This window comes from Kitasatospora sp. NPDC057500, assembly GCF_042802195.1.
Lineage (GTDB): Bacteria > Actinomycetota > Actinomycetes > Streptomycetales > Streptomycetaceae > Kitasatospora.
The window spans coordinates 1-57,671 of record NZ_JBHVER010000019.1 but is presented as its reverse complement, the minus strand read 5'-3'; the positions used below and the strand labels follow the sequence as shown (position 1 = coordinate 57,671).

Annotated in this window: 22 protein-coding genes; 18 read left to right on the top strand and 4 right to left on the bottom strand. The window is 75.7% G+C overall.

Translation table 11 applies throughout. The features are described from left to right. Positions 1-424: 424 nt before the first annotated feature. From ACFU74_RS06825 to ACFU74_RS06805, 5 genes are all read left to right on the top strand, one after another. Positions 425-943, top strand: coding sequence for a DinB family protein (locus ACFU74_RS06825; protein ID WP_380752878.1), 519 nt, complete (start codon positions 425-427; stop codon positions 941-943). A gap of 25 nt (positions 944-968) precedes the next feature. Further along, entirely contained in the window at positions 969-1,619 is a 651-nt protein-coding gene (locus ACFU74_RS06820) for a Type 1 glutamine amidotransferase-like domain-containing protein (protein ID WP_380752875.1), read from the top strand. 37 nt (positions 1,620-1,656) lie between these two features. Continuing rightward, positions 1,657-3,222 (top strand): hypothetical protein, encoded by a 1,566-nt coding sequence (locus tag ACFU74_RS06815; RefSeq protein ID WP_380752872.1) that lies wholly within the window; start codon positions 1,657-1,659, stop codon positions 3,220-3,222. Between the two features lie 195 nt (positions 3,223-3,417). Continuing rightward, entirely contained in the window at positions 3,418-6,123 is a 2,706-nt protein-coding gene (locus ACFU74_RS06810; RefSeq protein WP_380752870.1) for a BTAD domain-containing putative transcriptional regulator, read from the top strand. A gap of 380 nt (positions 6,124-6,503) precedes the next feature. After that, positions 6,504-7,895 (top strand): TolB family protein, encoded by a 1,392-nt coding sequence (locus tag ACFU74_RS06805; RefSeq protein WP_380752867.1) that lies wholly within the window; start codon positions 6,504-6,506, stop codon positions 7,893-7,895. 273 nt (positions 7,896-8,168) lie between these two features. Here ACFU74_RS06805 and ACFU74_RS06800 read toward each other — a convergent pair whose 3' ends face one another. Next, positions 8,169-9,110 carry an EamA family transporter gene (locus tag ACFU74_RS06800; protein WP_380752866.1) on the bottom strand — a complete coding sequence of 314 codons (942 nt, stop codon included), beginning with the start codon at positions 9,108-9,110 and terminating at the stop codon, positions 8,169-8,171. 272 nt (positions 9,111-9,382) lie between these two features. Between ACFU74_RS06800 and ACFU74_RS06795 the strand changes: the two genes are divergently transcribed. Continuing rightward, positions 9,383-9,865 (top strand): hypothetical protein, encoded by a 483-nt coding sequence (locus ACFU74_RS06795; RefSeq protein ID WP_380752863.1) that lies wholly within the window; start codon positions 9,383-9,385, stop codon positions 9,863-9,865. Here ACFU74_RS06795 and ACFU74_RS06790 read toward each other — a convergent pair. Beyond that, a complete protein-coding gene (locus tag ACFU74_RS06790) occupies positions 9,854-12,871 on the bottom strand; it encodes a BTAD domain-containing putative transcriptional regulator (RefSeq protein ID WP_380752861.1) in 3,018 nt (1,005 codons plus the stop codon). The genes ACFU74_RS06795 and ACFU74_RS06790 overlap by 12 nt on opposite strands. Before the next feature lie 661 nt (positions 12,872-13,532). Here ACFU74_RS06790 and ACFU74_RS06785 point away from each other — a divergent pair. Continuing rightward, positions 13,533-14,117, top strand: coding sequence for a hypothetical protein (locus tag ACFU74_RS06785; RefSeq protein ID WP_380752859.1), 585 nt, complete (start codon positions 13,533-13,535; stop codon positions 14,115-14,117). Positions 14,118-14,238: 121 nt separating this feature from the next. On the opposite strand, the gene ACFU74_RS06780 is transcribed toward ACFU74_RS06785, so the two are convergent. Both ACFU74_RS06780 and eccCa read right to left on the bottom strand, forming a co-directional pair. Next, a complete protein-coding gene (locus ACFU74_RS06780; RefSeq protein ID WP_380752856.1) occupies positions 14,239-17,028 on the bottom strand; it encodes a hypothetical protein in 2,790 nt (929 codons plus the stop codon). A 56-nt stretch (positions 17,029-17,084) separates the two neighbouring features. Continuing rightward, positions 17,085-21,131 carry a type VII secretion protein EccCa gene (gene eccCa / locus ACFU74_RS06775; RefSeq protein ID WP_380752908.1) on the bottom strand — a complete coding sequence of 1,349 codons (4,047 nt, stop codon included), beginning with the start codon at positions 21,129-21,131 and terminating at the stop codon, positions 17,085-17,087. Between the two features lie 256 nt (positions 21,132-21,387). Here eccCa and eccD point away from each other — a divergent pair, with 256 nt between their 5' ends. From eccD to ACFU74_RS06720, 11 genes are all read left to right on the top strand, one after another. Further along, the gene (eccD, locus tag ACFU74_RS06770; protein ID WP_380752854.1) at positions 21,388-22,773 is read left to right on the top strand and encodes a type VII secretion integral membrane protein EccD; all 1,386 of its coding nucleotides are present in this window, start codon (positions 21,388-21,390) and stop codon (positions 22,771-22,773) included. A 68-nt stretch (positions 22,774-22,841) separates the two neighbouring features. Next, a complete protein-coding gene (gene eccB / locus ACFU74_RS06765) occupies positions 22,842-24,377 on the top strand; it encodes a type VII secretion protein EccB (protein WP_380752852.1) in 1,536 nt (511 codons plus the stop codon). Between the two features lie 130 nt (positions 24,378-24,507). Beyond that, positions 24,508-24,864, top strand: coding sequence for a hypothetical protein (locus ACFU74_RS06760; protein ID WP_380752849.1), 357 nt, complete (start codon positions 24,508-24,510; stop codon positions 24,862-24,864). Between the two features lie 58 nt (positions 24,865-24,922). Then, positions 24,923-25,228, top strand: a complete 306-nt coding sequence (locus tag ACFU74_RS06755; RefSeq protein WP_380752847.1) for a hypothetical protein — start codon at positions 24,923-24,925, stop codon at positions 25,226-25,228. A 5-nt stretch (positions 25,229-25,233) separates the two neighbouring features. Continuing rightward, entirely contained in the window at positions 25,234-25,650 is a 417-nt protein-coding gene (locus tag ACFU74_RS06750; RefSeq protein WP_380752845.1) for a hypothetical protein, read from the top strand. A gap of 95 nt (positions 25,651-25,745) precedes the next feature. Beyond that, positions 25,746-28,016, top strand: a complete 2,271-nt coding sequence (locus ACFU74_RS06745; protein WP_380752842.1) for a hypothetical protein — start codon at positions 25,746-25,748, stop codon at positions 28,014-28,016. A 28-nt stretch (positions 28,017-28,044) separates the two neighbouring features. Further along, positions 28,045-28,488, top strand: coding sequence for a YbaB/EbfC family nucleoid-associated protein (locus ACFU74_RS06740; RefSeq protein ID WP_380752839.1), 444 nt, complete (start codon positions 28,045-28,047; stop codon positions 28,486-28,488). Next, positions 28,481-28,795 (top strand): hypothetical protein, encoded by a 315-nt coding sequence (locus tag ACFU74_RS06735; protein ID WP_380752836.1) that lies wholly within the window; start codon positions 28,481-28,483, stop codon positions 28,793-28,795. The genes ACFU74_RS06740 and ACFU74_RS06735 overlap by 8 nt, the downstream gene beginning before the upstream one ends. 58 nt (positions 28,796-28,853) lie before the next feature. Beyond that, positions 28,854-51,554: an EndoU domain-containing protein gene (locus ACFU74_RS06730; protein ID WP_380752833.1), complete on the top strand. Its 22,701-nt coding sequence runs from the start codon at positions 28,854-28,856 to the stop codon at positions 51,552-51,554. A gap of 106 nt (positions 51,555-51,660) precedes the next feature. Beyond that, the gene (locus ACFU74_RS06725) at positions 51,661-53,226 is read left to right on the top strand and encodes a hypothetical protein (protein ID WP_380752830.1); all 1,566 of its coding nucleotides are present in this window, start codon (positions 51,661-51,663) and stop codon (positions 53,224-53,226) included. A 114-nt stretch (positions 53,227-53,340) separates the two neighbouring features. After that, complete coding sequence (locus ACFU74_RS06720) at positions 53,341-56,709, top strand: right-handed parallel beta-helix repeat-containing protein (RefSeq protein WP_380752827.1); 3,369 nt, start codon at positions 53,341-53,343, stop codon at positions 56,707-56,709. Positions 56,710-57,671 lie beyond the last annotated feature (962 nt).

Genomic DNA, 57,671 nt, shown 5'->3' with positions numbered 1-57,671 from the left:
CGGGCTCCTCGTGTGTAGTGGCGGCGGCCGATGGGGCGGCGACGGGCGGGAGGACCGGTGCTCCGGGGGCTCCCGCGGGCGCGCGCCGCTGTACGTACCCAAACATGCCTGGGACGGAACTACCCGAAGGAAGTGGTTTCGCGCGACAACGCGCAGGCCAATCGGGTTGTGAGTGATACGGGATGATGAGCTTGCTTACTGCGGTGACTTCAGCTCCGTCGCCCCGCACCCTACCGCCGTACGCGGCGTGGAACGTACCGGCGACACCGGTGCGGGGGCACGCCGGCGGGCGGGGGGAAAATGACCGGCGCGACGGCCGTCCGGGCTGCGAGACTGGGCGCCCCGGCCGTTCGGGCACGGGGACGCCTGTGCACAGGCGCACGGGGACGCGCTGAGACGGCGAGACGGCGAGACGGGGAGCGTCATGGGGATGGACACGGGGGACGGGCGGGTCGCCCCGCCGCTGACCGGTGGTGAGCGGGAGACGCTGCGGGCGTACCTGGACTTCCACCGGGGGACGCTGGCGCTGAAGTGCGCCGGACTGACGGACGAACAGCTGCGGCTGCGCTCCAGCCCGCCCTCGACGCTGACGCTGCTCGGCCTGGTGCGCCACATGGCGGAGGTCGAGCGGACCTGGTTCCGGCGGGTGATCGACGGGGAGGACGTGCCGCTGCTCTGGTCGCCGGAGGGCGACTACCAGGCCGCGTACGACGCGGCCGGCGCGGACCGGGCCGAGGCGTTCGAGGCCTGGGAGGCGGAGGTGGCGCACGCCCGGCGGATCGAGCGGGAGGCACGGTCGCTCGACGTCACCGGGTACCAGCCGCGCTGGAAGGCGGAGGTGTCACTGCGGACGGTGATGCTGCACCTGATCCACGAGTACGCGCGGCACAACGGGCACGCCGACCTCCTGCGGGAGGCGATCGACGGGGAGGTCGGGGCCTAGCGTCGTAGCGTCCGGGCCTCCGCCGATGCGCCTGTACCTCTCCTCGTTCCGGCTGGGCGCCCACCCGGACCGGCTGCTCGCGCTGCTCGGCGGACCGGGCCCGGCCGGGGTCGCGGTGATCGCCAACGCCATGGACGCCGAGCCGGAGGCGGCCAGGCTCGCCGGTGTGCGGCGCGAGTTCGACGCGCTCGGCGGGATCGGGCTGCGGCCCGTGGAGTTCGACCTGCGGGAGTACTTCGACCGCCCCGCCGCCGCGGTCGGGCAGGCGCTCGCCCGCTTCCCGGCGGTCTGGCTCAGGGGCGGCAACGTGTTCATGCTGCGCTACGCCCTCGCCCGGTCCGGCGCGGACGTGGCGCTGCTCGACCTGCTGCGCCACGACGCGCTGGTGTACGCCGGGTACAGCGCCGCCGCCTGCCTGCTCGCCCCGAGCCTGCGCGGCCTCGACCACTGCGACGACCCGGGCGTGGTCCCCGACGCCTACGGCGAGCCCGCCATCCGGAAGGGCCTCGGCGTCCTCGACCACGCCGTGGTGCCGCACGTCGACTCGCCCGACCACCCCGGGACGGCGGCCCTCGGCCGGGTCGCCGCCGGCTACCGCGCCGACGGCACCCCGCACCTCGTGCTGCGCGACGGGCAGGTCCTGGTGATCGACGGTCAGGACGTCCGGGTGCACTGAACGGTGGTTGTCAGTGGCCGCTGCGAGGATCGTCCGCATGAACGCCGAGAACGCCGTCACCTGGGTCGCCGACCTGCCCACCACCGTCGAGCTGGTCCGCACCCTGCACGACCTCGACGGCTGCTGGACCAGGGCGGACGTCGAGCGGCTGGTCGAGGCCCGGCCCGGCTGGAGGATCCGCCGGGACCTCCAGGACGTGCTGGTCGTCGGCCTCCAGGCCGATCTCCGTTGGCCGCTCGGCGCGGAGCTCTTCCTCGGCGCCACCGCGCCCAAGGCCGACCGCTACCGGCGGGCCTGGGTCCCGCTGCTCGACTTCCGGCTGCCGACCCCCGAGCAGGAGCGGCGCACCGCGCTGCGCACCCTCTCCGAGGCGCTGCGCGGGATCGGCTCGCCGACCGCCGTGCCGACCGCCGCCGACGGCTTCGGACTGCGCTGGCAGTCCGCCGGGCGCACCATGCTCCTCCAGGCCAACGACCGCCGGGCCTGGATCGCGCTCCAGCCGCACGTCGTCGAGGTCCGGCACGCCCGCCCCGACCTGCCCGCGGTGGTGGCCGCGTTCGTCCCCGCGCTGCACGACGCTCCCGGCGGGTTCCTGCCGGTCGGGACGGTCCGCCGGATCGCCGCCGAACACCCCGGACTGCGGGTCGGGTTCGGGGACGGCTACGCCGACATCCGCACCGGGGACCCAGTGTTCGCGCCGTCCTTCGCCACCCGGGTGTCCTTCGTGCGCCCCGGCCCGGAGGGCACCTACGACGTGCTCGACCTGCACCGGTTCGACGAGCTGCCGCTGACGCCGGAGCACCGGCGGGAGGTCTTCGGCGAGGTCTTCCGGGCGGTCTGCGCCGTCCTCGGCGAGCCCACCCTGTTCGGCGGCGGCCCCGACGGTCCGGACGTCCGCTGGCGCGAGGCGGGCGAGAACGGCCGGGTGCTGCGGCTGCTCTGCGAGGGGCGGCGGATCCGACTGGAGACCGAACCGGCAGCGGAGTTGGAGGAGGGCGAGCGCATCGCCTTCGAGTACGGCGGGCCGGCCGGCTCCGACGGGCCCAGCGACTTCCCGATGCTGCGCTACAGCTGGCAGCTTCACCTCGCCCACCAGGCGCCCGGCGGCACCGCGGACGTCCTGCCGGGCGGGCGGCTCGCGCTGACCCTGCCGCACCTGCGGGAGGGACTGGAGTGCCTGCTGGCGGCCTGGATCGAGCAACTGCCGGTCCAGCGGCCGGGCGAGAAGGTCACCTTCGCCATCGCCGCGCCGCAGATCAGCGGCGGCCTCTCGGTCGCCTACAGCACCGGGAAGGGCGTACTGCTGCGGGTCGGCCCGCGCCCCGGCGAGCCCGCCGAGGTCGCGGCGGCGATGACGGCGGACGGCTGGCAGCCCTCGGGCAACCGCTTCAAGGCCGAGTTCAGGACCCCGACGCGGGCCACGGCCGGGGAGGTCGCCGCGTTGATCACCGCCGAGTTGGCGGCGCGCGGGATCAGCGGTGACTCCGGCTTCGGTCTCGGCCCGGGCCGGGTCACCGCCCGCCGCCTCGCCCTCGGCGCGTCGCGGCAGCTCGCCGGGCACGGGTTCTTCCGTGTCACGGGGCTGGGGCTGGAGACCTCCTGACCCCGGTCTCCGGGCCGGTGGCCATGCCGTGGCCGGCGCCCGGCGATTGGCGTGCGGGTCCGACGTTCCGTCATGGTGCCGGAGGGGCGGTGCAGTTCGGGACAACGGGCGCTCACCAGGAAAGGTGTGGACCAATCCAGACATTCCCTATGCTCTCACCCTGATCGACTGATCGGAACGCGGTGGGGAGCGGCAGTGCGCATCAATCTGCTCGGACGGTTCGAGCTCCAGGACGACCACGGCAGGGCCCTGCCGCAGCCCGGACCGAAACGGCGCGCGCTGCTCGCCGCCCTCGCCCTCGACCTCGGCCGGACCGTCCCGGCCGAGCGGCTGACCGGCCTGCTCTGGGGTGCCGCCCCGCCCGCCGCCGCGCGCTCCGCGCTCCAGGGCCACGTCACCGCCGTGCGCCGACTGCTCGCGGCCGCCGCCGAGGGCGCGCCCCCGGCCGGTTCCATACCCGAGGACCCGGACGGCCTCCACCTGATCGGCCGGGGCTCCGGCTACGCCCTGCTCGGCCACCCGGACGCCGTCGACGCGCACCGCTTCGAGCGGCTCTGCGCCGCCGCCCGCGGCGAGGCGGTCACCGACGCCGCCGGTCTGCTGCACACCGCGCTCGCCCTCTGGCGCGGGCCCGCCCTCGACAGGTGCGGCTCCGCCCGGCTCGCCGCCGAGGCCGGGCCCCGGCTGACCGCGGCCCGCTGGCGGGCCGTCGAGCGGCTCGCGGCCGAGACGCTCGCCCGGCGTGACGACCCTGACGGCCGAATGGCGGAGGTGGTGGCCCAGTTGACGGCGCTGCTGGCCGCCGAACCGCGCCGGAGGAACGCCGCCGCGCTGCTCGCCCGGTGCCTCGAACGGCCCGGGCCGTCGCAGGGATCGGGTGCGGAGGGCGAACCCGCCCGCGGTTCGGGATCGTTCATCGGCCGCGCCGGTGAACTCGCCCGCCTGGACGCGGCCGTGGCCACCGCCGCCGGCCGCCCCCTGCTGCTCACCGGCCCCGCCGGCGTCGGCAAGACCCGCCTCGCCCACGCCTGGGCGGACCGCCGCGCCGACCGCTTCCCCGACGGCCGCCACACCGTCCGCCTCCACGGTGGCGGCCTCCACCGCGACGGCCTCCACCGCGACGGCCTCCACCGCGACGGCCTCCACGGTGACGGCCTTCACGGTGACGGCACCGCCCCGCTCACCCGCTCCGCCGCCCTGGCCGCGCTGCTGCGCGCCCTCGGCGCGGGCGAGCTCCCGGGTGGCGACACCGAACGAGCCGCCCTGCTGCAGGCGTTGACCGCCGGGCGCCGGTTGCTGCTCCTGCTGGACGACGCCGGATCCGCCGAGCAGGTCGAGGCGTTGCTGCCCGGCCATCCCGGGGTGCTGGTCCTGGTCACCGGCGGTGCCGGGCTCACCGGCGAGCTGGTGGCCCGCCAGGGCGCCGTCCCGCTGCCGCTCGGCGCCCTCGCACCCGCCGAGGCGGTCGGACTGCTCGCCGCCACGGCCGGGGCCGGGCGGATCGCTAGGGCACCGGACGCCGCCGCCCGACTGGTCGGGCTGTGCGACCAACTGCCGCTCGCGGTGGGCCTGGTGGGTGCCAGGATCGGCACGGGAGGCGGGAGTGTCGCGGCGGTGGCGGCGGAACTGGCCGAGGGGCGGCGGGCGGGCGCCGACGGGGTGGCGGCCGCGCTCAGGGTCGGGCGGCGGGGGCTGCGCGGCGAGGCCGCGAGGGTCCTCGCGCTGACCGGGCTGCTCCCCGGCGCGGGCATCGAGGAGCGGGACGTCGCCGCGCTCGGCGACGTGCCGGCCTCCCGGGCGCGCGAGCTGCTCGCGGCGCTCGCCGCCGCCCGGTTCGTGGAGGCGGACGGTCCGGGACGGCTCGGCCGGCCGGGCCCGGTGCGCCGGTACGCGGCCGAACTCGCCGCCGGCCTCCCGGCGGTCGAACGGGCGGCCGCGTTGGGCCGGTTGCTCGGCCGGTGGGCGGAGACCGCCGAGGCCGCCTCCGTCGCCGACGGGCTCGACAGCACCCGCGGCCCCGACAGCACCCGCGGCCCCGGCGGCCCGGTGGGCCAGGAGGACGCCGTGGCGTGGTTCCGCCGTGTGCGGCCCGCCCTGCCGGCCCTGGCCCGCGCCGGTGCCGCGCACGGCCTCGACGCCGAGGTCTGGCGGCTCGCCCACGGCTGCGGACCGCTGCACTACCAGGACGGCGCCCACCTGGACGAGTGGGAGGAGCTCGCCCGGGAAGGCCTGGCCGCGGCCGAACGCCTCGGGGACCGGGCCGCCCGGCTCCGGCTGCGGACCGACCTGGGCCTCGCCCTGGTCTCCCGCAAGCGCTTCGCCGAGGCCGCGGCGGTCGCCGAACAGGCCGTCGCGGACGCCGCGGAGGCCGAGGACGCCGCCGTCCGCGACCGCTGCCTCACCGCGCTCGCCGGCACCCTCGCCGCGTCCGGCCGCGGCTACGAGGCGATCGCCGTGCTGGAGCGGGTCGTGGCCTCCTGCGAGGCCGACGGCGACGGCCCGTCGACCGCCCGCGCCCTGGACCACCTCGCCCACTGCCTGCACCGGGTGGGGGAGGCGGAGCGCGGTCTCGCCCACACCGACCGCGCCCTCGACCTCCTCCGCGACCACCCCGGCGACCCGCTCCACGGCACCCTCCGCTTCAGTCGCGCCGAGGCCCTCCGCGTCCTCGGCCGGGTCGAGGAGGCCCTCGGAGCGTCGCGCGAGGCCCTCGCCCTCGCCGAGAGGCACCACGACACCCGCCTCACCCTGCTCGCCCTCGACTTCAACGGCGCCGTCCTCGCCGAACTCGGCCGCCGCGACGAGGCCGCCGACCACTGGCGCCGCGCCCTCGCCCTGCACACCGCCGAGGGCCGCCCCGACCCGGCGCTGGCCCGCCGCCTCGTCGCCCGGGAGGAGTGAGGGGACGTCGGGGACGCTCCGGCCGCACTGCCTCGTCGCCGCCGGCCAACGGCTGGGGAGCGGGGAGTGCGGGGGCGTGGGACGGGTTCTGCCGGCGGCGGGCGGGCGCCCGGTGTCGCCACCGCCCCCGGTGCCCCCTTCCGCGCCGAGGCGTCCGGCCGGCCCGGGCCGGCAGGTCGTCGCGGATCCCGTCCGCGTCCCAGCAGTTGCGGGCCGGCCGGCCGGCCGGCGGGGCGGACGGACGGGTACGACCGATGTCGTATTTCCGGGTGGGATCGCGTTCGACCGTTGACCTCCCGGCCGGCGGGCGCTTGGCTCGGCCCCAGCCGGGCGGCGGGGGCGCAGCGGGCCCGGGCACCGTCATCAGGGGAGGACGATCGATGACCACCACCCGTACCCGGCGCTGGGCCGCCCGTACCGCAGCCGTCCTGGCGGCCGCCGCCGTGGCCGGCAGCGCGGTGCCCGCCGCGCAGGCGCGTCCGCCCAAGGGCGAGACCGCCCGCGTCAGCGAGGGCTTCAAGGGCGCGCAGCTCAGCGGCTACTCGTACGCGCTCGGCCTGAGCGAGGACGGCCGGTCCGCGCTCTTCACGTCGGCCTCGGCCGACCTCCTGCCGGGCGGCAGCGGGTCGGACGACGTCTACGTCCGGGACCTTCGCAACGGCCGCACCGAGCGGGTCAGCGTCGCCGACGACGGCTCCGCGCTGGACTTCCCCACCACCGACGCCTCGATCAGCGGCGACGGCCGGTACGTGGCGTTCAGCACCTCCGCCTCCGGGGTGGTGCCCGGCCAGGTGGCGCACAACAGCGACGTGTACGTCCGCGACCGCCGGACCGGGCGCACCGAGCTGATCACCGCCGGCGCCGTGCCGAGCGGGGAGGACCAGAGCCTGCGCGACTCCCACCAGCCCGTCCTCAGCCGGGACGGACGCTACGTCGCCTACGCCTCCGACCGCACCGACCTCGTCCCCGGCGTGCGCCGCGGCAGGCTCAACATCTACGTCACCGACCGCTGGACCCGCACCACCCGGTTGGTGACGACCGGCCCGGACGGCCAGGGTTCCGGGGGCAACGCCGCCAACCCGACGATCAGCGCGGACGGTTCCGCCATCGGCTTCACCGCCCGGACCTGGTACCCCGGCCCGGGCGCCGCCGGTTCGCCGGACGCCGCGCCGGACGGCACCCCGGGGCTCACCGGGCCGCGCTACTACCCGTTCTTCGTGTGGAAGGCGGACAGCGGGCTGATCACCGGCGCGAGCGCGGACGGCACCGGCACCGTTCGCGGAGTCGGCCATGACGCACGGATCAGCCCGGACGGCCGCTACGCGGTCTACAGTCTGCCGATCTTCGGCGCCGGGACGCCCGACCACAACCACAGCATCCGGATGGACGTCCACGTCCACGAACTGGCCACCGGTCGGGTCACCAAGGTCAACGCCGACCTGCCGGGCACCGCCACCACGAAGGACTCGGGCGGCGGCGTCATGACGGCCGACGGCCGCTGGGTCTACTTCGACTCCACCGCCGACACCCTGGTACCCGGCGACACCAACAACACCTCCGACGTGTTCCGCCGCGACCTGCGGACCGGGCGGATCGAACGGGTCAGCCTCACCCTCGACGGCGAGCAGAGCACCGGCCCGTCCTCCACCCCGTACGTCGACGCCGCCGGCGGTACGGTGCTCTTCACCGCCGAGGACGGCAACCTGGTGCCGGGCGACACCAACGGCACCTCGGACGTCTTCCGCCGCCGTCTGCGGGGAACGGCCGGGTAGCCGGGCGATCACCCGGCTTGAGGCGCCGCCGCCGTCGCCGCGATCCCGTCGGGAAGGACACCAGGCAGGCCGAGGACGGTACCGTCCCTGCCTGCCGCTCCGCGCTCGGACGACGCCCTTCCCGCACAGGAGGGCGGCTGGTTCGCAGACCGGACCTCGCTGCAACCGGCTGTTGAGAAGGGGCCGCTACGGCGGGGGCAGCACTGACCGGCTCGCCCACTGGACGGCGTGCGGGGCGGCGGCGGGGGACGGGAACAGGGCGGCCGCGCTCCGCTAGCGGCGGCGGGGGACGGTGAGGAGGGTCAGGGCGAGGGCGAGGACGGCGAGGCCGGTCCAGGAGGGGACGGGGAGGCGTTCGTCGAGGGCTGCGACGCCGAGGACGGCGGCGACCGCCGGTTCGGCCAGGGTCAGGGCGGTGGCCGTCTGGGCCGAGGTGTGGCGCAGGCCGCGGCCGAAGAGGCGGTAGGCGAGGAAGGTGGTGACCACGCCCAGGTGCAGCGCGACGAGTGCGCCGCGCGGGGTGGCGAGCCAGTGGGCGCCGTCGAGCAGCAGGACGGGCAGGACCAGTACGGCGCCCGCGCCGAACATCGCGCCCATCACCCCGGCGGACGGGAGGCCCTGGGCGATCAGCCGGCCGCCGACCAGTGAGTACACCGCGTAGGACAGTCCGGCGAGGGCCGCCAGCAGGACGCCGGAGAGGTCCATCGGCGTGCCGCCGCCGCCGAGTTGCGGGCCGAGCACCAGCAGGGTGCAGCCGAGCACCGCCGTCGAGGTGGCGCACGTCCAGCGGGCGGTGGGCCGGGGGCCGCCGGTGAGCCGGGCCAGAAGGCCGGTGAAGACCGGTGCGCTGCCGAGGGCGATCACGGTGGCGACCGCCACGCCCGTGCGGGCGACGGCGGGGTAGAAGGTGACCGGGTAGCCGGCCACCGCGAGGGCGCCCAGGAGCAGCAGCCGCCGGTCGCGGGGCGGGCACGTCCTGGGCAGGGAACGGGCGGTGCGGTCGGACAGCAGGAGCAGCAGCCCGCCGAGGGCCAGTCCGGCGCAGCCGATGGCGGCGGCCGGGGCGTCGGCGGGGGCGAGCGATCCGGCCGTGCCGGTGGTGCCCCAGAGCACGGCGGCGGCGAGGACGGGCAGCGGGCCGGCGAGGGCGCCGGGGCGCCGTGGTGCGGGCGTGGAGGCGGGCGCGGGTACGGGCGTGGCGGTGCGGTTCGGCACAGTCGTGGACTTCCGTTGTCGAATTCCGGGATTCCGGCGGGCGGACTGGATTCGGAACGGGCGCACGACACGGACCCCCGGGGCCGCTGCGGGCCGACCGGGGGGCGCGGGATCAGGCGTGCCGGTGTGTGCGCCCGGTCAGGCGGACAGCGGTGGCAGCACGACGTGCCAGTACGAGGTCATGCGGCGATGCTACCCGTCCGCGCCTCCGCCGTCGGGGCCGGTGGTGAACGCGGGGCGGGGCGGCAGCCGTACTCGTCACCATGACGGTGATGACCACGAGGCGCGGGCCTGGCAAGCTGGCCGCCATGGCGGAAACGGCGGGCGAGGCGGGCATCCGGGAGCTGGTGGCGGGGTGGCTCGCCGCCGAGCGGCCCGGTGGTGACGGCGGGGACGGCGGCGGGGGCGGCGGGGACGGCGACGACCTGCCGGGCGGCGGCTGGGCGGTGCCGCCGGCCGACGGGGCGGTGGTGGTCGCGGCCGCCCGGCGGCTGGCCGTGGACGGCCTGGGGCGGCGCGGGCCGCGAACGGCGGTCCCGGACGGGCTGCGGGCGATCGCCGAGGCGCTGGTGGTCGACGAGCACCCGTCGGCGGCGCGCTGGACGCCGTTGGAGCGGGCGCAGGCGGTGGAGTGGGTGGCGCTGCTGCTGCACCGCTTCGGCGAGGACGGCGTGGCGCTGCTGACGGCGGATCTGTCGGGCGGGCCCGGGGCGGGTGCGGGCGACCCGGACCCCGGGCGTCGCTCAGCCCGATAGCGCGGTCAGCCGTTCGTCCAGTTCGCGGACGGCCGTGGTGTCGCCGAGCCGTCCGTACAGCCCGCGGGCGGCGTGCAGGGTGCCGACGGCCTCCGGGGCGCGGCCGGTTGCCAGCAGGAACTCGGCGAAGTGGCGTTCGGCGACCGCGTGCAGATGGACGGCGCCCGCGGACCGGCAGCGCTCCGCGGTCTGCCGCCAGGCCTCCTCCGCCTCCGTCCGGCGGCCGAGCAGTTGGAGGGCGTGGGCCTCGTTGATCATCGCGGAGAGGTGGAAGACCGCTAACGGGTGCTCGGCGAGCAGCGCGCGGGCCTCCCGGGCGCGCTCCAGCGCACGCACCGGCTCACCGGCGAGGCCGTAGAGCCCGGCGGTGTTGCTGAGCGCGTAGGGGGCGTGCTCGGCGTGGCCGTGCGCCTCCGCGAGGGCGATCGCCTGCTCACCCAGCCGGACCGCCTCGGCCGGCCGTCCGGCGGCGGCCGTGGTCACGGCCAGCACGGTGAGCGCCTGCACCCGGACGGTGTCCCCGGTGCCCGAGGTGCGGTCGACCGCGCGGCGGGCCAGTCGGTGGGCCTCCGCCGTCCGGCCCCGGCCTCTCAGGGCGCTCAGGGCGCGGGCGGTCACGGCCTCCATCGCGGCGACGGCCGCCGGGTCGCCGGTGCGGTCGGCGGCGTCGAGCCCGGTCCGTAGGCAGGCCAGCCGGTCGGCGCGGCGGCCGACGCTGTAGTAGAGGCCGTCCGCGCGGTAGGCGAGCCGCCAGGCGCGGTCGGGGTCGCCGCCCTCGGAGGCGGCGGCGACCAGGCCGCGGACGGCGGGCTCCTCGGCCTGGAACCAGTCCAGGATCGAGCGGACGGAGGGGAAGCGCGGACGGCCGGCGCGGGGCGAGTCCCCGGCGGCGGGCTGGATCACGGCGGCGCCGTGGGCCACCGTCGTCAGGTAGTGGTCGGCCAGCGCGGCGGTCGCCGCGGTCCGCTCGGTGGCGGGCCGCCCGTCGAGGAGTTCGGCGCCGTACAGGCGGACCAGGTCGCAGCGGCGGTAGCGGCCCGGCGAGACCTCGGTGAGCAGGTGGTGCGCGGCGAGCACCGCGAGCGCGTCGCCGGCCTCGGCGGGGCCCGCGCCGAGCAGCGCGGCGGCCGCCGGGACGTCGGTCTCGGCGCCCGGGTGGACTGCCAGCAGGGCCAGCAGGTGCGTTGCGGTGTCCGGGATGTGACGCAGCGTCAGGTCGAGGGCGGCGCGCAGACTGGTGGCGCCCCTGGTGTCCAGGGCGTGCAACCTGGTGCGGTCGTCGGCGAGTTCGGGCACCAGGTCGGCGATCGCCCACCCCGGGCGGGTGGCGAGCCGGGCGGCGGCGATCCGCAGGGCGAGCGGCAGCCCGCCGCAGAGCTCGGCCAGCCGGTCGGTGGCCTCCGGTTCGGCGGCCACCCGGGTGCGGCCGAGCAGTTGCTCCAGCAGGCGGCGGGCGTCCGGGCCGGGGAGCGGACCGAGGCGCAGTACGGCGGCGCCCTCGCTGACCACCAGGTCCTCCAGGGTGCGCCGGCTGGTGACCACCGTCGCGCAGCCGGGGCCGACCGGCAGCAGATCGGCGAGGTCGGCGGTGTCGCGGACGTCGTCCAGCACCACCAGGAGGCGGCGGTCACGGCTGAGCGACCGGTAGAGCGCGGCGCGGGCCGGCCGGTCCTCGGGCAGCTCGGCCGCCGGGACGCCGAGGGCGCGCAGGAACCGGCCGAGCACGGTGGCCGGGTCGGTGGGACGGCCGGGGCCGAAGCCGTTCAGGTCGGCGAAGAGCCGCCCGTCCGGGTAGCCGGCGGCCGCGTCGTGCGCCCACCTCAGGGCCGTGGCGGTCTTGCCGCTGCCGGCCGGGCCGACCAGGACGCCGATACCGCCGGAGCCGCCGGGGTATGCGCTGATCGGCAACCGCTCGCCGAGCCAGCCGAGTTCGCGCGATCTGCCGACGAAGCCGGCGGGCGAGCGCGGGAGCTGGTCGGGGACGGGAGCGGGAGCGGCGCCGCGGGGGGAGCGCACCTCGGCGGCCACGGGGCGCGGCGCGTTCCCGTCCTTCTGGGCGGGCACCCGGGCGGCGGAGGCGGCGGAGGAAGTGGCAGAGGCGGAGGCGGCGGACGGGCGGGTCGCCACCGGGCGAGGGGTGGGCTTGCAGCTCGCGAACGGGAGCACCGCGGCGGGCCGGACGGCGGGCGCGACCGGTGCGGCAGGGCCGGGCCGGCCGATGAGGCCGCCGGGAACCACGGCGCGCGCCAGGGTGCGCCGCTGCGCCGGCTCGCCGGTGCGGACACCGGACGCCGCCGACCGCAGCGCGCTGCCCGGCCCGACCCCGAGCTCCGCGGCGAGCCGCCGCCGGGTGCGGTGGTAGACGTCGACGGCGTCCCGGGGACGCCCGGCCTGGGTCAGGCAGAGCACCAGCACGGCGGCGACCTGCTCGTTCAACGGATCGGACTCCAGTGCCTGGTCGAGTCCGGCCACCGCCTCCGCACCCAGGCCGAGCCGCAGCAGCCGCTCCGCCCAGGCCTCCAGCGCCACGGCCCGGCTGCGCCGCAGACGGTCCGCCAGTGCGTCCCTGAGGCCGGTGTCCGGCAGGCCGGCCAGGGCGGTGGGACCGTTCCACAGGTCGAGCGCCCGGCGCAGCAGCGCGGTCGCCGCCCGGTCGCCGCCCGGGGAGTCCTCCGCCGCGGCGCGGGCCGCCAACTGCTCGAACAGCGACGCGTCGACCGCGTCCGCCGGACCGTCCAGCCGGTAGCCCGGAGACCGGGTCGACAGGACGAGGTCGGAACCGGCGATCAGCTTCCGCAGCGCCGCTATGTGGCCCTGCAACGCGGCCCGCGCCTGCGCCGGGGGCTCGTCGCCCCACAGCAGTTCGAAGAACCGCTCGACCGGGACGGTGCGGCCGAGTTCGAGCGCCAGCAGGGCCAGCGTGGCGCGCCGCTTGGCAGCGGCGGGCTCGACGGACCGACCGTCGGCGGCCTGGAGCTCCACCGGGCCCAGCAGCCGAACGAACACGGATCCTCCCTGGTGAGAGCGGGTGGACGAGGGACTCCACCCTGTGCGGGGCGCAGTCTAGCCAGGCCGAACGTGCGGTTTGTGACGTTCAGTGCACAGTTGCCGAGACCGTGTATGGAGCCGCCGGTCCGCGCGGTGGACGGGGCCGGTCCGCCGCCACGGCGGTGGCCGGCCCGACGGGCCCCTTCGTCCGTCACGGACGGCGCCGGACGGCGGCCGGTTGCGGCGCGGGCGGCCGGGGCGCCGCCGGGTCGGTGTCTTCCGGGTGCAAACGACGGCGCCGGCCGGGCCGGGCGCCTCCCGTGCGGTGGCCGGACGCGGTACCGGGACCTTCGGCGCCGTCGGGCCCGGCGGTGGGCCCGGCTCGCGCGGGCGCTGCTCGCCGGGGCGGCGCGGGTGGCCGGAGGTGCGGGAGGTGTGCGCGATCGGGAGTGCCGCCCTGCCCGAACAGACATCCGGCCGGAACCGGGGGCACCGTGCCCGGCCGCCGCTCGGGCGACGGCCGGGCCGCTCCCACGGATGGTCAACGGCCCGGACCCGGCGTTCGGTTCACCGGGCGGTCGCCGGTCGTACGGCGGTGAACCCGGACGCCGCGCCGCCCGTCGACCAGGATGCGGGGCCGTGTCGGTGCCGCGTGCTTCGACCGCCGGGAAGGGCGATCATGCTGCGAATGAACGGGCCGCTGCGGATCACGGTCCTCGACAAGGACGCCTACTACGAGCAGCGCGCGGTGGCGCGGACCCCGTACGGCACCCTCGTGCTGGAGGGCCGGATCGGAGCCTCGCTGGACGTCCGCGCGGACGACTGGGAGCTGGAGCTCCAGCACTGCGCCCCCGGCGTCGGCTGGCGGCCCAACATCCGGGTGCTGCCCTACCCGTGGCAGACCTCGCCCGGCGGCCTGCGCAGCCGGATCGTGCGCAGCAAGGACTGCGACTGGCCGGGCGGCGACCCGACCGAACGCAACTTCGTCCTCCGCCTGTCGGCCACCGTCGCCGACCGCCCGTCCGGCGCACCGTCGCCCACGGAGGGCCTGGGCCCGGCCGTACGCGGCGGTCTGCGCACCACCTCCGGCACGGACCTCGGCGCACTCCAGCGGACTCCCGCGGTCCCGGCGATCCCCGCGGTCCCGGCGACACGGGCCGAGCCGGCCGTCGCCCTCGTCCCGGCGGCCCGCACCCACCTGCCCACCGGCCGCGTGCTCCCGGCCGAGCCGACCGCCGCCGAGGCATGGGCGACGGGCCGGTAGGCGGCAGGCCGGAGAGAGGCGGAGGAGGACGACAGCAGGCCCGACGCGACCCTCCGGGCCAGGCGCCCCGACCGGGACCGGTCGGGGCGCCTCGTTGCTGTGGGGAGGTCGGCCGGTGGTGCTATTCCTGCGGGGCAGGGACAGGGGCAGGGGCAGGGGTGTCGAGGGTGAGGCCCGGGGTGAGGTGGAAGTGGGTGGGGGTGTCGGTGCGGGGGCGTTCGGGGGTGGGGATGGTGGCGCGGCGTTCGAGCCAGGCGCGGAGGCGGGAGAGGGCGTTGCGGTTGCGCTCGGAGGGGTCGCCGCCGGATTCGCGGAGGAGGACGCAGGCGGGGCGGTCGTCGTCGGCGGGGACCACGCCGACGACGGTGAACGCGGTGCCCGGGGGGAAGACGGCCTGGGCGGGGCCGTCGGTGGTGTCGAAGACGGAGGTGCGGCGGCCGGTGGCGGACCAGATCAGGAATTCGACGGAGGAACCCGGGAGTTCGGAGCCCGGGGCGGTCAGTCCGGCCAGTGGTGCGGGTTCGCGGAACTGGCGGCCGGTGGGGTAGTGGGGCAGGACCGACTCGGGGGCCAGGGCGGGGTCGGCGGCGAGGAGGACGGCGCCGTGGTGGCTCGGGAGGCGGCGCAGGCCGGCGCCGAGGCAGCGGAGGAAGGGCTGCAGGGCGGGGTCGGCGGAGCGGGCGGCGGCCACCAGGTCGGCGCGGGTGGTGGGGACGCCGGTGTCGGTGTGGTGGAGCAGGACGGCGGCGAGGTCGGGTTTGAAGTCGTCCTGGGAGGTGGAGCGCAGGCCCGGGAGCCGGGTGGCGAGCTGTTCCAGGCGACCGGTGCAGCGGTGGTAGTGGTCGCCGAGCAGGGTGCGGACGGCGTCGCGTTCGGCGGGGGTGGTCGCGGTCACCGGTGCCGGGCAGTCGTCGGGGCCGAAGGCGCGGGCGGTGGTGGAGGGAGGGGGAGGAGAGGCGGGGGCAGGGGGAGAGGGCGGTGAAGGGGAAGCAGGGGGAGCAGGGGGAGCGGGGGAGGGCGGAGGCGGGGGAGGGAGGGGAGCGGCCGGTTCGGCGGGAGGGACTTCCGGGGCGCGGGCGGGGCGGGGGTCGCCGCCGGCGGTCGCGGTGGCAGTGGCAGTGGCAGCGGTGGCGACTGCGGGGGTGCGGCGGGCTGGGGGTGCGGTGGCGGGGGTGGGGTCGGCGGTGGCGCGGACGGGGGTGGGGAGGGGGACCGGCCGTGCTTCGGGTTCGGTTTCGGGCTCGGGTTCGAGGGCGGGTACCGGGACAGGAGCGGGGACAGGAGCCGGGAGTTCGGTGCGGGCGGCGGGGCGCGGCGGGGCGGCCGTCGGGCGGCCGATGCCGTAGGACACCGGCGCCACGGCGGGCGGGCCGCTCAGCGGCTGCTCCGCGCCGAGCCACTCCAGTTCGTGCATCCGCGCGACGAAGCGCCCGACGCGTTCGGCGGTGGGCTCCAGCAGGCCGTGGACCAGCAGGCCGAACCCCTCGGCGCCGGCGGACGGGAGGCGGTCCAGGAGGGTGCCGAGTTCCTCGAAGGCGTCGGCCGGCACCGGGCGGTCGCGTTCCCCGACGATGAGCAGCGGGCGGGCCGCCTCGGGGCGCCGGAAGCGCGGGGTGAGGACGTGCGGGGGTTCGGGGCGCAGCCAGAGGCCGGCGGGGACGGCCTCCAGCGCCCAGTACGGGAACGCCCGGAAGACGGCGGGCCCGTCGGTGCGCCAGTCGGCGCCGCCGTTGCGCCAGGCGGCGGGGCTGGTCGGGGCACCGGGGGCGGTGGCCAGGCGCAGCAGGAAGGGCTCCCAGCCGGCGCGGCCGTTGCGGTCCAGGATCCGGGAGGTGGGGCCGCCGGGGCCGAGTACGGGCAGGCCGATGGCGGCCTGCACCGGCCGGGCCGTGCGGGCGGCCAGTGCGCCGGTGAGGGCGGCCAGTTGGTCGGGGGCCGCCCAGGGGGCGCTGACCAGGGGGCGGTCGGCGCCGAGCGGCAGGGAGAGCACGGCCTCGGTGAAGTCCTCGGGGAGCAGGACGGGCCGGGCGGGGGTGCCGATGAGGACCACGGCGTTGCCGGGCGGCGCGGCGGCGAGCCGGACGTCGGGCAGCGGGGTGGTGGACGGGTCGGCCGGGTCGGAGAGCCAGAAGCCGGCGGGCAGGCGCAGGACGCGCACGGCGTCGGCCCGTCCGCGAGCAGCGGCGGCGGGGGCAATGGTGGCGGGGGCAGCGGCGGGGGCGGACGCGGAGACGGTGGCGGGGACGGCGGGCGCGGGCTCCGGGGCGGCGGAGCCGATGGTGCTGTTCAGCCGGCGCGGCGCCTCGCCCGGCTCGCACCGCCACCACGCGGACGCCTCGACGGCGCCCGCCGGGTCGGTGACCTTGAGGTTGCCGGCCGGGGTGATCTCCACCAGGCCGTCCGGCGCGACGACCGGTACGCCCGCGCGCTCGGCGACGACCTCGGCGGGCCGGCGGCCGTTGGGGGCGAGGGCGGCCAGTCCGGAGGCGGCGAGCACCAGGTGGGCGGCGCCCCGGGCGCGGGCGATCACCCCGAGGTCGGCCATCCGGTCGCGCAGGACCTTGGCCGAGTCGGGTGCGGCGGCGACCACCACCACGGCGTCGGGGACGGGCCGCAGGGCGCCGATCGCGGCGTTCAGCTCGTCCTCGCGGGCGGTGGACGCGGCGATCACGAAGTGCGGCCCGACCGCGCGGAGCACCGACGGGCCGGGGACCGGCGCGGCGGCCGGCACCGCACGCGGGGTGGCGGCCGGAAGAGCGGGGCGCACCGGTGCGGGTGCGGGTGCGGGCGGGGCAGCCGCGCCCCCGGCGGGCAGCGCGCGCTGCGGCCCGCGCCGGAATCCGAAACGGCGGCGGGGCTCGGCCGGGGGCGCGGGCTCCTCGGAGCGCGCACCGGTGCGGGAGAGGCTCATCGCTCAGGACTACGGCCCCCGCCGCGCCCCCGGTTCACCGCCCGCCGGAGCGGCCGTCAGGCATCCGCCGACCCGGGCGACTCCGACGACGGCTCCGGCTCCGGCATCAGCGCGGTCTGCACCTGCACCGTGCGGCGCCGGGTGATGTGCAGGCCGCGCCCGGGCGGCAGCAGGCGCGGCTTGACGCTGCCGAACAGCGTGCCCTCGCTGGGCGGGCAGGAGAGCAGCGTGATCGGCGTGTTGACGTCCTGGAGCCGGCGCAGCACCTGGTCGCTGTAGGCCCGGCCGACGCCGTTGGCCGAGCGGGCGACGATCAGGTGCAGACCGAGTTCGGTGCCCTGCGCCAGGTGTTCGAGGAGCGGGCCGAACGGGCCGGCGCCCGTCGTGCCGGGGATGAGGTCGTAGTCGTCGACGACGACGAACAGCTCAGGCCCCGTCCACCAGTCGCGCAGCCGCATCCGGGCCGGGCTGATCTCCTCGCCGGGCAGCCGGGCCTCCATGGCGCGGGCCGCGCCCGTGACGACCTGCCGGAGCACGTCCACCGAGACGGCGTAGCCGAGCCGGTACTCCTCCGGGACGGCCTCGTAGAGCCCGCGCCGGAAGTCGACGAGCATGATCCGGGCCTCCGCGGGCGTGTAGGCGGAGGTGATCCCGTCGATCAGCAGGCGCAGCAGGTTGGTCTTGCCGCTCTCGCTGTCGCCGACCACCAGCAGGTGGGGCGACTCCTCGAAGTCGTGCCAGAGCGGCGCGATCGCGGTGTCCTCCAGACCGATGGCGACCCGCAGCCGGCCCTCGGGCGCGGGCAGCGCGGCGGAGTCCAGCAGCAGCGGCAGCATCCGCACCTCGGGCGCGCGCGGGCCGCTCCAGTGCTCGTTGACGGCGTCGACGAGGTCGGCGATGCCGTCGGCGAGGTCGTCGGCGCCGCCCTGGCCGTCGATCCGGGGGAGGGCGCCGAGGAAGTGCAGCCGCTCCTTGGTGAGGCCGCGGCCGGGGCTGTTGTGCGGGACGGTCTCGGCGGCCCGCATGTTGATCATGGAGTCGATGGGGTCGCCCAGGCGCAGCTCGAAGCGGGTGCCGAACTGGTCGCGCACGCCGGCGGTGATCTCGCCCCAGCGGGCCGCCGAGACGACGAGGTGCACGCCGTAGTTGAGGCCGCGGGAGGCGATCGGGGCCAGCGCGGCCACCAGCTCCATGAACTCCTGGCGCAGGGTGCCCCAGCCGTCGATGACCAGGAAGACGTCGCCGTGGCGGTCGTCGGCGAGTTCCGGGTCGCCGGCGGCCTTGCGGCGGCGGAAGGTCGTCATCGAGTCGACGCCGAGCTGCGCGAAGCGCATCTCGCGGCGCGCGATGACGCCGTTGACCTCGGCGATGGTGCGGCCGATCCGCTCCGGGTCGTGGCGCCCGGTGACGCCGCCGACGTGCGGCAGCCCGCGCAGCGAGGAGAGCGTGCCACCGCCGAAGTCCAGGCAGTAGAACTGGACCTCCTGCGGCGTGTGGGTGAGCGCCAGGGCGGTGATCAGGGCGCGCAGCAGGGTGCTCTTGCCGCTCTGCGGGCCGCCCGCGACGCCGACGTGGCCGCCGGCGGCCGACAGGTCGGCGGTCAGCAACTCGCGCATCTGCTGGAACGGGCGGTCCACCACGCCCACCGGGACGGTCAGCGTGCCGACCGCGGGGCGGCCGTCGGGCGCCAGGCCGTGCCGCGCGGTGGGGGTGAGCGGCGGCAGCAGCTCGTCCAGGGTGGGCGGGGTGTCCAGCGGCGGCAGCCAGACCCGGTGGGCCGGCGGGCCGGCGTCGAGCATCCGCGCGGCGGCCAGGTCCAGCAGGTTCGGGGCGTCCTCCTCGGCGGCCTCCCGGGCCTCCTCGGCGGCGAGCACCTCCGGGTCGGGGTCGCGCGGCGCGACGTAACCGGTGCCGTACAGCACGATCTGGCCGGCCACGGCGGCCTGCTGGACGGCGCCGCGCCGGCGCCGGTAGGGCCCGGAGACGTACGCGGCCTTGAACCGGGTGAGGGTGGCGATGTCGCTGCGCAGGATGCCGTTGCCGGGCTGGGAGGGCAGCTGGTAGGCGTCGGGCACGCCCAGCACCCCGCGGCTCTCCATGGCGGAGAAGGTGCGCAGGCCGACCCGGTAGGAGAGGTGGGACTCCAGGGCGTGCATCCGGCCCTCGTCCAGCCGCTGGGAGGCGAGCAGCAGGTGCACGCCCAGCGAGCGGCCGAGTCGGCCGATCATGATGAACAGGTCCATGAAGTCGCGGTGCGCGGACAGCAGTTCGCTGAACTCGTCGACCACGACGAAGAGCGTCGGCAGCGGGTCCAGCTGGACGCCGCCGGCCCGCGCGTTCTCGTAGTCCAGCAGCGAGCTGTAGTTGCCGGCCGAGCGCAGCAGCTCCTGGCGGCGGTTCAGCTCGCCGTGCAGGGCGTCGCGCATCCGGTCGACCAGGGCGGCCTCGTCGGCGAGGTTGGTGATCACCGCGGAGGTGTGCGGCAGCCGGTCCAGACCGAGGAAGGTCGCGCCGCCCTTGAAGTCGACGAGCACGAAGTTGAGCGTCTCCGAGGAGTGGGTGAGCGCGAGCGCGAGCACCAGGGTGCGCAGCAGCTCGGACTTGCCGGAGCCGGTGGCGCCGATCAGCATGCCGTGCGGGCCCATGCCGCCCTGCGCCGACTCCTTGAGGTCGAGTTCCACCGGCTTGCCGTCCGCGCCGACGCCGATCGGCACCCGCAGCCGCCGGCCGCGCGGGCGCTCGGCCCAGCTGCGGGCGATGTCGTGCTGGTAGAGGTCGTTGACGCCCAGCAGGGAGGTGAGGTCGAAGTCGGTGCTGAGCGGTTCGGAGACGTCCATCGCGTCGCCCAGCCGGTACGGGGCGAGCGTGGTGGCGTAGCGGCGGGCGGCCGGGAGGCCCAGCGCGTCGGGACGGCCGAGCGCGGTGACCTCGTCGCGCCGGTTGCGGTCGGCGGCGACGAGGTCCAGCCGGTCGCCGGTGATCCGCAGCCGCAGCCGGAACGGGGCGTGCTGCCACTCCATCGCGCCGGAGACGTCCAGCAGCACGGCGTTGCGGTAGCCGGCCAGCAGGGCGCGGCTGCCGGCGGGCAGCTTCACCCCGTCCAGCACGATCAGGGTGAACGGCTCGTCCCGGCCGGGCTGGGTCTCCGGCTCGAACGGGGGGCGGTCGGCGAACTCCGGGCCCAGCAGCTGCTCCAGCTCCAGCAGGGAGTCGGCGACCAGCCGCACCGGGCCGGCCCCGTCCGTCTCGGTGGGGTGCAGCGCGTGCGGCAGCCACTTCAGCCAGGCCCACTCCGCGCGCAGCGCGGGGGAGACCGCGGCCGCGACGCGCAGCTCGTCCGGGGCGTGGAAGAACGCCAGCTGGGCGATCATCGCCCGGGCCAGCGCGCGGGCCGGGCCCGGGTCGGCGGCCTCGGCGGGCTCCGTCGGGGCGGGCGCGGGGGGCACGCCGTCCGGGTCCTCCACCGGGTCGGTGTCCGCGGCGGGGTGCTCGCAGCGCAGCAGCACATGGGCGTAGCCGCGGACGTGGACGGCGATCGGCTGGTCGGCGATCGAGCCGTAGGCGTGGATGAACCGGCGCAGCGCGTGCGCGCACAGCGGCTCCAGGTCCTCGACCGGCTGGGTGGCCAGCGGGGCCAGCTTGACGGCCAGGCGCTGGGAGCCGGTGGCGATCCGGACGTCGCCGAAGTCCGGGTGGGCCGCCCGCCGCTCCCACAGCCGCGAGGTGCGCACCAGCGAGCCGAGCGAGTCCGGCTCCGGGTGGCGCCAGGCGAGTGCCAGCCGCTGGTTGACGACGTGCCGGCGGACCTGGCGGCGCACCTGGGAGAGGTAGCGCAGGTAGTCGCGGCGCTCGCCGCGCAGCTGGCGCTTGCGGTCGCTGGAGCTGCGCAGCAGCTGGGCCACCAGCATGCCGACCGCCGACAGGCCCATCATGCCCATCGCCACATAGGTGAGCGGCCCGCCGCCGGACTGCGGGTTGAGGAAGATCATCACCATCGAGAGCGAGCTCAGCGCCATCGGCGCCATGGCGATCATGTTCGACATGCCGCTCTGCTCCTCCGGAAGAACCGGCGGCTCCTGCAACTGGAGCTCGCCGTCCGGCATCGCCGGTCCGGGGCGCCGGGGCGGACGATCGACCAGGACCACGCTCAACGGGGGCTCTCCTCTCACGGCGCCGCCGCCGGCGCCGGTGACGGCGGGCCCGACGGCTCGGGCCGCACCGCACTCGGGCCTACGGCCCGCGGGCCCCCGGCGGTTCACCGGACCCCGGCCCGGGCCGGGTGAACCGCCCGCCCGGCCCGGGCCGTACCTCTGTGTCGGGAGAGCGGGCAGGCCGGTTCCACGGGAGGACGCGACACAGGTGAGCACCACCACGAGCACCACCACGGCGGCGACAGGACTGGTCCGGCTGAGGTTCCGCGCCCCCGGCGCCGCCTTCGAACTCGCCCTGCCCGGCGACGTGGTCCTCGCCGACCTGCTGCCGGCCGTCCTCGGCTACGCCGGCCCCGACGTCGCCGAGAGCGGCACCGAGCACTCCGGCTGGGTCCTCCAGCGCCTCGGCGGCGCGCCCCTCGACGAGGAGCGGACCCTGGAGGAGCTCGGGCTGACCGACGGCGAGGAGCTGTTCCTGCGCCCGGGCGGGGCCGCGCTGCCCGAAGTGCACTTCGACGACCTGGTGGACGGCGTGCGCACCGGCACCGCCGCCCGCGGCGACTCCTGGCGGCCCGCCGCCACCCACCACCTCGCGCTGCTGCTGGCCGTGCTGACGCTGGCCGGCGGCCTGCTGCTGCTCGCCCTGCCCGGCCCCGAGGGCCCGCGCTGCGCCGCCGCCGCGGTGGTCGCGGTGCTGCTGCTGGCCGGCGGCGCCGCGGCGGCCCGGCTGATCGGCGACTCCCCGGCCGGGACGGCGCTGGCCGCCGCCGGGGCCTGCCACGCCGCGGCCGCCGCCGCGCTGGCCCCCGGGGTCACCGGCCCGGCCCGGCTGCTCGCGGGCGGCTCGGCGGCGGTCGGCGCCACCGTGGTGGCCCTGGCCCTGGTCGGCGCCGGGCCGTTCTTCGCCGGACTGCTGGTGGCGGCGGCCCTCGCCCTCGCGGCCGGCGCGCTCGCCGCGGGCGGGGTGGGGACCACCGAGACCGCCGCGGCGGTGGCGGCCGGGGCCGTGCTGTTCGGCGCCTTCGTCCCCGCGCTGGCGTTCAAGCTGGCCGGGCTGCGGCTGCCCGCACTGCCCCGCAACGCCGACGAACTCCAGGAGGAGATCGAGCCGTTCCCGGCCGACGACGTGCTCGCCCGCAGCCTGGTCGCGGACGGCTACCTGGCCGGCTTCTTCGTCGCGGTCGGCTCGGCGTGCGCGATCACGCTCACCGTGCTGGCGCTCGCCCGGGACGGCGGCTGGGGGTCGACGGCGATGGCCGCCGACCTGTCGGTGCTGGTGCTGCTGCACGCCCGGGACATCGGCGGGCTGCGCCAGCGGCTCGCCATGCTGCTGCCCGGGGCGCTGGGGCTCGGACTGCTCGCCGTACGGACCGGCTGGGACGCCGCACCGGGCGGCCGGCTCGGCGTGTTCGCCGCGCTGGCCGTCGCCGCGACCGGGCTCTGCGCCGCCGCCTGGACGGTGCCGGGGCGGCGGCTGCTGCCCTACTGGGGCCGGATCGGCGACATCCTGCACTCGCTCGCCGCGATCACTCTGCTGCCGCTCGCGCTCCAGGTCTTCGGCTTCTACGGGGCGATGCGCGGCCTGGCGGGCTGACCCGCACGACCGGACCCCACCCGACCCGGCCCCGACCCGGGGCACCCGCACCGAGGAGGCCACCCGCCATGCAGTCCCGACGCGACCAGGTGCAGGCCCACCTGTTCGTGATGAGCCGGGTCGCCGCCGGCGTCCTGCGCGCCGAGCCGGACGCCCCCGACACCCCGGTCGGCCGGACCAACCGGGGCGCCGCGATCGGCCTGGCCGTCGCCCTGCTGATCGGCGCCGGCGCCGGCGTCTACGGCCTGATCAAACCCGGCGGCGCCAGCCGCTGGAAGCAGCCCGGCACCCTGGTGGTGGTCAAGGAGACCGGTACCCGCTACGTCTACGCCGGCGGGCTGCTCCACCCCGTGCTCAACGAGGCCAGCGCGCGGCTGCTGGCGGGCGACCAGCTGAAGGTGGACCAGGTCTCGGCCCGATCGCTGGAGGGCACCGGGCGCGGCACCCCGGTCGGCATCGTCGGCGCGCCCGACGGCCTGCCCGCCGCGAAGGCCGTCGCCGGCGCCGACTGGCTGCTCTGCACGGTGCGGCCGTCGAGCGCCGGCGCCGGGGTCCCGGCGGCCCGCCCCGCCCCGCAGCTCTCGGTCGCGATCGGCACCCGGCAGACCGGCCGGCCGGGCGGGCGCCCCGGGGGGGGGGTGGGCCGGGCGCGCGGCGGGGGCCCCCCGCCCGGGGCCGGCCCCCGGGTGGCCCCCGGCGCCCGGGGGGGCGCGGGGCCGGACGGCGTCGCCCACCTGCTCTGGCACGGCCGCCGGTTCACCCTGGACGCGGCGGGAGGCGCGGTGCGGGCGCTCGGCTACGCCGCCGTCACGCCCGTCCCGGTCACCGCCTCCTTCCTGGCCGCGTTCCCGGCCGGGCCGGAGCTGCGGGCCCCCGACGTGCCGGGGCGGGGCAAGGACGGTCCGGTGCTCTCCGGCCGGCCGACCCGGGTCGGCCAGCTGTTCACCGGCACCGGCGAGGAGCGCTACCTGCTGGCCGAGCAGGGCCTGGTCGCCGTCACCGCCACCCAGTTCGCCCTGGTGCAGGGCGATCCGCGCACCCAGCAGGAGGCGTACGGGAACGGTGCGGTGGCGCCCTCCCCGGTCGGCGCGGCCGACCTCGCCGCGCACACCGCGCCGCCCGCCGCCGCGGCGGCCTTCGCCCCCGAGGGGCTGCCGGGCCGGCCCCCGGCGGCGCTGGCGCCCCGGGGCGAGCAGGCGCTCTGCGCGGCGCTGCGGCCCGGGACCGACGGCGGGGACCTGGACGTGTCCGTGCTGGACGCCACGCCCGTCCTCGGCCTGCCGCCGGTGCTCCAGCCCGGGGTGCTGCCCAGCTGCACCCCGGCGGACCGGATCGCGGTGCGCCCCGGCGGCGGCGCCCTGGTCCGGGGGCTGTCCGGCGCGGGCTACGGCGGCACGCTGTACCTGGTCACCGATTCGGGCGTGAAGTACCCGCTGGCCTCGGCGGCGGTGGCCGAACGGCTCGGCTACGCGAAGGCGGCGCCGACGGCGGTGCCCGGGCGGGTGCTGTCGCTGCTGCCCACCGGGCCGAGCCTCGACCCGGCGCCGCTGGCGGGCGGTGTGGTGCAGCCGGCGGTCACCGGCGAGGGCCGCTGCACGCGCTGAGCCGCGACGGCCGAGCGGAGGGTGAACCACCCGGCGGAGCCGTCCCGTTCACCCTGGCGGGCCGCTCCGACCGGCCCGCGGCGAATCGCGCCGGCCGGAAGCGGCCGGCGGCACCGGAGGAGGTACTCACGTGGTCCAGCAGACGACGGTCAGCCAGCAGGCCCTTCAGGACGTCAGGACGCAGATCGAGGCGAAGTACGAGGCGATGAGGGCCACCGCCATGTACATCGAGGACATCAACACCGCGATCCGCGACAGCTTCGAGGGCGCGGCCAGCACCACCTTCCAGAACAACATCAACTCCTGGCTGGAGCAGTACGCGGCGGTCAGCCGGGACTACGACGCCTTCCACGCCAAGTTCGGCGACACCAGCCAGATCTTCACCGCGACCGGCGACCACACCGAGACCGTCGCGAAGAACAGCCTCGGCAACGTCGGCACCGGCCCCGCGGACTACGTCGAGGGCGTCCTGAACCCCCAGAAGTAGCCCCCGAAGCAGCCCGCCGTCCGTCGAACCGACCGCCTGAACCGAAGGGAACCCCGCCATGACCGGGCACATGTCACTGCACTACGCCGGCGTCGACACCGCGATCAACGACCTCGACGCCCACTCCAAGACCATGCACGCCCAGATGGAGGACCTCAAGGAGTACCTCCGGAGCAAGATCGGCGTCGAGCTCATCGGTGCCTTCTCGGCCGCGGCCGACACCCTCGCCACCCAGTTGGAGAGCTCCGACAAGGCGATGACCGGCAAGATCGAGAACGCCAAGGTCGCGCTCACCGAGATCCGCGACGCGATCCACGACGCGGACATGCGGGCCAGCACCCACTTCGACCACGTCAAGGGCTGAGCCGAGTGGCGGACGACGAGAACGACAAGGGCGACGGCGGCAGCGGCACCGTCAAGATCACCGACAGCTTCCTGGCGACGTTCCCGGACAAGACCATCAAGGTCTTCCTCAAGGACGTCCTGACGGCGGTTCCGGTGCGGGAGCTGCGGGCCTTCGCCGACGGCAGCGCGCCGTTCCTGGTCGGCAACAACTCCGGGAACTTCACCGCGCCCGGGACCCTGGCCACCGCGCTCAAGGCGTACGACGACTCGATCGCCAAGATGCTGGGGACGATCATCGAGCAGTTCGACACCCTGATCGTCGACCTCTCGCTCGCCGACCGCTACCTGAACAACGCGCTGGACGAGTCCCTGGACTACGCGCAGTTCATGAAGGTGGCGAACCGGACCCTGACCTCGGGTTCCGGCACCGGCACCAAGTAATCCGGCGGGGAGGACCGCCGCCACCGCGGAGTCGGCCCGGCACCGGGTCGGCCCCGCGCCACGTCAGGTCGGGCACGGCCGCGAGAGGGGATGCCATGGTGTACATCTGGGAGGACGCGCTCACCTTCCTGGGCTCGTCGGCGGACAAGGCTCCGACCAAGCGCGGGGACGTGGTCGACGACGAGAAGCCGTGGCTCAACACGGATGTCCGCAGGCAGGTGGTCCACGCGGGCTGGCAGGGAGTCGAGGGCGACGGCACCGACGTGAAGCTCGACAGCTGGGTGGCCTGGTACTTCACCTACACCGAGGGTTCCAGCACGACGGTGAAGCACGGCAGCTACGTCATCGGCACCAACGTGCAGTACCCGAACCTCGACGGCCCGGGCGCCAAGTTCGCGGGGTGGACGGCCAGCCGCAAGCCGCTGGAGCAGTTCGTCGACGGCTCGGTCAAGGCCAACGACCGGCTCGACCCGGCCGTCTTCACCAGGGCGGCCGACACCCTCAAGAACTTCAGCTCCTTCCTCGACGGCTGGATCGCCGCGATCGGGACCGAGTGGGTCAAGGGCATCGGCGACGAGGACGGCGACTGGCAGGGCAGCGCGGCGAACGCGATGCGGACCCTGCTGCTGGCGTTCCGCAACGAGATGGACGCCGACAACCGGATGATCCGCCTGGCCGGTGTCGACACTCTCCTGCGTCCGATGGACGGGGGCGTCAAGGTCCAGATCGGACAGCTGTGGGAGGGCTTCAAGGGCTGGTGGGGATCGCCCCTGGCCTGGCCGACGAACGCGGTCACCGCGGCGCTGATGGAGGGGGTCAAGGGCGCGACGTTGAAGATCGTGAACTCCAACGACCGGACGCCGACCTGGCACAGCCGGGAGGATCCGGCCAAGGGCGCCTTCGACGCCTACGGCAAGATCCAGCAGAACGGGGTGCTCGGCTCCCTGCAGATCACCGTCACCGGGGCGCCGTTCGGCGATCCCAAGACGGTCGACTTCTGGAAGCAGGTCGACAAGCGGGCCCGGCAGATCTGGCTCGGCAACGTGGTGAACTGGCTGGACCTCGAAGCCGACCGGGTGCTGACCGGGCTCACCCAGGCCTACACGAGCATCGGCAACGCCGCCCGGCCGCTGAAGCCGTTCCCGCTGATGATGCCCGACCCGAAGGCCCCCGAGGACCCGACCAAGGACCCGACCAAGGACCCGACCAAGGACCCCACCAAGGACGACCCCAACAAGAAGATCGACGAGTTCAACCAGAAGATCAACGAGCTCGGCACCGGCGGCGGCGGCGACAAGGACGGCGGTCCCGGTACCAAGGACCTCCCCGGCGGCCCGAACATCAAGGACATCACCGGTGCCGGCGGCGGCAGCGGCGGGAGCGGCGCCGGAGGTCCCGGCGGCAACACGCCGAACCTCAACCTCGGCGGCACCGGGGGCGGCAGCGGGAGCACCCCGAACCTCAACCTCGGCGGCGGCAGCGGGAACACGCCGAACCTGAACCTCGGCAACTCCGGCGGCAACACGCCGAACCTCAACCTCGGCGGCGGGAGCGGCTCCGGCGGCAGCGGTGGGAGCGGCCCCGACCTCATCGGCAACCCCTTCCCCGGCCTCAACACCGGTCCGCTGCCCGACCACCTCCTCCCCGGCAGCACCGGCTCGAACCGCCCGGTGGTCGTGCCCCCCAGCTCCGTGATCACCAAGGACGGGCGGATCGTCGACGAGAACGGCAACCCCGTCCTGGACTCCGCCGGCAACCCGATGGTGGCCGGCCCGGGCTACTCCATCGGCCCGGACGGCATCCTGCGCGACGGCCAGGGCAACACCGTCTCGCAGTACCGGCAACTGCTCGCCGACCGCTACTCCGCCGCCGGCATCGGCGGCAGCGGCAGCGGCAGCGGCATCGGCCCCGGCGGCGACGACCTGCTGACGCCCAATGAGTTCGGCCCCGGCGGCTTCTCCTACAACACGATGGGCCTCGGCTCCGCCGGCCCCGGCGGCGCGGGCTCGCTCGGCCTCGGCGGCAGCCCGATGATCACCGGCATGGGCGGCGGCCTCAGCAACCGCGCCCTGGCCGCCGGCGGCGACCCGTCCATCACCAAGGCCGCGGTCGACCAGGCCAACGCCGAGCGCGCCGCCGCGGAGCGGGCCGCCCGCGCCGCGGCCCAGGAGCAGGCCGCCCTGACCGGCCGGCAGACCCCCACCACCTCCAGCGGGATGCCGCCGATGATGCCGCCGGGCGCCGGCATGGGCGGCGCGGGCGGCGCGGGCGGCGAGAAGGACCGCCGCCGCACCACCTGGCTGGCGGAGGACGAAGAGGTGTGGGGCACCGAGACCGGTGCGGTCGAAGGCGTCATCGGGCGCTGAGCGCCGTGGCAGAGGAGAGGACGAACACATGAGCAACCCGTTCGCGGACCAGATCGCCCAGGCGATGGCGGACATGCAGACCGAGCTGGCCAGGGCCGAGGCCATGCAGCAGGAGATGAACGAGCTCACCGGCTCGGTCACCTCCAAGGACCGGATGGTCACCGTCAAGGTCGGCTCACAGGGCCAGGTCGTCTCGATGACCTTCCACACCAACGCCTACCGGGAGATGGCGCCCGCCGAGCTCGCCAAGGCCCTCACCGACGTCCTCAACGAGGCCCGGGCCGACGTCGGCAGGCAGGTCGCCGAGCGGATCTCGCAGTTCGACGGGATCGGCGAGACGCTGCGGCTCTCGATGACCGGCGGCAGCGAGCTGGACGAGATCCTCGAACCGCTCTGGGCGATGGCCCCGGGCTACGAGGACGAGGAGAGGAAGAAGGCGAAGGCGGGCCGGCAGGAGGAGTTCCGTGGCTGACCCGGGGACCACCGCCAAGACGGCGGTGCTCAAGAAGAGCTTCGCCGAGTTCTTCGAGCTGAAGGACTTCGTCACCCAGCTCAAGACCGAGGCGACCCACATCAACGAGATCAACCTGCGGGTGGGCGGCAACGACGAGATCGGCAAGCAGTACCACGGCCAGGTCGACGACGGCACCAAGAACCTCTACGAGCTGATCGTCAGGATCGGCTCCACGCTCTCCTCGGTCGGCGAGAACGGAGAGCTCCTCGCCGACACCCTCGACAAGGCGGGCGACCACGCCCGCGACCTCGCCAACGGCTTCTGACCCCGCAGAAGCCGACGGCCCGACCCCGCGCACCGACCGGAAACGGCAGGCAGTCCCCGTGGCCCACTCCTCGATCGAGGTCAACGAATCGACCGCACGGTTCTTCACGATCATCACCGGCATGCCCTGGCCGGAGATCCGTGAGGGCGACCTGCGCGAGGTCCGGGACGCCTACGAGCAGCTGGCCAAGGAGATGCCCGAGCTGCGGGCGCTGATCGAGAAGGTGGCGGTCTCCTGCTCCCGGCAGTTCAAGGGCCAGGCCGCGACCTCCTTCGCCTACCAGATGAACTCGTTCATCGGCCGGACCGGCGGGGACGACTACGTCACGGCCGCCGGCAAGACCGCCAAGGCGCTGGCGGACTGCGCAGGGAACGTCGCCAACACGGTCGAGTACACCAAGTGGATGGCCATCGCCCAACTGGTGCAGCTGCTGGTCGAGATCGCGCTGGCGATCTTCTGGGCGCCGTTCAGCTTCGGCGCCAGCCTGTCCGGGCTGGTGCTCAAGAAGCTGCTCACCAAGGTCGCGCTCACGGCCCTGATGAAGTACCTGCTCAAGACCATCGCGATGCACACCTTCTCGGGCATCGTGGGCGGTCTGCTGATGGACGGCATCATCCAGAACCTCCAGATCGGCCAGGGCAATCGCAAGGAGATCGACAAGGAGTACACCAAGCAGGCGGTGCTGTTCGGCGTCATCGGCGGTGTGCTCGGCGGCCCGCTCGAACTGTTCGGCCTGGGCCTGGGCAAGCTGCTGGGCCGCCTGCTCGGCAAGAGCGGCGGGCGGCTGCTCGCGGACCAGCTCAGCGACTACCTGCTCAACGGCGAGCTGAAGAGCCTCAAGGGGACGCTGAAGACCGCCGCCGAGGCGGCCGCCAAGTCCGGCGAGAAGGGCTCGCTCGGCGTGGTCGGCAAGGAGACCTCCAAGGGCCTCGCCGACGAGGCCCTGAAGAAGTCGCAGGCCAGGGCTTTCGCCCGGGACCTCGGCAGCCTGATGGAGGCCTCCACCGAGCAGTTGCAGGCGGGTTTCGGCAGGACCACCAAGGGCTCGCTCGGTGACACCTTCGTCTCGGAGATGGAGAAGACCTTCGTCAAGCACCTGGGCGAGCAGCTCGGGAAGAAGGAGGCCGGGGCGCTCGGCCGGGAGCTGGGCGAGAAGTTCGCCGAGAAGTGGGTGGGCAAGGCCCGGCAGACCGTCGAGCTCAGGGGAGCGGCCAGCGAGGGTCTCGCCGAGGCGCTGGACAACGTCCTCAAGCAGGACGCCGGGAAGGGCCTGACCGCCCACCAGATCAGCGCCCTGGGCAGGCACCTGCCCGACCTCGCCGACGGCCTGACGCAGGGCAACAAGATGTTCCAGCTCGGCCTGGGGCTCGGCAACTACATCCAGTCGGGCGCCCAGAACGTGCTCAGCGAGGGCTTCTACAACCTCATCTTCGGTGAGAACCACGAGTTCACCGTCACCGCGGGCAGCTTCGTCGGCGGCATGATGACCGCGATGATGGGCCACGCCATGCACCTCGGCGCGGCGCCGCTGATGCACCGCTACGCCGACTGGGTGCAGCGGACCCAGTTCGAGGCGGTCGCGGAGGGGGCGTCCAAGCACTTCCCGCTCTACCACCCGATCACCTTCGCCGCGCTGGCCAGTATGGCGTCCGGCAAGATCGTGCCCTTCCCGGTGCCGAGGATGGGCCACCCGGAGGCCTTCGAGTTCGCCCGGACCCACCGCATCGAATCGCTGGAGGACGTCGCGAAGGGCCTGTCGCACGTCTCGGGCGTCGACATCAAGACTCCGCAGGCCGACCACGAGGTCGCCGAGTGGATGCAGCAACTGCTGCCCTACGTCGACTTCCTGGCGGAGGAGCGCCGCAACCAGCCGTCCCCGACCGAGACGCCCACCCGGACCGTCGGCGCCGCCGAGGACCTGCCGACGGTGGTGCACGAGGAGTCCGCCGGGGCACCGGTGAAGGTCGAGTCGGACGAGGCGCCGGCGCAGGAGTCCGAGCACCGGGCGCAGGAACAGCGGCCCGCCGAACAGAAGGCGCCCGACCAGAGGGCCTCGGAGCAGAAGGCCCCCGAGCAGAAGGCCCCCGAGCAGAAGGCCTCGGAGGCGCCGAAGCGGAGCACCCCGGGCCGTACGGGCGCGGTGCCGCCCGTGTCGACCGAGTCCTCGGGCGACGGGCTGACCGCCCCCCACAGGCGGGCCGCCACGACGGACGGCACCACCGCCACCACGGAGGCCACCGCCACCGCCGCCTCCTCCGCGCGGGTCCCCACCTCCTCCACCGGCCACACCGTCGACCGCACCGCCCAGGACCTGCCGGCCGGCACCGACGACACCGGCCGCCACCCGGTGCAGGAGCCGGCGCCCCCGGCCCCGCGGCAGACCGCGAGCCTGGCCTCGACGCTCCTCGGCCAGGACACCGCCCCGAACCGCGCGACCGACCACACCGAGGCGCCGGCCCCGCCCCGGACCGGGGCCGACGACCTCCCGGTGGGCCCCCGGACGTTCGGCGGCGACGAGAGCGCCCCCGCGCCCGTCGACCGCACCGACTCCCACCCGAACGCTCCGCAGCCGCAGCCGCAGCCGCAGCCGCAGCCGCAGCCGCAGCCGCAGCCGCAGCCGCAGCCGCAGCCGCAGCCGCAGCCGCAGCCGGACGCCGAGGCCCCCGTGCCGCCGCCCGCCACCGGCACCGTCGCGCCGCCGGTCCGGCCGGTCCCGGACAACCCGTGGCACCCCGCCGAACCGGACGGCACCCTCAGGGGCACCCCGCGCCGACCCCCGGCCCCCGGGAGCGGCCAGTGGCAGGAGGTGCTGCCCAACGGCACGGTCCGCGTCCACCGGACGCAGCTGGACGCCGCCGTCGCACCGGGCGCGCCGGCCTCGGCGTTCCCCTCGCGGTGGAGCCGCTCCGCGTTGGACCCCGGCGCCGTCTACTACCCGAAGGCCTGGACCGCGACCCAGCTGCGGCACCACGTCACCACCGCGCTCGCCGACCCCTTCCTCCACCGCGAGGCGAACGGCATCCAGTACCGGCTGGGCCGCTCGGGCGGCGTGTGGATCGAGGGCATGTACCTGCCGGACGGCAGCCTCCTGGGCCACCGCCCGGCCCCGTACCAGTCGCTCCAGAACCCCCGCTACGACGCCCCCGGGACGCTGACGGCCGCCCGCGGCGAGGAGGTCCGGCCGCCCGGCCTCGGACCGGTCCGGGTCCGCCGCGACCTCATGCACGACGGGGCGGAGACCCTCGAAGTCACCGCCCGGGTCAAGCTGGTGGGCGGCGAGGACCTGACGCAGCAGCAGCTGCTGCGCGCCCGGGCGAGGCTGGAGCGGGCCGCCGAGGAGTTCACGGCCGGGCTCGGGGAGGGCGGCCCGCGCGCGCGGCTCCGGCTGGAGTTCACCCAGGACGGCGACGCCGCCGAGGTCCGGATCGCCCCCGGCCAGGACCCGGCCCTCCAGCACGCCGTGCCGCGGCTGCACGAGCGGGCCGCCGCCGACGGACCGGCCGAGGCCCTCGCCGCGCTGAGGCAGCAGGCGCCCCCGCCCGCCGAGACCGTCTCCGGCGCCGCGCGGATGCTCGCCGGCCGGCAGGCGCAGTTCGCGCCGTCGGTGTGGGACGACCCGACCCGGGGCCGCCACCTGCCGCGCGAGTGGACCGCCGACGAGGCCCGCTACGCCGCGAGCGTGGTCGCGGCCTCGGCCGACCGCGTCCCGGCCGGACCGGTGCCGCCCGGCGGCACCACCGCTCCCGAGCTGCGCCACGGCACCTTCGCCGGGGTGAAGCTGACGGTGCGGGTGGAGGACGGGCTCATCACCGACTTCTGGAGCCGGCCGGACCAGCGGATGCCGGACCAGCTGACCAGGCCCGCGGCGGAGCAGCCCCAGGTGCTGGGGACCCACCGGGTCCGCCCGCCCAAGGACGCCCTCGAACGGACCATGGACGAGCGGGTGCTCCAGCGCTTCCTGGTGAGCCGGATCAGGCACGCCGACGGCGACACCGAGTCGCTGGTGACCGTCCGGGTGCACCTGGACACCAAGGCGCTGGACCTGACGGACCAGGACACCTCGAAGCGCCTCAAGGAGCTGGTCAAGCGGGCCCGCACCGGGGTCTCGGACGTCTACGACATCGGCCAGCGGCTGCCCAGCGGCGACCGGCTGCGGGTGCGGATCGAGTTCGTCGCGGAGCCGGGCAGGGCGCACCACACCGTGGAGGTCCTCCCGAAGAAGGCGCGGGAGGACCACCGCACCTGGAACCTGGACACGACGGGCGTCGTCGCCGCCCACGAGCTCGGCCACATGCTGGGGCTGGCGGACGAGTACCGCGAGCGCTCCGACGGCGCCAGGTTCCGCCCGGTCCACCTCGACGGCGGACTGCTGACCTCCTACGTCCGCGACAAGTTCGGCCGGCCCGTCGTCGACATGGACAACCTGCCCGGCGGCCCGGTCACCGCCGACCCGCGGCCGGTGCTGCGGGCGCGCAACCTGCGGCAGCTGGGCGGCGTGATCGACCAGGTCTTCGGCGCCGACCGGGGGCCCGGTCCGGAGAGCACCCACCCGCCGCGGCCCCGGATGAACCCGGACGCCCGGCGCCTCGCGCTCCACGGCGACCTGCACCGCGACAGCCTGCGGCTGCCGGGCGGCGGGCGCGACGGTGGCGGCCACCTGTACCCGCCGCCCGGCTCGGACGATCCGCGGCCGACCAGGATCCCGGGGTCGGAGAACCGCAACGGCACCTTCCGGGTCCTCGGCGGCCCGGCCGACGGCGTGGGCGCCGCAGGGCACCGGCTGGCGGGCGAGCTGGACGTGTCGGGGGCGGTCCGGGCCCGAGGACGCACCATGTTCCCCGAGCACTGGTCCGCCGACGACGCGACCTACGCGGCGGAGCAGGCCTACCAGCACGCCCGCCGCCGGGGCGACGGGGCGTTCACGGAGTCCGGCCCGGGCTCCTGGACGTGGACCGGCGAGTACGGCGGGGTGCGCATCGACGGCCGCATCCAGGTCCGCACCGAGCAGGGCCACCGCGGCCCGGTCCAGGTGGCGGAGATCGTCGCCTTCCGGCCGTCCGACGACCAGGGCGGGCTCGGCCCCGCCCCGCACCTGCCGTGGCACCCGCACCCCGACACCTTCGACCAGCGGGCCGCGGACCTGGTGCGCTACGGCGACCGGCAGACCCTCACCGGCGTCCACCACCAGCCGCCGAACCTGGCCGGGACCAAGGGGACGGACGCCCCCGAGGCGCGGCTGGCCGGACAGCGCACGGGCATCAGGATCGGCAACCCGGGACCGCCCAACCCCAACGGGACGTACCGCGCCACCGTCTGGTACCTCGACCCGGCCGTGAACCCGGCCGCCCCGATGGCGAGGTTCGACTCGCGCTGGTTCAAGCGCGCGGACTACCCGCTCAACATGTTCTACCCGGAGCACTGGCGGCCCGCGCGGGTCCTCGACGCCGTCAACGTGGCCTACGCGGCCCGGGACAAGGCCGGCCAGCGGGTCGTGAACGGTGCCGTCCACTGGACCGGCATCGGCGAAGGCGTCCGGATCGAGGGCATCACCCGCGACGGCCGGCACCTGGTCCACCGGCCGGCGGACGAACAGCCCGGCGTGGTGCGCAGGGCCGACGCCCCGCGCTCCGCGCCGCTCACCGAGCCGGGGCTGCCAGGCACCGGCAGGCGCCCGGCCGTCGTCTCCGGCATGCCGGAGGGCACGGTTCCCGACGGCGTCTTCAGCCCGCACCTGAGCGCCGACGCCGGCCGCGGCCTGCCCCGGGAGTGGACGGCGCAGGAGCAGCGCTACGCCGTGCACCACGGCCGGAAGGCCGGCGACGACACGGTGCTCGACGGCGGCGGCACGAGCGGCAAGGTGGTCTTCGCCGGCGTCGAGATCACGGTCCTGCGGGACGCGGACGGCAAGGTCACCGACTTCTCGCTCACGGACGGCCACACCCCGCCCGCCCAGCTCGACGTCCGGGTGCCCGAGCGCGGCACCCGCGGGCCGAAGGCCCCCGAGGGGGCGGAGCAGCCGCGGAGGGCGCCGTTCCACCCGGAGGAGGACGGCTCCGACACCTCCTCGCGGCGCAGCGAGGACGAGGACGGCGACGAGGACCGGGACGGCGACGAGGACCGGGACGGCGACGAGGACTGGAACGGCGACGGGGAGTCCGACGGCGACATGTCCGAGGCGTCCTACGCGGACACGCTGGACCTCATCTCCGACGACGAGCCGATGGACTGGGACGGCAGCTTCGGCGACGGGGACCGGGCCGACGGGCACATGGACCTCGACGAGCCCCTGCCGCGCCGGCCGCGCCCGGCCCACGAGGCGCCCGTGCCGGACCTGCGGTTCGCCGCGCTCCGCGACCCGGTCGAGGTCGAGGCGCCCGCCAACCCGGCGCGCCACACCAGCGACTCCACGCTGCTGCGCCGCTTCCAGGCCACCCGCGGTGTCCTGGCGGACGGCAGTCCCGCGGCCGAGGTCCTGGTCCGGCTGTACCTCGACACCTCCCCGGTGGCCGGCGTCCCGGACCGCGACCTCGCCGTCCGGAACCTCCAGGAGCGCGCCCGGCAGGGCATCGACCGCCACTACAACACCGGCCACCGGCTGCCGAACGGCGAGGCCCTGGTGGTGCGGGTCGAGTTCGTCGACGACCCCGGCCGGGCGCACCACCGGATCGAGGTCTTCGGCGGGGTCGTCCGGGAGGCGCACGACGAGTGGGGCCTCAACTCGACCGAGCGGACCCTGGCCCACGAGTTCGGCCACCTGCTGGGCCTGCCCGACGAGTACCGGGAACGGCGTGTCCGGACCACGGCCGTGGACGCGCACGGCAATACCGTCGTCGTCGAGGACGCGATCCACCCCCGGCCGGTGAGCGCGGACGGCAGCCTGATGGGCAGCGGCTCCCGGCACCGGGGGCGGGTCCGGTTCGACCAGGACACGGCGCTCATGTCGGACGACACCGTCCTGCACCACACGCTCGCGCCGCGGAACCTGCGGGAGCTGGGCCGGGCGATCGAGGACGCCCTCGGCACCGCGCCGGCCGCGCCGCCGGCCCACGGCCTGCCGCACCGGGCGGCGTTCGGCCGGGAGGCCCTGCAGACCTCGACGTTCGGCGACACCCGCAACCCCGGCGGCCATCTGCTGCCGCCGGCGGGATCCGACCGCACGGCGCCGGGGCGGGTGCTGCGGGTCGAGCGCAACGGCGTCCTGGTCGCGGACTTCTCGTCGGAGTCCGCCGCCACCCTGCCGCGGCCCCGGCGGCTGGACGGCGTCTCCGCGGCGGCCGACGACCTGCTGCTCCCCGGGTCCGGGCAGCGGCGGATGTTCCCGCGCAACTGGACCAGCGAGGACGCGGCGTACGCGGCCGAGCAGGCGTACCTGCACGCGCTGGGCACCGACGGCGTGGTCCCGCTGGGCGGCAGCCGCTACCGGTGGACCGGTGAGTACGCCGGAGTGCGGATCGAGGGCGAGGTGCGCGCCGGGGAGTTCCTGTCGTTCCGTCCGTCGGACCGTCAGCCGGACGTCGACCCGCCGCTGAACGCCCCCCACCGCCCCGATCTGGACGGCCCGTTCGGGGCGTTCGGCCAGCGCGCCGAGGACATCGCCCGCTACGGCGACCGCCAGCACCTCACCGGCCTGCACCACGAACTGGACCTGGACCCGGCGAGCGCGTCGAGCGCACTGCGGGCGCACGGCGCCAGGATCGTGGAGACCAGCGCGCCGATCCACAACGGGACGTACCGGGCCCGGGCGGCCTTCCTCGACCCGACCGTCGCGCCGACCTCCCCGCTCGCCGACTTCCCGACCCGCTGGCGGTTCCGCAGCACCGGGACCGGGCGCACCATGTACCCGCGGACCTGGACGGCCCAGGACCTGCTGCACGCCGTCGACCAGGCGCACGACAGTGTCCCGGCCGAGCGGCGGGTGTACCGGGCGGACGGCCGGACGTACCACTGGGCGGCCGAGGCCTACGGCGTCCGCATCGAGGGGCTCTCCCGCGACGGCCTGCACCTGGCCCACCGCCCGTCCGAGATCCAGCCCATGGCCGAGTGGCAGCCGGGGCGGGTGGCGGGCACCTCCCCGGACACCCGGGTCTGGCTGGGCGTCCAGCCGCTGTCCGTCGCCCGGGTGCTGTTCGACTCCGGGCAGGAGGGCCTGCGGATCACCGTGCCCGTGCGCACGGTCGTCCAGGGCCAGGTGCCGGCCCACCTGCCCGGGCTCGCCCGGGCCGAGATGCAGCGCCGGGTGGACGAGTTCGTGCAGCAGCGGATGCGGGAGGCCGCCGGGCCCGACGGGGTGCCGCCGCAGCTGGTCACCGTCCGGCTGGACTTCGACCCCCCGCACGGCGACGTCTTCTCCTCGATGCTCCTGCGCCCCGACGGCCTGTCGGACGTCGAGTCCCTGCTCGGCCCGCTGGCCGTCGAGAACGGGCACCACGTGCTCGCCGGGCGGGCCGAGCAGCTGAGCCCCCTGGCCACCCCGGTCCAGGACCTGATCGCCGTGCACGGGGGCCCGCGCGTCCCCACCGACCTGCGCGAGCCCGGCCCGCTGCGGCCGGGGGAGCAGCCACCCGCCGTGGTCCCGGGCTGGGACCGGCAGACCGTTCGGCGGCTGGCCGGCCTGGACGTGCGGTTCAGCCAGGAGGCCGCGGCCGCCGACCCGCGCGACCTGCCCGCGGACCGCAGCCTGCCCCACGAGTGGAACGCCCTCGACAGCCGCTGGGCCGCGCTGCGGGTCCTGGAGGACCACGAGAGCCGGCACGGCGCGACCGTGACCGACACCGTCCGCGGCACCATCGGCGGCGTCACGGTCGAGGTGCACGTGGAGGACGCCCAGATCGTCCGGGTCACCGGCGTCGGCGACCAGCGGGACCTGCCGCAGCTGCACGTCCCGCCGTTCGTCCCGGACCCCGACGCGCCGCACCACACCACCTCCGAACCGGGCCCGCGCCGCCCCGGCCCCTCCGCCTGGCAGTCCGCCGACCTCGACGGGACGGTGGCGGGCACCCCGCGCCGCCCGCCCGCCCCGGTCGGCGACGAGGTGCGGACCCCCCTGCCCGGCGGCGCGGTCCGGATCGCGGCCGTGCACCTGGACCCGGCGGTCGGCCAGGGCGCCCCGGCCGCGCAGTTCCCCACCCGCTGGCACCGCTCCGCGCTCGACCCCGGCACGGTGTACTACCCGGAGCACTGGGGCGAGGCCGAACTCGCCGCGCACGTCACCGCCGCGCTCGACCACCCCGTCCTCACCCGGCACGAGGACGACGGCTCCCGGGTGGTGCTCGGCGAGTCCGAAGGCCTGTGGATCGAGGGCCGGTTCGGGCCCGACGGCACCCTCTACTACCACCGCCCGGCCCCGTACCAGGGCTACGACAACCCGGACTACCACGGCCCCGCCACGACGACGGCCCGCCGCGGCGAGGAGGTGGAGCCGGACGGCCTCGGGCCGGTGCGGCTCCGCCGCGACCTCATGTTCGACGGCTCCGAGGTCCTGCGGGTCACCGCCCGGGTCCGCCTGGTGGGCGGCGAGGACACCACCGGGCCCGACCTGCGGCGGGCGGAGGCCGCGCTGCGGGCGTCCGCCGAGGAGTACCTGGAAGGCCACCGGGCAGGCGGCGCCACCCGCCTGGAGCTCCGGCTGGAGTTCACCCGGGACGCCGACGCCGCCGAGGTCCGGCTCCTCCCCGGGCAGGACCCGACCGTCGAGCAGGCGCTGCCCCGGCTGCACGAGGCCGCGGGCACCGACCGGCTGGCGGAGGTGCTCGCCTCCGAGCAGCAGCCGCAGGCGCCGGCCGCGCCGCGCACCGTGTCCGGCGAGGGGATGCTCGACGGCCGGCGGCGGTTCTTCGCGGCCTCCGTGTGGGACCACCCCACCGAGGGCCGCAACCTGCCGCGCGAGTGGACCGCCGACGAGGCCCGCTACGCCGCGAGCGTGGTCGCGGCCTCGCCGCACCGCGCCCCGGCCGGACCGGTGCCGCCCGGCGGCACCACCGCGCCCGAGCTGCGCCACGGCACCTTCGCCGGGGTGCGGCTGACGGTGCGGATGGAGAACGGCCGCATCTCCGACTTCTGGGGCCAGCCGGACCAGCGGATGCCGCACCAGCTGACCCGGCGCGGGCCCGAGCCGCACGACGTGCTCGGCACCCACGAGGTCCGCCCGCCGACCGACGCCTTCGACTACGCCCTGGAGTCCCGCGAGTTCCAGCGGTTCTCGGTCACCCGGATCCGGCACGCCGACGGGGACACCGAGGCCGTGGTGACCCTCCGGCTGCACCTCGACACCAGCCGGCTGAACCTGTCCGACCCGCACGCGGTGCGCCAGCTCAACGACCTGGTCAACCGGGCCCGCGCGGGCCTGGCGGAGACCTACAACGGCGACCAGCGGCTGCCCAGCGGCGACCGGCTGCGGGTACGGGCGGAGTTCGTGCACGACCCCGCCGGCGCGCACCGCACCGTGACCGTCCACCCGGGCCCGATCAGGGTGAGCCACGAGCACTGGGACCTGCGGACCGAGACCGTCGTCCTCGTCCACGAGATGGGCCACCACCTCGGGCTCCCGGACGAGTACCGCGAGAGCACGTCCCGCCTCGACCGCCGCCGCCAGGTCCACCTCGACGGCGGGCTGATGACCTCCCACATCCGCGACCGCTACGGCCGCACCGAGGTCGACACCAACTACCGGGCCTCCGTCCCGGGCGTCCTCGACGCCCGGCCCGTGCTGCGCGCGCGCAACCTGTGGCAGCTGGGCTCCGTCATCGACCGCGCCTTCGGCGCCGACCGCGGCCCCGCCGGCGACGGCATCCACCCGCCGCGCCCCCGGGTGAACGGGGACGCCCGGCGCCTCGCGCTCAACGGTGACCTCAACGGCACCGGCCGGCAGCTGTCCAGCGGTGCCCGCGACGGCGGCGGCCACCTGTTCCCGCCGCCCGGCTCCGACCGGCCGCAGCCGGCCCGGATCCCGGGGTCGGAGAACCGCAACGGCACCTTCCGGGTCTTCGGCGGCCCGGCCGACGGCGTGCACGCCGGCCACCGCTCGGAGGCGGGCGACCTCGACACGTCGGCGGCCGTCCGGGCCCGCGGGCGCACCATGTTCCCGGAGCACTGGTCCGCCGACGACGCGGTCTACGCGGCGGAGCAGGCGTACCAGCACGCGCTGCGCCGGGGCCCCGAGGCCTTCACCCCGCTCGGCCGGAACTCCTGGAGCTGGACCGGCGAGTACGGCGGGGTGCGGATCGAGGGCCAGGTCGACGTCCTGGCCCGGCGCCGGTCCGGCGGGCGCCTGGTCGATTCCCCGGAGATCGTCTCCTTCCGCCCCGCCGACGACCAGAGCGGGCTGGGCGCGGCCTCGCACCTGCCGTGGCACCCGTTCCCCAGCACCTTCGGCCAGCGGGTCGGGGACCTGGTGCGCTACGGCAACCGGCAGACCCTCACCGGAGTCCACCACCAGCCGCCGGAGCGGTCCTGGGCGGGTGACGGCAACGCCTCCCGGGTCGACCAGGCCGGTCAGCGCCAGGGCATCCGGATCGGCACGCCCTTCGCCGCCCATCCCAACGGGACCTACCGCGCCCAGGTCTGGTACCTCGACCCGGTGGTCTCCCCACGGGCCCCGATGGAGGCCTTCCCGTCGCGCTGGCACGTGCGGGCCGACGACCAGTCCCACATGTTCTACCCGCGGGACTGGCGGGCCGACCACGTCCTGGGGGCGGTCGAGGAGGCCCACCACAACCGCAACCGGGCCGACGACCGCCGGGTGAACGGCGCCGTCCACTGGACCGGCATCAGCGACGACGGAATCCGGATCGAGGGCATCACCCGCGACGGCCGGCACCTGATCCACCGTCCGGCGGACGAGCAGCCCGGCACCGTACTGCCGCCGGACGCGCCGCGGTCCGCCCCGCTCACCGAGCCGACGGGCCCCGGCGCCGGCCGGCGCCCCGCCACCATCTCCGCGATGTCCCTCAACCCGGTCCCGGCCGGCCAGGTCAGCCCGGACCTGCGCGCCGACGCCGGCCGCGGCCTTCCCCGGGAGTGGACGGCCGAGGAGCGGCTCTTCGCGGCCGCCAACGGTCGGCCGACCGGGGACCCGGAGCGGGTCGGGGACAACGTCCGGGTGCGGGTGCGGTTCGCCGAGGTCGAGATCACGGTGCTGCGCGACGAGCAGAAGCGGATCGTCGACTTCTCCCTCGCCGACGGGCACACCCCGCCGCCGCAGCTGACCTTCCGCCCGCCCGAGCGGGGCACCGGCCGACCGGTCGTCCCGACCCCGACCGAGCGGCTGTTCGCACCCGACCCACCGGGTTCCGACGACGGCTCCCCGCCCCGGACTCCCGGCTACGACGGGAGCACCCGGCCGACGACGCCCGGCGGCGACGAGGGCACCTGGCCGACCACGCCCGGTTCCGACGGCGGCTCCTGGCCGCGGACCCCCGGCTACGACGGGAACACCCGGCCCGTCACCCCGGGCCGCGACCAGGGCTCCGCGGACGAGGCCATGGACCTGTACCGGGACTCCGAGGACGAGGAGATGGAGCACCGCACCGACCCCGTCGACGACGACATGCAGTCGGTGTACGACGGCCCGGACACCCGGTTCGACGACGGGTCCGACGCCCGCTCCGTCGACATGGAATCGCTCCCCGACACGGACCCGGACGGCGCGCCCGGCCCGGTGCGGCCGGCCTACGAGGCGCCCGCGCCGAACCTGGCGATCGCCCGGGTCCTGCGGACGGTGGAGGTCGAGGCGCCCGCCGACCCGGCACGGCACAGCAGCACCGCCACCCGCCTGCGCGGATTCCAGGCCGGCCGCGCCGTCCTGGTGGACGGCACCCCGGCGGTCGAGGTCGTGGTGCGGATCCACCTCGACACCTCGGGGCTGCCGGCCGGCCGGGACCACGGCCCGGCGCTGCGCGACCTGCGCGAACGCACCCGGCAGGGCGTGGACGAGTACTACAACACCGGGCACCGCCTGCCCGACGGCGATGTGCTGGTGGTGCGCGTCGAGTTCGTCGACGACCCCGGCCGGGCGCACCACGAGGTCGAGGTCCGGACCCCCGCACCGGGGGAGCGGATCCGCGAGCACTCCGGCCTCTGGGGCCTGGACACCGACCGGACCGTGCTGGCCCACGAGTTCGGCCACCTGCTCGGCCTGCCCGACGAGTACCGGGAACGGCGCGTCCGGGAGACCGCCACGGACGAGGACGGCGACGTCACGGTCGTCGTGGGCGAGATCCGCCCCCGGCCCGTGTACCCGTACGGCGGACTGATGAGCGGCACCCACGCCGGCAACGACCGGGTCCGCTTCGACCAGGACGCCGGGATCGTCCCGGACGGCACCGACTTCCGGTTCACGCTCGCCCCGCAGAACCTGCGCGAGATCGGCGACGCGATCGAGCACGCCCTCGGCGCCACCCCGGCCGGGCCGCCCCTCCACGACCTGCCGCGCCGGGCGAGGTTCGGCCTGGACGCCCTGCGGTCCTCGCTGGAGGGCGACACCCGCAACCCGGGCGGCCACCTGCTGCCGCCGGCCGGCTCCGACCGCACGGCCCCCGAGCGGGCGGTCCGGGTGGAGCGCAACGGCGTCGTGGTCGCCGACTTCTCCGCCGAGCCCGGCGCCACCCTGCCCCGGCCCCGCCGGCTGGACGGCGTGTCGGCCGCCGCCGACGACCTGCTGCCGGCCGGCAACGGCCACCGCAGGATGTTCCCGCGCAACTGGACCGGGGAGGACGCGGTCTACGCGGCCGAACAGGCCTACCTCCACGCGCTGCGCACCGGGGACGTGGTCGCGCTGGGCGGCAGCCGGTACCGGTGGACCGGCGAGTACGCCGGGGTCCGGATCGAGGGCGAGGTGCGGGGCGACCGGTTCCTGTCGTTCCGCCCCGCCGACCGGCAGCCGGACGTGGACCCGCCGCTGAACGCCCCGCACCGCCCCACCCCCGACAACCCCGCCCGGGGCTTCGGGACGTTCGGCCAGCGCGCCGAGGACATCGCCCGCTACGGCGACCGCCGGCACCTCACCGGCCTGCACCACGAACTGGCCCTGCCGCCGTCCGAGCGGGAGAACGCGCTGCGGGCGCACGGCGCCCGGATCGTCGAGACCGGGGCCACCGCCCACAACGGCACCTACCGGGCCCGGGTGGCCTTCCTCGACCCGACCGTCGCACCGACCTCCCCGCTCGCCGACTTCCCGACCCGCTGGCGGGTCCGGGACGACGACGACGGCCTGCGCACCATGTACCCGCGGGACTGGTCCTCCGCGGACCTGCTGACCCGCGTCGACGAGGCGCACGACGGCGTCCCGCACGAGCGGCGGGTCTACCTGGAGGACGGCCGGACCTACTACTGGGCGGGCGAGGCCGACGGCGTCCGGATCGAGGGGCTCTCCCGCGAGGGCGCCCACCTGGCCCACCGCCCGGCCGCGGACCAGCCCGCGCCGCCCCTGCGGGCCTGGGACGACCACCGGGTGCGGCGCACCCTCCGGGGCACCGAACTCGACCTGGACGGCCGCACGCTGACCGTCTCCCGGGTGCTGTTCGACTCCGGGCAGCTGGGCCTGGAGATCACCCTCCCCGTCAACGTGACCGTCGACGGCCACCTGACCACCGCCGAACGGCACGCCGCCACCGGCGAACTCCAGCGCAGGGTGGACGCCTACGTCCGGGAGCGGGTGCGGGAGACCGCGGACGCCGACGGGCTGCCGGAGGCGCTGGTCACCGTCCGCCTCGACTTCCACGAGGACCACCCGGACCCCTACGCCCGGGTGATCGTCGACCGGGACTCCCTGCCGGAGCCCGCCGACCTGCTGGTGGTCGACACCGCGGAGAGCCTGCGGCTCCTCCTCGGCCCGCTCGCCCACCACGACGACCTGGACGTGTTCAACGAGACGGCCTCCCGCCTGGAGGAGTCCGCCCCCACCCGGGTGGACGTGCTCGCCGACCTGCACGCCGCCGAGGGCGCCCCGCGCATCCCCGCCGACCTGCGTGAACCGGGCCCGCTGCGGCCCGGCGAGCAGGCACCCGCCGTCACCGCCGGCACGGACCGACAGACCCAGCGGGCCGTCGAGGCCATGGACTTCCGCTTCACCCGGGCGGCGCTGGACCTGGACCCGCGCGGGCTGCCCGCCGACCAGAGCCTGCCCCGCGAATGGACCGACCGCGACGCGCGCTGGGCCGTGACCCGGCTCGTCGACCGGAACGGGGTCGGCCCGCGGGACACCGCCGTGATCTACGACGAGTTCCACGGCGTCCACCTGGAGATCGAGGTGGTGGACGGCCGGATCACCGCCTACCGGGGTATCGGCGACCAGCGGGAGCTCCCGCAGCTCCACGTACCGCCGCTCGCGCCGCCCGCCGGACCGTCCCACACCTCCCTGCAGCACGCCACCCCGGCCGCCGACGACGCCCCCGCCGCCCGCAACGCCGTCCGGCCGGACGACGAGCCGCCCGGTGCACCGATGCTGCGCGCGCTCGCCGAGAACGACCCGGGGCTGCTGCGGCGGCTGTTCGGCGACGAGGAGGCCGGGCGGCAGGCCGCCGACCCGGCCGCCGCGGAGCGGGCGCTGCGCGAGCTGGTCGAGACGCGGTTCCGGAGGAACCCGGAACTGGGGCGGGAGGCGCACGAGCTGTACACCGCCTGGGCCCGCCGGATGGGGAACGAGCCGGCGGACTGGCCGGTCTTCGTGGAGGACCTGCACCGGGCCCTCGCGGCCTGGCGGGAGAAGGGCTGGGACGGCGTGCACGATCCGCGCGCCGTGCGGGACGCCTTCGCCGTGCTCACGGCCGCCGCGCTGGACCTGCGGGTCAGCCTGGTGGAGGTCCGCAACGGCCATGCGGAGGTGGCGGAGTTCGGCCCCGTGAACGGCCGCCGGGTCCGCCTCGACCACGACGAGCGCGAGGGCTACTCGACCGTCGCCGCCGCCGAGCGCCGCCAGGAGCAGGAGCGCCTCCTGCGGGAGACGGCCGAGGAGGAGCCGAAGTCCCCGGTCGACGAGGAGGAGGCCGTCACCCGTCGGCGGGACGGGGACGAGGACTCGGAGGATTCCGAGGACGAGCCGCTGAAGACGCACGCCCAGCTGGAGGAGGAGCGGCGCCGCGCGGAGGAGAAGCGCCAGGGCAAGCGCGTCGCGCGGGACGTGGACGAGGACGAGGACGCCGGCCGCTCGGGCGGGAACGAGAACCTCACGATCGTCCCGGAGCCGGTCCACACCAACGCCGACACCATCGTCAACGTCAATGCCAACGTCAACGTCAACGTCAACGTCAACGTCAACGTCAACGTCAACGTCAACGCGGATGTCGTCGTCAACCCGGGCCCGCAGCCGCCGAAGTCCGTGCTCGACCGCGGGGTGCTCTCCGGCGCGCACATGGTGACCAGCCTCGGCGAGCCGGACACCGTGCTGGTCAGGAGGCTCGGCGAGAAGATCGAGGAGGCCCTCCCCGCCGACACGCCGAACCGGACGTCCTTCGCCCGGGCGCTCGCCGAGAGCGTCTTCAGCGGCACCAGCCTGCGGTCCCTGGTGTCGGCGCTGTCGCGCGGCGACGTCCTGCACATCCCGGTCGGGACCGACGCCCACCAGGGGACCGTCACCCTGCGCGGCGAGGTGACGGGTCTGGTGCACCACACCCAGAAGGCGAAGTTCGAGTACGAGGGCGGCGGCGACCGGGCGGTGACGCTCGGTGAGACCAAGGGCACCAGCCTCTCGGCCGGCGTGGGCGTCCAGGGCCGGGGCGACTTCTTCAAGGTCATGCGGGCGGCGCTGGACGCCTTCGGCGTGAACCGCGACCGGGCGCGCTCCGACGAGCTGACGACCACTTCGAAGTTCTTCTCGCGCGCCAAGACCACCGAGGTCACCGAGGTCTTCCGCGGGAAGCTGCTGGTCGACGTGGGCTACCAGCCCAAGGGCAGGCGGGAGACCGAGGCACGGCCGCCCCGGCTGGACCCGGACGACGCACGGCTCCTGACGACGCCGCTGGAGGTCGGCATACCGCAGCGCGAGACCCGGCCCCCCGCCGACTCCGACATCCGGGCGAACCTGCTGGGCGAGCTCGACCCGGCGCTGCTGGCCCAGCAGCGGCTGCACTCCTCGAACATCATGCTGGACGTCCACGTCAAGGGCGCTCCGCAGGTGCGCTCCGCGGCGCACCAGGTCGCCGGCGGGTCCACGGAGCTGGGGAACCTGGGACCGCTGCGGACCGACGACCTGCCGACGCACCGGCAGGCGATGGTGGGCGTGGTCGAGGCCCTGCGCCGGAGCGTCCTCGACGAGAAGGAGGTCCACGAGCGGACCGTCCGCGAGCGGACCCCCGAGGAGGACGCCGCCCTCGACGCCGCCGCGCTCCGCGAGCGCACCGACCGGGACAGGGCGGCCGCCGAGCGGATCGCCCGGGCCGAGGAGGCGCTGGGGTTCCACGGCAGCGCCCTGTCGGACCGGCTGGTGGCCGAGTTCGGCTTCCGGCGCCTCCAGCACGACTTCAAGGGCCTGACGAACGGCGAGTCGGTGATCGTCCGGGTGCCCGGCAGCGACGTCTGGGCCGAGGTGAAGGCCGCCAGCCTCGGCATGCGCCTGGTGGCGACCACCAAGGACACCGAGTTCAACACCGGCGCCGGCTCGGCCGCGACCAGGCTCCGGCGGAAGGTGGTGACCGGCTTCCTCCAGCTCCAGGGCGGCGGCCGGCTCGGCACCGACGACCTGAACGTCGCCACCAGCTTCGGGAAGCGGTGGGGCAAGGACAAGGTCGTGGTGACGGGCCGCACGCTGGAGACCGCGGTCACCACCAAGACCAAGGAGAACGGCGCGGTCCTCGACGGGGACGGCTACCTGGAGGTCGTGGTCCACAAGGGCGACGAGCGACTCGGCGACCCGGTCCAGGTGCCGCTCGGCTTCCGGACGCTGATGCCGCAGTCGGACCTGCTGGTGAACGAGGTGACGGCGCCCCCCGTGCCCGGGCGCCAACGCCTGCCGGAGTCCGCCGTCATCCGCGACATCGGCCCGCTCGACCAGGTGCGGCAAGGGCTGGAGGAGGCCGGGAAGCGGCGCTACGGGAGCCTCTGGCCGCAGATCCGCACCGAGGTGATGCAGGTCGTCACCCAGCCCTCGCTGGCCTCCAAGCTCAGCGCGATGAGCCGCGGGGACGAGTTCCAGCTGACCGCCTTCGACCGGGACAAGCTGACCGGCGCGCTCGCCGCACTGGCGGATCGCGGCGTCAAGGTGACCGTCAAGGCCGAACTGGTCGACACGCAGCTGGTCCGGCGGAGCAAGGCCGCCGACCTCAGCCGGCAGAACGAGTCCGGCTCGTTCACCACGGAGCAGCGGTACACCAGCAAGTTCGACATCAAGCAGGGAGCCGTCGGCTACGCCCCGGTCAGGGAGATGCCCGCCGGCCAGGTGCAGCTCAGCCAGGAGATCAGGGTCCGCGGCGGCGTCCGGTCCGACACCAACGACAAGCTCTACGTGAACAGCAAGCTGCGGGAGGAACAGGACGTCCACCGCGGGACGATGAGGCTGACGGTGGTCCTGGAGGGCGGCCTGCACGACACGCCGCCCGTCACCGCGGACATCAGCACCGAGTACAGCGTGAAGGCCCACACCAGGGCGGCGACGGAGGCCCTGACCCCCCTGCCGCGCAACGAGCTCGGGGCCGCCTCCGTGGTGTCCTTCAAGAACGAGGAGGGCACGCCGGGTGGCGACCGGCTGTTCCGGGACGTCCGCCGGGCGCTGGAGGACCGCTTCCAGTGGCGCGGGGGGATCTCCGACTCGCTGGAGCAGACCCTCCGGGCGGAGCTGGGGGCGACCGCGATGCAGGCCAAGCTGTCCCAGCTCACCCGGGGCGGGGTGCTCAAGGTGCCGGTCGCGGGCCCGGGCTGGTCGGCCGAGGTGGTCGTCCGGGCCGCGCTGCGGTCGGAACCCGTCGTCAAGTACACGATCAACGGCGCCGAGTTCGAGGTCGGGACCCAGAACCGGACCGGCCACGGCGTCATGCGGGACATCCGGGACCGGGTCACCGGCCTGCTCGGCCTGACCGGCCGGGTGCGGAAGGAACAGGGGGGCGCTCCCGGCGTGACCCTGACCGGCGACTACTCCTACCGCCACGAGTCCTCCACCGGCGGCAACCTGCAGAGCTCCGGCACCGCCGTCAACCGGGCGAAGAACGTCTCCACGGCGGTGGTGTCCGACGCCGTGGTCGACTACCGGGTGGAGATCCAGGGCTGGACGGGCGGGCTGATCCCCAGCACGACGAAGCTCGGCCGGATCACGATGGAGGCGGAGGTCGTCACCCCGCAGTACGACGCGCCGACCGCGGACACCCTGCGCACCGTCCCGGACCGCGTCTGGCAGGACCACGTGCTCGGCTCCTCCGACGTGGTCACCAACGTGTTCGTGCCCGGTACCCGCGACGCCGGGCAGGCGGCGGCCGACTTCGGCAAGGCCGTCCTGCGCGGGAGCAGCGACCCGGGGGAGTTCGGCGGGCGGAACCTGGACAAGTGGCTGCACGGCCTGGGCAGGTCCGGCCTGCGCCACAAGCTGTACGACGCGCTGAGCCCGGACAACCTGCACGACCAGCTGAAGACCATGATGTCGGGCCGGGAACTGGTGGTCTCCGACGGGGGCGCGACCATCAGGATCGGTGCGTCCGTCAAGCGGCTGGCCCACACCGGGAACACCACGACCACCGAGTTCAACACCGGGACCCAGGTCGAGCACGGCCACTCGGCGGCCGACGGGGCGACCGGCGGCGGCACCGGCTCCAGCCACCAGGTGCGCGCCGGTGTGGCGGTCTCGACCGGCCTGTTCTACGGGGGCGACACGCTGGCCGTGTCCTCCGGCAGCAGCACCCGCGAGACCTGGTCCAACCGCACCGGATCCGGCAACACCACCAAGGTGAAGCCGGTCGGCAACGTCTTCACCGGCGAGGCGAACCTGCACTTCTCGGTCGAGTGGAGGGACCTGGTCACCACCGAGGGCCGGCTCGTCATGGTCACCAAGCGGGCCTACTTCCGGCGCGAGCTGGGCATGGACGTGGTCATCGACGTCGCGGAGACGCGGGAGAACGTGCCGGGCAACCCGTCGGACAACCCGGAGAAGGTCTTCGACGCCTCGACCGCGCCGCGCGGGGCGGACCTGCGCCGGGCACTGACCGACGACCTGCCGGTCGTCGAGGACACCGCCGCCCCCGGCGCCCAGGTGCCGCCCGCCCGGGTGTGGACGCACGGGCTGGTCGACACCGATGTGGTGCGCGCGGTCGGGATGACCCCGCACGCGCGGCAGCAGCTGACGGAGGGTGCCGAGGCGTTCCTGGGAACGGGCAACTGGGACCGGGTCCGGGCCATGGTGGAGGGGATGATCGACCCGGTGGCGCTCGCCAGCCGGCTGGTCACCCCGCACACCCCGGACGGCTCGGACGGCTCGGACACCCCGGAGGGCGGCGCCGTGCCCCCGCGCCCGCGCCCCGACGAGCCGACCCTCAAGGACGGCCCGGGCAACTCCACCCTCGTGGTGGGCCGGACCGACCTGGCCGGCGACGTCCGGGTGGAGGTGCGGATGAAGGTCAAGGAACTGGAGTTCATCAAGACCGACAGCCGGACGGAGTCCAACCCGACCAACACGACCTCCGTCACCGACGGCATCCGGGCCCAGCGCGCGGTCCGCGTGGCCAACCGGATCACCGCGGGCGCCGTCAGCCCCGACATGTTCGGAGTGGGTGTCGCCACCCTCCGCGGCGGCCTCTACGTCGACAACGCCTACGAGCACCGCACCGACATCGAGACGGTCGAGGGCGGCCAGATCGTCAACAACGCCAAGATCGCCACCACGACCGCGCGCTACCGGGGCTTCGTCGAGGTGGAGGTGGTCTACCACAAGGACGGGCAGACCCTGCCCCGCAAGGAGCTCATGGCGGTCGAGATCGACATCCCCGTGAGCGACACCACCAGGACCGAGGTGCCGCACAACGCCTTCCTGCGCTTCAACGAGCAGACGCAGAACGGCGAACTCCGCCTGCACGGCGCGCCGAAGGACGCGCTGCCCTCGGTGGCGCGGGCGCTGGCGCTGGACATCGGCGAGGCGGAGCACCAGGCACGGCTCCTGCGGGTCGGCCACGTCGCCCGCAAGCTGCTCCCCGAATCGCTCACCGCCTCCGGCGAGCGGGGCGAGCGCTGGCTGCGGGGCCTGGACCGGATGATCGACCTCGCCGAGGCCGGGGCGGCCGGCCCGCCCTTCGAGCGCCTGCGCGAGGCGGCGGGGCGCCAGTCGGTGCCGCCCGTGGAGCGGCGCCGCCTCCAGGACCTGGTCGAACTGGCCGGCGCGGACGACGCCCTGGCGGCAGGGGACCTGAACGCCCACTGGGAGGTCCTGACCCAGCGGCAGTCGGAGGAGGAGCGGCTGCGGCGGCGGCAAGGTCAGCAGGGTGTCCAGCAGCGGGAAGGAGAGGGCGAGCCGCCGCAGCCGCCGCAGCCGCCGACGGAGCGGCAGCCGGACCTGAGCCTGCACCGGCCGACCGTCCCGGACGTCAGGCTGCGGGTCGTCGCGGGCGACGCGACGTCGATGTCCGCGCTGCTCCGCGAGTTCCGGACGACCGTCCTCCAGGCGGACGCGCTCCCGGGGGCCGGCCGACCGCAGCTGGTCGAGGTCACCCTGGACGTGCCGACGGGCCGGGCCCCGCGGGAGGCCCGCGCGCTGGAGCAGCGGCTGCGCGGGCTGGCCCGGGAGCTCGCGTACGGGGTGGACGTGGTCGTCGTGGCCGGCCCGACCACCGGGCCGCAGGCCGGTCGGGGTGCCGTCCACTCCTTCCGGATCGGCACGAGGCCGCCGGACGCGGAGGAGCCGACCACGACCGTGCGGCGCGAGCCGGTGAACGGCGGGGTGGCCCAGGACCTGAACCAGGAGGTGGCCCAGGACCTGAACCAGGACCTGAACCAGGAGGTGGCCCAGGACCAGAACCAGGACCTGAACCGCGAGGTGAATCACGACCTGACCGTGAACGAGGACCTGACCCAGGGCCGGCCGGAGAACCATGTGACGGACGTCCCGAACGTCGAAGTGATCGCCCCGGCCCCGGCCCCGCCCCCGCGCCGCGAGCAGTCCGAGCACCTGGAGCAGTTGCCGCCGGTGCCCTCGGGCCGCCGGGCCGACGAGGTGTCGGACGACTCGCTGTCCTCCCGCTCCTCGCTGCGCAACGACTCCTCGGAGGACCAGCCCAACGTGCCCGAGGCTTCGGGGGACCGGGACCGGGACCGGGACCGGGGCGACGGGCACCAGGGCGAGTCGCAGGGGGACGAACCGGTCCTGACGGATCCGCCGCACGGGCGCGACGCCTCGGGTACGTCCTGGCGGACGGCCCGGCTGTACGAGGGCGAGGAGGAGGACTTCCCGGACCTGCCGCACGGGCGCGACATCTCGGCCACGTCCTGGCGGACGGCCCGGCTCTACGAGGGCGAGGAGGAGTTCTACCAGCACCCGGGCGAGCGGCTGGGGGACGAGTCGGACAACGTGTCGGTCGACTCGGACCTGACGGACTCCCGGAGCGAGCGGTCGGAGGACTCGTGGGTGGAGGTTCAGGCGCCCCCGTTCTACGCCCAGGGCGCGAACCTCCCCCTGACGAACACGCCTCTCGGGAACCCGGCGTCCCCGGCGAACACCTCGCGGCCGCTGCCGCCGCTGCCGCCGCAGGAGGGCGGCGGACCGCCGCAGCACCCGCCCCTGGAGACCGCGGGCAGCCTGGAGGACAGCATCTTCGCCACCCTGACGCAGTTGGGCGGCGACGGCGGGGAGGGTGCGTGAACCCTGCGGCCGGGCCCGGCCGTAGTGACGGAGTGGGAGCACCCGACGTCCTGTCGGCCGGGTGGTCCTGTCGACAGGGACCGCATGCGAGGCCGGAGGGACTGCGGTGAGCACGAGCACGAGTACGGGTGGGAACGAGGCTCGGGGCGGGACGGCGGGGATCCAACTGCCGTCGATGGACTGGGAGATGGAGGAGGAGGCGGCAGCGGCACCGACGACGGCCGGTGCCCGGACCGCCGGCGCCGCGGCCGCCGCCGTGGCGGCCGTGCCCGCGACGGCGGAGGCGCCGACCGAGCAGGTCGCCGTGCCCGAGTACGGGCCGGTGACGCCGGAGGCGTCCGCCGCCGCCGTCCCGCCGGTCGCGCTCGCGGTCGCCGCCGAGCCCGACCCCGGGTTCGGCCCGGGCGAGGAGCCCGGGGCGCTGGAGCCGGTCCTCGCCGGGTCGGAGCACCTGGAGGGCGAGGAGCCCGTCGAACCGTCCCGCCGCCCCCGGTTCCGGCGGCCCGCGCTGGTCGCCGCCGCCACGGCGGGCGTGGTGCTGATGGGCCTGCCGTTCCTGCTCACCGACGGCGCCGACAAGGACAAGCGGGGCGACAACCTCGGCGTCAACCAGCCGGACACCCTCGTCGAGGGCCCGGAGATCGACGACGTCCCGCCGCCCGTGCCGACCGGCCCGCCGACGGAGGGAGTCCCGACGCCGGTACCCACCGACCCGCCGGTCACCGGGGACCCGGGCGCCGCCACCGCGCCGCCCGTCGACGCGGCGGCCACCGTCCCCGGGATCGCCCTCGACGGCGCGGCCGGCACCCCGGCCGTTCCGGCCGTCCCGGGCGGCCAGCCAGCCGGCGGGACCGCGCCGGTGGCCAAGGCGCCCGTGAACGGCACACAGCAGAGCGGCAAGGCCAAGACGACCCAGCAGCCCGCCGCCGGCCAGCCGGTCTCCCAGCAGCAGCCGGCCGCGGGCCAGCCCGCCGCGCAGCAGCCGGCGCCCCAGCAGCCCGCCGCCGGTCAGCCGGCCCCGCAGCAGCCCGCTCCCCAGCAGCCGGCGCCCCAGCAACCCGCCCCGCAGCAGCCGGCGCCCCAGCAGCCGGCACCGCCGCCCGCCACCCAGCAGCCCGCCCCGCCGCCGCCCGCGGCGGCGAAGGCCACCTACAACGCCGTCGGCGGCTCCAACTGCAGCACCTCCTCGGTCGCCTACGCCCAGCACGGCTGGTGGGAGCAGGGCTCCACCGGCTGGACCACCAACTCGGCCGGGGGCTTCAGCGGTTCGGGCTGCAACGGCAAGTACGTGTCGATGCCGATGTCCGGATCGGCGACCAAGGACGACGGCAGCAACTCGGTGGTCTGGACGTTCTCCACCGCACCGGTCACGGCCGGGAAGTGCACGATCTCCGTCTACGTGCCGAACAACTCCGACCTCAAGGCGGTCGGCGGCGCGCCCGCCTACTACACCGTCCAGAACACCTCGACGCCCAACAGCGGCACGATCGGCGAATTCTCGGTCAACCAGACCAAGACCCGGGGGACCTGGGTCACCGGCGGGTCGTTCCCGGTGAGCGGCGGCAAGATCGCCGTGATGCTGCACTCGCGCGGCCTCGACTGGGCCGGCACCGCCACCGAGAAGGCGCACATCGCGGCCTCCGCCGTGCGCGCCGACTGCACCGCGTCCTGACGGCCGCACCGCCCGGCACCGCCCCGCCCCGCCCCGCATCGCCCCCGGACGAGCGACACCCGTCCGACAGACCACCGACAGACGACCGACGAAGACCCCCAGGAGAGGACGGCCATGTCGCGCCATGTGCTGACGGTGTGCCCGGAGCAGCGGGGCGGCCCGTACCGCACGATCGGCGACGCGCTCGCGGCGGCCCGCAGCGGAGCGGTGATCTCCGTCCGCCCCGGCCGCTACGAGGAGAACCTGGTCATCACCAAGATGGTCACCATCACCGCCGAGGAGCCGCGCGGCAGCGTCCGGATCACCGCCCGGCGCGGCTGCGTCGTCCAGGTGGTGGCCGAGGCCGTCCAGCTCACCGGCCTGGTCGTGCAGGGCCAGGACGAGGAACTGCCCGCCGTCGACGTGCCGCGCGGACAGGCCGCGCTGTCCGACTGCGAGGTGGCCGGCAGCTCCTGGACGGCCGTCCTCACCCGCCAGCAGGGCTCGCTCGCCATGCGCGACTGCCGGGTCACCAACCCGGCCGGCGCCGGCATCGTCGAGACCTCCACCGGCACCAGCGTCATCGAGGACTGCGTCATCGAGCACCTCGGCACCTCGGCCGTGGTGGTCGGCGAGCGGGCCAACCCGCTGCTGCGCAACTGCGTGCTGCGCGACGCCCGCGGCAACGGCGTCTGCGCCAACGGCGAGGCCCGCGGCACCTTCGAGGACTGCGAGATCTCGGTCACCGACAAGCCCGCAGTCGCCCTGGAGGAGCGCTCCACAACCCGGCTGCTGCGCACCGCCGTACGCGACACCACCATCGGCGTGTACATCAGCTCCGAGGCGCGGGTGGTGCTGGAGGACTGCGCGGTCAGCGCCACCACCGGCCACGGCATCGCGCTGGCCGCCGGCACCGACCCGGAGCTGCGCCGCTGCACCACCGCCCGCACCGCCGGCCACGGCATCCACGTCACCGGCCGCTCACGCGGGCACTTCGAGCAGTGCGAGGTCGCCGAGGCCGAGGGCACCGGCCTCTGGGTCGGGGAGCACTCCGGGCCGGTCCTGAAGGGCACCGTCGTGCGCAACTGCGGCGGGACCGGCGTCGAACTGGCCGAGGAGAGCGCGGCCGACATCGACCGGCTGGAGATCCGGGACGTCTCCGGGGCCGGGCTGTCGATCGGCGGCGGCGCCAACCCCAGGGTGCGGCACCTGACCGTCACCGGCGCCGGCGCCGACGGCGTGGAGGCGCTGCGCGACGGCCGGGGCCGGCTGGAGGGCGTCGAGGTGCTGGACGCCGGGAGGGCCGGGGTGCGGATCGCCGACGGCGCGGACACCTTCCTCGGCGCGGCCGTGGTGCGCGGCTCCAAGGGCGGCGGTGTGCTGGTCGGCAAGGTGGGGCGGGCCGCGCTGCGCGACTGCGAGATCAGCGGCTCCGGGGACGACGGCCTCGCGGTCGACGACGGCGGCGAGCTGACCTGCACCCGGGTCCGCACCCACGGCAACCGCCGCCACGGCGTGCGGATCGGCGCCGGCGGCCGGGCCGTACTCGCCCAGGTCGAGGCGGTGGAGAACACCGGCGACGGCGTGCGCCTCGACTCCACCGACGCCGTCCGGCTCACCGGCTGCACGCTCGCCCGCAACCGCGGCTCGGGCCTGCGGCAGACCGCCGTCAACGAGCGGCTCGCGGTGGAGCAGCTGACCAGCGAGGAGAACGGGCTGCCGGACGCGCACGGCACCGCGACGGCCGCCCCGGGCACACCGGGGGCCGAGGGCGCCGCAGTCCCCGCCGCGGCCGGCGGCGGCACCGCCGAGGGCGCGGAACCCGCCCGCGCGGCCGTCCCGGACGCGCCGCCCGGACCGCTGGAGGTGCTGGAGTCGCTGGTCGGCCTGGCCGGCGTCAAGGAGCAGGTGGCCACCCTGGTCAATCTCAACAAGCTGGCCCGCCGCCGCGAACTGGCCGGAATGCCGGCCCTGCCGATGAGCCGCCACCTGGTCTTCGCCGGCCCGCCCGGCACCGGCAAGACCACCGTCGCCCGCCTCTACGGCGCCATCCTCGCCGACCTGGGCGTGCTGCGCAGCGGCCACCTCACCGAGGTCGCCCGGGCCGACCTGGTCGCCTCGATCATCGGCGGCACGGCCATCAAGACCACCGAGGTGTTCCAGCAGGCGCTCGGCGGCGTGCTGTTCATCGACGAGGCCTACACCCTCTCGGCCGGCTCGGGCTCCGGCTCGGGCCCGGACTTCGGGCGCGAGGCGATCGACACCCTGGTCAAGCTGATGGAGGACCACCGGGACGACGTGGTGGTGATCGTGGCGGGCTACTCCGCCGAGATCGGCGACTTCCTGGCCAGCAACCCGGGCCTGGCGTCCCGGTTCAGCCGGACCGTCGAGTTCGCCAACTACGAGGTCGACGAACTGGTCACCATCGTCGAACGCGCCGCCGCCGGCCACGGCTACCACCTCGCCGAGGGCACCGGCGCGGCGCTCACCCTGCTCTTCGAACGGATGCCGCGCGGCGAGGACTTCGGCAACGGGCGGTCGGCCCGCAAGGTCTTCGAGGAGATGGTCGACCGCCAGGCCACCAGGCTCGCCGAGCAGGGCGAGATCAGCGACGAGGACCTCGCGCTGCTCGTGCCCGGGGACGTCGGCGTCGAACTCGAACCGCCCGCGAAGGAGGCCGACGGCACCGAGCCGCTCGCCGAACTCCAGGCCCTGGTCGGCCTGCCCGCCGCCAAGGCCCAGGTCGAGGACCTGGTGAACCTGATCCGCCAGGTCCGCCGCCGCGAGGAGGCCGGCCTGCCGACCGCCACCATCAGCCACCACCTGGTCTTCGCGGGCCCGCCCGGCACCGGCAAGACCACGGTCGCCCGGCTCTACGGGCGGCTGCTGGCCGAACTGGGCGTACTGCCCGGCGGCCAACTCGTCGAGACCGCCCGCGCCGATCTGGTCGGCCGCTACGTCGGCCACACCGCGCAGCTCACCAAGGAGGCCTTCGACCGCGCCCGCGGCGGCGTCCTCTTCGTCGACGAGGCGTACACCCTGACCCCCCGGCACGGGGGCGGCGGCGACTTCGGCCAGGAGGCCGTGGACACCCTGATGAAGCTGATGGAGGACCACCGCGACGAGGTGGTGGTGATCGTCGCCGGCTACGAGGACGAGATGCGGCACTTCCTCTCCTCCAACCCCGGCCTCGCCTCCCGCTTCTCCCGCCAGATCGACTTCGGCCACTACACCGACGCCGAACTGGTCACCATCGTCCGCAACCACGCCGACTCCGCCGGCTACACCTGCGCCCCGGAGACCCTGGCCACCCTCCAGCACCTCTTCGCCGCCGTCCCCCGCGACCGCACGTTCGGCAACGGCCGCTTCGCCCGCCAGACCCTGGAAGGCATGATCACCCGCCAAGCCGGCCGCCTCAGCCGCCTGGACATCGCCGACCTGTCCGAACTGAGCCTCCTCCTCCCCGAGGACATCGCCCTCGACCCCTACGGCCTCCCGGCATGACCCCGAACCACCCCGCCCCCCAGGGCTCCTTCACACACCCCGGCCACCCGCACCCCCCACACCACCCGCGCCCGCCGGCCGGCGATGCGGGGGCCCCGGGCCTCCGGGACTGCCGCGAGAGCCCCGACGGCCCACACCCCATCACCCCGCACCGCACGGGCGCCCTGGATCCCTGGGATCGCTTCGTCGGCCCCGGCCACCCGCACCGCGCCGTCTCGTACCGCCCGGGCCTCCCGGACGACGACGCGGGAGCCCTGGATCCGCGGGGCGGCCTGGGCCGGCCCGGCGGTTCTGGTTGTCCGGGTGACCCCGGCGAGCTCGGTGGTCCGAGCGGCTCCGGCCGCCAGGGTGGTGGTGAACTCGGCGGCTCGGATCACCTCGGTGGTGACGTCTGCCGCCGGGGTGGGGTTGGTGGTCCGAGCGGTTCTGGTTGTCCGGGTGGTGGTGGATGCGGTTGCTCGGACTACCTCGGTGGTGACGTCTGCCGCCCGGGCGAGCTTGGCCGCCCCAGCGATTCCGACCGCCCGGGCCACCTGCGCAGGCCCGGCGCCCCGGGCCACCCGGGGCGCCGGGCACTCGCCGCGATGGCCTGCGGCCTCGCGGCCCTCGCCCCATCGGCTGCCCCGGCGGCTGTCGCCGTACCGCCACCCACCCCGTCGTTCTCCGCGCAGCCGAAGGCGACTGCGTCCGTGGCAGGTCTTGGCGGGGGAGCGGTGGTGTCCATCGGGCGGGACACTCGGTCCGGCACCGCCGTGCCGTCGTCAGTCGTGGGGACTGAAGGCGTTGGTGTATCGGCTGGGATTCTGCCCGATGCTGCGCTGCTGGTGAGGTCGCATGAGGCCGCTGGGGTCGCACCGTCGGCGGCGGCGGAGCCGCCCGCCGGGGTGGATGCGCCCGGGGCTGCTATCGGGTTGTCGTCGGTTGTGTCGGCAGTGGGGGTTTCGCCTGCCGGTGTGTCGTCC

Excerpts from the sequence above, each read along its gene's own strand:
- ACFU74_RS06815 (WP_380752872.1), top strand. The coding sequence starts at position 1,657 with ATGAACGCCGAGAACGCCGTCACCTGGGTCGCCGACCTGCCCACCACC.
- ACFU74_RS06785 (WP_380752859.1), top strand. The coding sequence starts at position 13,533 with ATGCTGCGAATGAACGGGCCGCTGCGGATCACGGTCCTCGACAAGGAC.
- ACFU74_RS06820 (WP_380752875.1), top strand. The coding sequence starts at position 969 with ATGCGCCTGTACCTCTCCTCGTTCCGGCTGGGCGCCCACCCGGACCGG.
- ACFU74_RS06795 (WP_380752863.1), top strand. The coding sequence starts at position 9,383 with ATGACCACGAGGCGCGGGCCTGGCAAGCTGGCCGCCATGGCGGAAACG.
- ACFU74_RS06740 (WP_380752839.1), top strand. The coding sequence starts at position 28,045 with ATGAGCAACCCGTTCGCGGACCAGATCGCCCAGGCGATGGCGGACATG.
- ACFU74_RS06720 (WP_380752827.1), top strand. The coding sequence starts at position 53,341 with ATGTCGCGCCATGTGCTGACGGTGTGCCCGGAGCAGCGGGGCGGCCCG.
- ACFU74_RS06805 (WP_380752867.1), top strand. The coding sequence starts at position 6,504 with ATGACCACCACCCGTACCCGGCGCTGGGCCGCCCGTACCGCAGCCGTC.
- ACFU74_RS06745 (WP_380752842.1), top strand. The coding sequence starts at position 25,746 with ATGGTGTACATCTGGGAGGACGCGCTCACCTTCCTGGGCTCGTCGGCG.
- eccB (WP_380752852.1), top strand. The coding sequence starts at position 22,842 with ATGCAGTCCCGACGCGACCAGGTGCAGGCCCACCTGTTCGTGATGAGC.
- ACFU74_RS06780 (WP_380752856.1), bottom strand. The coding sequence starts at position 17,028 with ATGAGCCTCTCCCGCACCGGTGCGCGCTCCGAGGAGCCCGCGCCCCCG.
- ACFU74_RS06825 (WP_380752878.1), top strand. The coding sequence starts at position 425 with ATGGGGATGGACACGGGGGACGGGCGGGTCGCCCCGCCGCTGACCGGT.
- ACFU74_RS06755 (WP_380752847.1), top strand. The coding sequence starts at position 24,923 with ATGACCGGGCACATGTCACTGCACTACGCCGGCGTCGACACCGCGATC.
- eccCa (WP_380752908.1), bottom strand. The coding sequence starts at position 21,131 with ATGCCGGACGGCGAGCTCCAGTTGCAGGAGCCGCCGGTTCTTCCGGAG.